Source organism: Streptomyces sp. W1SF4 (assembly GCF_003950035.1).
In the GTDB taxonomy this organism is placed as follows: domain Bacteria; phylum Actinomycetota; class Actinomycetes; order Streptomycetales; family Streptomycetaceae; genus Streptomyces; species Streptomyces racemochromogenes.
Map to the genome: position 1 here is coordinate 730,874 of NZ_CP034350.1, position 54,242 is coordinate 785,115.

Sequence of the window (54,242 nt, forward strand, 5' to 3'; positions counted from 1 at the left end):
GAGGAGTTCGCCGGCCGGTCCTGGCCGTACCCGGTGAACTTCTTCTCGTACATCGACATGCGCCGCTGCCCGGGCGCCGGCCGGCACGACGACTGGCGGCCCGCGACGCATGTGTGGTCGGCGCGGGCGAACGGGACCTGTTCGTGGTTCCAGCGGGACACGGACGGGCTGCACATGAACTCGCTGTACGTGGACACCCCGGCCGCGCGGCGCACGATGGGCGACTTCCAGGAGGCGCTGCGGCTCACCGTGCAGAGCGTGGCGCGCACCGGCGGTTTCCGCAGGCCGGTGGCGCTGACGGCGCCGCGCCGGCCCGAGCCGGCGGTGGCGCGCGTCAGGAGGTCCTGATGACCGCCCTCGTCAGGTGATCTTCCAGAGGGTCAGCGTGGTGACGTAGTCGGGCATGTCCGGGGAGAGGCCGCCTCCCGAGTGGGGCTGGACGTCGGTGATCCGCAGCATCGCCAGGTTGCGTTCGCTGGTGACGGTGCACAGGACCGTGCCCTTGGCGAGCGTCCCGCCCGTCTTCAGCTCCTTCGCGGGGAGCGCGACCGGCAGGGTGTCGGTGTCGACCCCGGCCCTGCACGCCTCGGGAGTGGTGCCGCCGCTCCTGCCCATGGGGGTGAGGAAGCGCAGGTCCGCGTCTCCCCAGGCCTGGTAGGTGAGTTCCATGCCGGCGACCTGGCCGATCTTGCCGCCGGGGAACAGTTTCGGTGCGTCCAGGTCGACGTGCGTGCCCGTGCTGGAGGCGGGTCCGCGCAGGGTGAAGGGCTTGTCCTCGAAGAGGAGGGTGTACGTGGGCTGCTTGGACGTGGCGGTGGCCGTGGCGGTGGCCGTGGACTGAGGGGCGGCCGGGGCTGCGGCGGCCGTCCGCCCGCCGCCCGACGGGGAGCCGCCGGTGGCGGCCGTACCACCATCGGGGCGTACGAGCGCCCAGGTCACCAGCGCGGTGAGGGCCACGGCGAGGACTCCCCCGCCGGCCAGCAGCGCGGGACGGACGGACCGTGCGGGTGGCGCCGGGGGCGGTGCGGTGGGCAGCGGCGGGTGGGCGGGGCCGGGAGGCGGCGTGGAAGGCCTCGGCGGGGCCGTCACCGTGGGCTGCGCGGACCGGTAGGCACCGGCGTCGGGTTCCGTGGGGGTGGCGCCCGGGACCTGGGCGGGCTCCGGGGGGTGTGCGGCGTCCGCCTCCCGGCGGGCGATCCGGTCCATGAGCGGGGCCGGCAGCCAGCCGTCGAACGCGCGCAGCGGCCTGCCCGCCGCCCGTTCGCACAGCTCCGCCAGTTCGGCGGTGGTGATGCGCTGCGCCGGGTCGGCGGTCAGGGTGCGTTCCAGCAGGCTCCGCAGCGGCTCCGGATAGCCGCTCAGATCGGGAGCCGCCCGCTCGGTGTTGGCGATCCGCACGGCGAGGGTGGTGGCGCCGCCCTCGCCGTAGGGGTGTCGCCCGGTCGCCGCGACGGCCGCGATCAGGCCGAGCGAGAACACGTCGGCGGCCGCGGTGACGGGCTCGCCCAGGGCCTGTTCGGGCGACATGTACTGCGGGGTGCCGACCACACCGCCGCTGCGGGTCAGCTGGGTGGTGTCGGCCGCCCGCGCGATGCCGAAGTCGATGACGTACGGACCGGTCGAGCCGAGCAGGATGTTGGCGGGCTTGAGGTCGCGGTGGACGACCTCCGCCGCGTGGATGGCGCCCAGGGCCCGGGCGGTGCAGCCGACCAACTGGTGGACGGCGGCCGGGGGGAGCGGCCCGTGCTCGGTGAGCGCGTCGGCGAGCGAGAGCCCGGGCACGAACTCCGAGGCGATCCAGGGGAGCGGCCCGGTCGTGTCGTGGTCGACGACCGGCACCAGGTGGTAGCCCTGCACCCGGCGGGCCGCGCGGACCTCCTGCTCGAAGCGGCGCCGGAAGTCCGGATCCTCTCCGTACTCGCGGCGGATCACCTTGAAGGCCACGGGCTGGCCGCCGCGCGTGTGCGAGAGGTACACGGTTCCCATGCCTCCCTCGCCGATCCGGGCCAGCAGCCGGTAGCCGGCCGTCTCCCGCGGGTCGAGGGGGCCGAGCGGGGTGAGTATGTCGTCGTTGCCGTTGATCACCGCGCCAGCCTAAGCCTTGTGATGGGTCGTCAATCGCCTTGAGCAGGACTTTCCTTGCCGAGGGCGGCGGCGCGGGCCAGCAGCAGGTCCCGTTCGCGGGCGTTGCGGGTGAGGGCGGCCGCCCTCTCGAACTCGGCGCGGGCCTCAGGGCCGCGCCCGAGCCGCTCCAGCAGGTCCCCGCGCACGCTCGGCAGCAGGTGGTAGGAGCGCAGTGCGGGCTCCCGGGCGAGGGCGTCCACGAGGGGCAGGGCCGCGGCGGGGCCTTCGGCCATGGAGACGGCGACCGCCCGGTTCAGCTCGACCACCGGGGAGGGCAGCAGTTCCGCGAGGCGTGCGTAGAGGGCGGCGATGGTCCGCCAGTCGGTGTCCTCGTAGCGCACGGCGGCCGCGTGGCAGCCGGCGATGGCGGCCTGGAGGGCGTAGGGGCCGCTGCCGGCCCGGTGCAGGGACGCGACGCCGCGCCGGATGAGCAGCCTGTTCCACCGGGCCCGGTTCTGGTCGGCGAGCAGGACGGGCTCGCCGTCGGGGCCGGTGCGGGCGGCCGTGCGGGAGGCCTGGAACTCCAGGAGGGCCGCGAGGCCGTGGACCTCGGGCTCGTCGGGCATCAGGGCGGCCAGGACGCGGGCCAGGCGCAGGCCGTCCTCGCAGAGGGCGGGGCGCAGCAGGTCGTCGCCGGCGGTGGCCGAGTAGCCCTCGTTGAAGACGAGGTAGACGACTTCCAGCACGGAGGCCAGGCGCTGTGCGCGGTCGGCTCCGCGGGGGACCTCGAAGGGCACCCCGGCCCTGGCGAGGGTCCGCTTGGCCCGGACGACGCGCTGGGCGACGGTGGGTTCGGAGGTGAGGAAGGCGCGGGCGATCTCCTGGGTGGTGAGTCCGGCCACCAGGCGCAGGGTGAGGGCGGTGCGCGCGTCGGTGCCGAGCACCGGATGGCAGGCGGTGAAGACCAGGCGCAGCAGGTCGTCGTCGATGTCGTCGGGTTCGGCGGGTTCGGGCGGCGGTGGTACGTCCTCCAGGGCCCGGCCGACCTCGGCGAGCTTGCGCGCGTAGGTCTCCCTGCGGCGGACGAGGTCGACTGCCCGGTGCTTGGCCGTGGCCATGAGCCAGGCGGCGGGCCGGTCGGGGATCCCGTCGCGCGGCCACTGTTCGAGGGCGGCGACCAGGGCGTCCTGTGCGATCTCCTCGGCGATCCCGACGTCGCGCACGATGCGGGTGACGCCGGCGATGATCCGCGCGGACTCGATCCTGAACACCGTTTCGACCGCCCGGGCCGCGCTCACCGCCGTCACGGCCACCCATCAGAGCAGCCGTGGCGGGGCGTGGCAAACGCGGCGCCCGGGCGGGCCGCTACCGGGTCACATCTCCTGTACCTGGCGGACCTCGGCGCCGACGGTCCATTGCGCCGGGTGGGTCTCCAGGAACCGCTTGGTCCATTCCAGTGCCTCGGCCTTGTCCTTGCACTGGAGGAAGGCGTATCCGCCGACGACTTCCTTGGTCTCGGTGAAGGGGCCGTCGGTGAAGCTGGTCTTCCCGCCCGACCAGGTGACCCGGGTGCCTTCGGAGGTGGGGAGGAGACCGGCGGTGTCGAGCATGACGCCGGCCTTGGTGATCTCCTCCATCAGGGCGCCCATGCGCTCCTCGAAGTCGGCGGGGAAGGGGGTTTCGGGGGTGAGTTCCCGCTCGTCGATGCGGATCAGCGTCAGGAAGCGCGGCATGGTGACTCCTCGGTCGTGAGGGCGGGGGCCCTTCCCCCGCCTCTCACCCGTGCGTCGAACGGGGGACGCCCGGATCGACAGCCCTCGGGAGAATTCTTCGGAGATCGCGCGGAACCGGCCACCGGGAGCCTCGCCGGTGCATCCGATCGGGCGTCGGCGCACCGGCCGGCGCATCCGATCGGGCCCCGGTGGCCGAAGAGGGGGCAGAGCCCCCGGGCACACGTCGGCGGTCCGGGGGCTCGCCGGCGTCCGTTCGGGCGCTACCTGCCGTCCCCGGCCCAGTCCCAGCGGCCGGGGTCCGAGGTCCGGCGGCGGTAGTGGGCGCGGCCGCCCGCCCCGTAGCGGCCTATCTCGGTCGGCAGCCGCGCCTCCTGCGCGAGCCGGTCGGCGCTCCAGCCGGTGACGTCGAGGAGGAGCCCGTCGAGGGGGCCGCCCACGAGTTCGCCGTAGGCACGGCCGGGGCGGGGGCCCGGGTCGGGGTCTTCGTGGTCGGCGCCGTAGACGCGGCGGCGCGGCATCCTGTGGTCCATGGGCAAAGCTTCACAGCCGCCACTGACAGCGGGTCCGGGCGGCTCACCGGGCACCGCATAGGCTGGCGGCCACGCCGTACGCGAACCGAGGAGCACCGCCCATGGCCAGTCGGGTACACCGGCCGCTGGAGGACCAGGAATTCGACTTCATCGCCGGGATGGCGCCGGGGCCGGTGCTGGCGTACTTCACCGGCACCTGGCCCAAGGCCCTGGAGGCCTGCCGGGAGCTGGACTCCCTCGTGGCGGAGGTGGCCCGGGGCCCGGAGTACGGCGGTCGGTTCACCGCCGTGCGCGCCGACATCACCCGCTGTCCCGCGACGGTGCGGCGCTACGGGGTGGCGGGTGCCCCGACGGTGGTGCTGGTGCGGTCCGGCGAGGCGGTGGCGACGCACGCGGGGCCGATGGGGCGGGCGGAGCTGCGGGCCTTCCTGGACGCGCACCTGTAGGCCGTGTCGTGCCCGTAGGCCGTGTCGTGCCCGCCGGGCCGGGCCGGTTCCGCGCGGCCCGGCGGGTGAACCCGGGCAGGCTGGCCGGAAGTGGCATAGGTGGGATAGGTGCCTCAGGCATGTAATGGAGTCCGGCGAGACGGAACCATCGCGTGCGAGGTGTTGCTTTCCATGTCCGAAGCCGTTGCCTTCCCCCAGGACCGAACCTGTCCCTACCACCCTCCGGCCGCCTACCAGCCATTGCGGGAGGGCCGGCCGCTCTCCCGGGTCACCCTCTTCGACGGCCGCTCCGTGTGGGTGGTCACCGGCCACGCCGAGGCGCGGGCCCTGCTCTCGGACGGCCGGCTGTCGACCGACCGCACCAACGACGCCTTCCCCACCCCCACCGCCCGGTTCAAGGGGCTGCGGAACCGCCGGACGGCCCTCCTCGGGGTGGACGACCCCGAGCACAACGCCCAGCGGCGGATTCTGATCCCGAGCTTCTCGGTCAAGCGGACGGCCGCCCTGCGCCCCCGGATCCAGGAGACCGTGGACCGGCTGATCGACGCGATGGAGGCCCGGGGTCCGGGGGCCGAGCTGGTGGGCGACTTCGCGCTGCCGGTGCCGTCCATGGTGATCTGCGCCCTGCTCGGGGTCCCGTACGAGGACCACGACTTCTTCGAGGAGCAGTCGCGGCGGCTGCTGCGCGGCCCCTCGGCCGCCGACGTGGAGGACGCCCGGGAACGGCTGGAGGCCTATCTGGAGGCCCTGATCCGGCGCAAGAGCACCGAACCGGGCGACGGGCTGCTGGACGAGCTGGTCGCGACCCGGCTGGCGGCCGGCGAGACCGACGTGGAGGAGCTCGTGTCGCTGGCCGCGATCCTGCTGATCGCGGGGCACGAGACCACGGCGAACATGATCTCGCTGGGCACCTTCACCCTGCTGCGGCACCCGGAGCAGCTGGCGGAGCTGCGGTCCGACCCCTCGCTGATGCCGGAGGCGGTGGAGGAGCTGATGCGCTACCTGTCCATCGCGGACGGGATGCTGCGGGTGGCCACGCGGGAGATCGAGGTGGGCGGGGTGACCATCCGGCCCGACGACGGGGTGGTGTTCTCCACCTCGGTCATCAACCGTGACGAGGCGGTGTTCGCCGACCCCGACGCCCTCGACTGGCACCGGCCGGCCCGCCACCACCTGGCGTTCGGTTTCGGCATCCACCAGTGCCTGGGCCAGAACCTGGCGCGCGCCGAGATGGAGATCGCCCTCGGGACTCTGTTCGAGCGGCTGCCGGGCCTGCGCCTGGCAGCGGACCCGGACCGGATCCCGTTCAAGCCCGGCGACACCATCCAGGGCATGCTCGAACTGCCCGTGACGTGGTGAACGGCGTGCGGATCTCGGTGGACCGGGACGTGTGCATCGGCGCCGGCCAGTGCGTGATGACGGCGCCGGGGGTGTTCACCCAGGACGACGACGGTTTCGGCGAGGTGCTCGGGGGCCGCGAGGACGGCCACGGCAGCCCGCTGGTCCGGGAGGCCGCGCGCGCCTGCCCGGTGTCGGCGATCACCGTGCGGGAAGCCGGGGAGGCCGCCCAGGCCCCGGCGGACTGAGCGGGGGCCCGCGGCGCACGGGAGCCCCCGCCGGACGACCGGCGGGGGCTCCGGCGACGGGCACCTCGAGGCGGCCGGCGCTACTGGCGGACGACGTTCTCCGCCTGCGGGCCCTTCGGCCCCTGGGTGACGTCGTACGAGACCTGGTCGTTCTCCTCCAGGGACTTGAAGCCCGTCCCCTGGATGGCGGAGAAGTGCACGAACACGTCGGGGCCGCCGTCGTCCTGCGAGATGAAGCCGAACCCCTTCTCCGAGTTGAACCACTTCACGGTGCCAGTTGCCATCGGTACTGATCCTTCTCAACGTTCCGCTCGGGCCGCACGCTCGCGGCCGTCTCGATACTTCCCACCCGCCCCGCGCGCCACACGCCGATGCGGCCAACCGGGGCGGCGGCCCGGTCAGGCACCGCCGTCCCCGGCGGGCAGCGGGGCGGCGGAAGGACCGCCGACGGCGGGACGGGCCGCGGACGCGGCCGCCGCGCGGCGCGGGCCGCCCGCCCGGCAGCCCAGGCAGTCGGCGTGTCCCGTCCGGGCCGCGGTGTCCCGGACGCGCCAGTCCCACTGCTCGCGCGGGCGGGGGCCGCTGGGCTTGCCCCAGCCGGCCAGGTGCAGCAGCCAGGTGACGAGTCCGGCGGCCGCGACCAGGCCGAGGCCCAGCCAGATGCCCGGGGTCCAGGCCGCGCACAGCGCGGCCCCCGCTCCGGCGGAGCCCAGCAGGGCCAAGGCGGTCCCGGTCCAGCCGGCCACCGTGTGGCCGAGGTCGACGTCGCCGTGGGCGCTCATGATTCCCCTTCGTCGGGCAGGCGGCAGTACGCTCGGAGCAGGATCATTTATCTCACGAGCTAAGTAACTTAGATACTAAGGAGAGTGTCGGTGCACGGCAAGCCCCGCCCCCCGGCCACGGCCGGGGAGGCGATCGCGCGCATGGACCAGTACGTGGCCCTCGGCCTCGTGGGCCAGCAGGAGGTGGCCCAGCTCCTCGGGATCAACGTCACCGACCTGACCTGCCTCGCCCACATCCTCGCCGCCTGCGACAAGCCCCTCTCGGCCGGCGACCTCGCCGGGCTGGTGAACCTCACCACCGGCGCCGTCACCGGCGTGCTCAACCGGCTGGAGAAGGCCGGGTACGCCCGCCGGCAGCCCGATCCCGCCGACCGCCGGCGGGTACGGGTGGTGGCCGACCCCGAGGCCGCCGCCCGGGTCATCGCCACCTACCAGCCCTTCTACGACCGGCTCGGCGCCGTGTTCGCCGAGTACACCCCCGACGAGATCGCCGTGATCGCCGACTGGTTCGGCCGGGCGACGGTCGAGATGCGGGCCCACCTCGCCCGGGTCCGCTCCGGTGAGCTCGACCCCAGGCCCGGCCGGTGACCGGCTGGTAAAATGGCCGGGAAACTTGAGGCGCGGGGCGCCGTCGCCCGGTGCGGACGCGTACGACGAGCCGGGGACCGTACCGAGGGGTGCGGTCCCCGGCTCGTCGCCGTTCCCCCCACGGCCCCCGCCGCCTCACTCACCTCACGGAAGGTCCTGCATGAAGAACCCGTCAGCTCACGGGCGTTTCGGCATCAAGGCCGGGGCGAAGGCGGGCTCCAAGCCGGGAGCCAAGGGCGCCAGGGGAGCCGGGGCCGGCAAGACCCCCCGCACCCTCGGTCCGCAGGGCGAGTTCGCCATGCCCCGGACCACCACCCCGGCCCTGCCCCCGGTGGCCTCGTTCGACGAACTCGGCCTGCCCGCTGAGCTGGTGAGGACCCTGGCCGAGCAGGAGGTGCGGGAGCCCTTCCCGATCCAGGCGGCCACCCTGCCCAACTCCCTCGCGGGACGCGACGTCCTCGGCCGCGGCCGCACCGGCTCCGGCAAGACCCTCGCCTTCGGCCTGGCCCTGCTGGCCCGCACGGCGGGGCACAAGGCCGACCCCAAGCGGCCGCTCGCCCTGGTCCTCGTACCGACGCGCGAGCTGGCACAGCAGGTGACCGAGGCGCTGGCCCCGTACGCCGAGGCGCTGAAGCTGCGCATGGCCACCGTCGTGGGCGGGCTCTCCATCGGCCGCCAGACCGGCGCGCTGCGCACCGGCGCCGAGGTCGTGGTCGCCACGCCCGGCCGCCTCAGCGACCTGGTCGGACGGCGTGACGTGCACCTGGAGCGGGTGCGGATCACGGTGCTGGACGAGGCCGACCAGATGTGCGACATGGGCTTCATGCCGCAGGTGACGGAGATCCTGGACCAGGTGCACCACGCCGGGCAGCGGATGCTGTTCTCGGCCACCCTCGACCGCAACGTCGACCAGCTGGTGCGCCGGTACCTGAAGGACCCGGTCTCGCACTCCGTGGACCCGCAGTCGGCGTCGGTCGGCACGATGGACCACCACGTGCTGCACATCCACGCGGCGGACAAGGTGTCGGCGGCGACCGAGATCGCGGCCCGCGAGGGCCGGGTGATCCTGTTCCTGGACACCAAGCACGGCGTGGACCAGTTCGTGAAGCACCTGCGGGCCATGGGCGTACGGGCGGAGGGGCTGCACAGCGGCAAGTCCCAGCCGCAGCGCACCAAGACCCTCGGCCAGTTCAAGGACGGCCTGCTCACGGTCCTGGTCGCGACCAACGTCGCCGCCCGCGGCATCCACATCGACGACCTCGACCTGGTGGTCAACGTGGACCCGCCGGCCGACAGCAAGGACTACCTGCACCGGGGCGGCCGCACCGCCCGGGCCGGCGAGTCCGGCAAGGTGGTCACCCTGGTCACCCCGGGCCAGCGGCGCGACATGGTGCGCCTGATGGCCGACGCCAAGATCCGGCCCACCATCACCCAGGTGCGCTCCGGGGAGGCGGCGCTGAGCCGGATCACCGGCGCGAGGAAGCCCTCCGGGGTCCCGCTGTCCGGGGCCCTGCCGACCGACGCGAAGGGCCGCCCGAGCGGCACGGAGCTCGGCTTCCGGGGCATCGGCACCCGGCCGGGCCGGACGGGGGGCAAGGAGTCCCGCAAGACCATCGAGGCACGCCAGGCCGCCGAGGCCCGCCGCGCGGCCCGGGTCCGCAAGGGCCTCTGAGGCCCCGGTACGGATGTCCGGCGAGGTTCCCGCCGGACACCGGGCCACGGCCGGCCCGGGTCAGGCCCGGGCGCGCCGCCGCCGGGCCACGATGGCGCGGGTGACCACCGGCGGGAGCAGGTCCTTGGCCAGCCTGCGCCAGCGCACGCCCGGACGGGGCGCGGGCTTGGGGGCGGCGGGGGCGGGGGCGGGCTCGGGGGCCGGCGGGTGCAGCAGCTTCGGCGCGGGCGGCGCCGAGACGCCCTCGTCGCCGATGCGCACCAGCGGCTTGCCGTGGACGACGTCCACGCCGTGCCACAGGTCGGTGCGGCCCTCCAGCCAGGTGCGCAGCGCCTCCTGCCAGGGCTCCGGGTCGCCCCAGGTCGCGTACAGCTTCGAGGCGGACACGGCGATCGGGTGGAGGTCCCCGGTGGCCACGGCGGCCCAGACGGCGGCGGCGACGCCGGGGCAGTGGGCGGAACGGTAGTCGTCGAAGACGACCACGGCGTCGGGGGTGGCGACGATCCGCGAGGAGGCTATGTCCTGGACCACGTGCTCGTGCAGGTGGGAGGCGTCGACGTGGACGAAGCGGCAGCTGGCGGCGCGCACCTTGTCGGCCACGACGGAGGTCGGGGCCTGGATGATCGTCGGCAGCGCCTCGTGGAAGGCCAGGTAGTTCGTCTCGAACCCGCGGCGGGTGAGGGTGGGGTACGAGCCCTGCACCTCCTGGACGTTGGAGTCGTCGGGGGCCGGCGAGTCGAACAGGTCGCAGACCGTGAACGCCTCCCCCTCGCGGAGGTACCCGGCCAGGAAGATCGCGCTCTTGCCCATGAAGGCACCCAGTTCCAGGATGTCACCCGCCACCGGCTCGGCCTCGTTCTGGCGGGTCAGGAACCAGTCGAAGAGGACCTGGTCATACGCCGAGAACCAGCCCTCCACCTCGCCGAACGCCTTGGGCGCGGGAGGCGCGGGCGGTTCGGGCGACCCGGCGTCGGGGGTGCTGACGGGGGCCTGCGAAACGTGCGACACAGAGAGTCATCCTCCAGCGGAACGGCATCGGTCCAACTCTGAATACCCGGCAGGGTACGCAGACCCTAAACCCCCGAACAGGGTTATGGCGAGAACTCGTTGCCGTGATCGTTCCGCTCAGGCGGTGGCGCGCCGGTCCAGCCTGCGGGCCGCGGCGTTGCGTACCCGCCGGGTGCGCCCGGAGGCGGCCAGCAGGGCCAGCGCCTCGTCCGGTGCCGGGGACCGTGCCGCGGTGCCCTGGCACCAGTCGGAGGCTGCGGCCAGTTCGGCCCGCGACCACTCGGCGCCCGCCTCGACGGCCTTCAGCAGGGTCCACTCGCGCAGCCGCCGGTCCGGGAAGGCGTGGCCGTCGAGTACGCGGTGCAGGGCGCGGGCCCAGTCCTGGAACCCGGCGCCGGGCCGCAGCCGTACCGCGCGGCGGTCCAGGTGGGTCACCACCGCGCTCTGCGCCATCACCGGGTCGCGGTCGCGCAGCACCTCGGCCACCACCGCGGCCTCGCCCGCCACGCCGGCCGCCCCGGCGGCGGCGAGCCGGTCGAGGTGGCGGGCGTACCGCCACCGGTCGGTGGCGAGGGCCTGCTCCGGCGGCCGGGCCGCCGCCGTGGCCGTGGCCGCCGGGCCGGCCGCCGGGCCGGCCGACGGCTCGCGGCGTATCTGGTGTCCTGGGCTACCCATGGCCCCTATTCCACACGACCGCCCCGCACGGGCCCGGAGCGGGGGTGGGGTGGCCTCAGTGGGTCAGCTCGGTGCCGGTCTGCTCGAAGTAGAAGGACTTGATGAAGCAGTCGCGGGGCTGCCCGATGGCGAAGAAGACGCAGTCCACCAGGGACTGGGCGGTGAGCGGGTCCTGCGCGGTGCGCGGGGCGTCCTGCCAGGCGGGCGACAGCGGATCGTGGTTGGCGAAGTCCGGGGGGTACAGGGAGATCACGCGGACGCCCCGGCCGCGCAGCCGGCGGGAGAGGCTCTCGGTGAAGCCGGCCTGGGCGCTCTTGGCCGCGTAGAAGGCGTCGTGGGCGTCGGAGCGGTGCTTCCCGGGCTCGCCGCAGCCGGAGACCATGGTCACGATGTCCGGCTTCGCGGACTTCGGCAGCAGCGGGAGGAAGGCCTTGGTCGCCAGCACGGTGCCGGTGGCCCCGGAGGCGAGGGTGTCCACGATGTCCTCGTCTGAGGCGGAGAGCAGGTCCGTGCCGTGCTGGTAGCGGGAGCCGTTGTTGACCAGGACGTCGACGTGGTCCGTGCGGGCGGCGACCGCCCCGGCGAAGGCGCGTACGGAGGCCGGGTCCGTGAGGTCGCAGGCGTGGGCGTGGACCCGGGCGGGGTCGTGGCCCTGGGCGATGATCTCCTCGCGGACCCGCCGGGCGGCTTCCCCGCTGCGGGCGGAGAGGTGGACCTCGGCGCCCCGGGCGGCGAAGCCGAGGGCGAGGGTCCGGCCGAAGTCGCGCCCGGCGGCGGTGATGACGACGCGGTAGTGTTCTAGGGCCATGCCCGTCAGGCCTCCTGGCGGTGTGGTCGATAGACGCGAACCCCGCAGACGATCAAGAAACTCCGGTCGGCGGACCCGTCCGGGGCGGCCGGCCAGGCATGGCGGGGCCGTCCCCGCCGCCCTATGCTGAAAAAGGATCTCCGCGCCCGCGGGCCGCCGCCCCCTTCCGGGGCCGTCGTGAGGGGCCGGTCCCCATGGATCTCAACACCGTCACCGAAGTCGTCCGCCGCCCGTGCGTCCAGCCGGGCCGGGAATGGCGCGAAGGCGACGCCTGGCTCGCCGGAGGCACCTGGCTGTACTCCGTCGAGCAGCCCCACCTGCGGCGCCTGATCGACCTGACGGCCCTGCCCTGGGAGCACCTCGTCCCCGACGACGCGGGCCTGGAGATCGGCGCGACCTGCACCGTCCGCGACCTGTACGCGTTCCGGCCGCCGCCCGAGTGGACCGCGGGGGCCCTGATCCCGACGGCCTGCGAGGCCTTCCTGTCCTCCTTCAAGATCTGGAACGCCGCCACCGTCGGCGGCAACATCTGCATGTCCCTCCCGGCCGGCCCGATGATCACGCTCACGGTCGCCCTGGAGGCCCGGTACGAGCTGTGGGCGGCCGACGGGTCGGTGCGCACCGTCGACGCCCTCGACTTCGTGACCGGGAACAACCGCAACGTCCTCGCCCCCGGGGAACTGCTGCGCCGGATCGACGTCCCGGCGCACGCCCTCGGGAAGCGGGCCGCGCACCGCCGCTTCAGCCTGACCCGGCTGGGCCGCTCGACGGTGTTCCTGATCGGTACGCACGCCCCCGGGACGGACAACCTGCTGCTCACCGTGACCGCCGGCACCACCCGGCCCGTGCGGTTCGCCTTCGACCACATGCCGGATGCCCCGACCCTGCGGCAGAGCATCGACGCCGTCCCGGCCGACGTCTGGTTCGCCGACCCCAACGGAACCCCCGACCACCGCATGCACCTGACACGGCACTTCGCCGAAGAGATCCGGCGCGAACTGCTCACCGGGAGCCCGGCATGACGTACCTCGTCAACGGCAGGGAGTTCGGGCAGGAGCCGGCTCCCGGCCAGTGCCTGCGCACCTTCCTCCGCTCCCTCGGCCACTTCGGCGTCAAGAAGGGCTGCGACGCCGGTGACTGCGGGGCCTGCACGGTCTGGCTGGACGGGGTCCCCGTGCACAGCTGCGTCACCCCCGCCTTCCGCGCGGACGGCCGGGCGGTGACCACCATCGAGGGGCTCGGCTCACCGGGCGACCTGCACCCGGTGCAGCGGCGGTTCCGCGACGCCCCGGGCTTCCAGTGCGGCTTCTGCACCGCCGGGATGATCATGACCGCGGCCGCCTTGACCGAGGCCCAGAAGGCCGACCTCCCCCGGGCGCTGAAGGGCAACCTGTGCCGCTGCACCGGCTACCGGGCCGTCGAGGACGCGGTGAAGGGCGTCGCGCACGTGGAGACGGCCGCGCCGGGCCGGGCGGTGGGGACGAGCGTCGGCGCCCCGGCGGCGGAGGACGTGGTGACCGGGCGCGCCGAGTTCACGATGGACACCCGGGTGGAGGGCCTGCTGCACCTCAAGGTGCTGCACTCACCGCACGCCCACGCCCGGATCGTCTCGGTCGACAAGGCCGCCGCGCTCGCGGTCCCCGGCGTGGTCCGCGTCTACTCCTGGGAGGACGTTCCCCGCAGGCGCTTCACCACGGCGATCCACACCGACCACCTCGTCGATCCGGACGACACGTACGTCCTCGACGACACCGTCCGCTTCGTCGGCCAGCGCGTCGTGGCCGTCCTGGCCGAGACCCCCGCGGCGGCGGAGGAGGGCTGCCGCCGGGTGGCCGTGGAGTACGAGGTGCTGCCGGCCGTGTTCGACCCCGAGGAGGCCATGGCCGACGGGGCGCCCCGGCTGCACAGCTCGCAGGACCCCTTCGTCCGCGACAGCGTCCACAACCTGCTGCTGGAGATCCATGCGCACGTCGGCGACGTCGACGCCGGGTTCGCGGCGGCCGACGTCGTCCACGAGGGCACGTACTCCTCCCCGCGCGTGCAGCACGCCCACCTGGAGACCCACGGTTCCCTCGCGTGGGTGGAGGACGGCCGGCTGGTCGTCCGCACCAGCTCCCAGTCCCCCTCCATCGCGAAGGTCAAACTGGAGTACCTGTTCGCGCTGCGCCCCGACCGGGTGCGGGTGTTCTGCGCGCGCGTGGGCGGCGGGTTCGGCGGCAAGCAGGAGGTCATCACGGAGGACCTGGCGGCGCTGGCCGCGCTCGACACCGGACGTCCCGTCTGTTTCGAGTTCACGCGCGAGGAGGAGTTCACGACCGCCTCGCCGCGCCACCCGATGAAGCTGACGGTGCGGCTGGGCGCGAAGGCCGACGGCACGCTGACCGCCTTCCAGGTGCGGAACGTGTCCAACACCGGTGCGTACGGCAACCACGGCGGCGAGACCCTCTACGCGGGCGGCGCCGCCGTCATGACGTACCGCTGCCCCAACAAGAAGTACGACGCCTACTCCGTCTACACCAACACCGTTCCCAGCGGGGCGCTGCGCGGCTACGGGATGACCCAGCCGGCCTTCGCCGTGGAGTCGGCGATGGACGAGCTGGCGCTGGCCCTGCACATGGACCCGCTGGAGCTGCGGCGCCGCAACATCGTGCGGCCCGGCGACCCGCTCGTCGCGCTGCACGACGGCCCCGACGACGTGATGTTCAACGAGGACGGGCTCGGCAAGTGCCTCGACCTGGTGGCCGGCGCCCTGGCCCGTACGGCCGGCGGGCCCGCTCCGGGACCCGGGTGGCTCGTCGGGACGGGGGTGGCGAGTTCGCTGCACGAGACGGCACCCCCGACCGAGCACATCTGCGAGGCCTGGATCACCCTCGGTGAGGACCTGGTGTACGAACTGGCCGTCGGGACGGTGGAGTTCGGGGAGGGGACCTCCACCGCGCACGTCCAGATCGCGGCCGGCCAGCTGGGCACGACGCCGTCGCGGATCCGCCTGGTGCAGTCCGACACCGACCGCACCGGTTTCGACACCGGCGCCTTCGCCAGTGCCGGCCTGTTCGTCGCGGGCAACGCCGTCCTGCGGGCGGCGAACGCGGTGCGCGACCGGATCCTGGAGTTCGCCGCCGCGCACACCGGCGTCCACGTGGTGATGTGCACGATGGAGGACGACCACGTCGTCTGCGGCGACGACCGCGTCCCGCTGGCCGAACTCGTCACCCTGGCCCGCGCGCGCGGCATCCGCTTCACGGCGGCCCGCAAGGCGTACGGCTCGCCGCGCAGCGTCACCTCCAATACGCAGGGGTTCCGCATCGCCGTGCACCCGGTGACCGGTGAGATCCGGATCCTGTACAGCGTGCAGGCGGCCGACGCCGGGGTGCTGATCAACCCCGAGCAGGTCCGGGGCCAGGTCGACGGCGGAGTCACGCAGGGGATCGGATTCGCGCTGACGGAGAACTACATGGTCGACGCGGACGGCGCCATGGCCAACCCGAACCTGCGCAACTACCGCATCCCCGCGTACGCCGACGCCCCGCGCACCGAGGTGCTCTTCGTGGGCTCGGCGGACTCGGTCGGGCCCCTGCACTCGAAGGGCATGGCGGAGTGCTGCATCAATCCGGTGGCGCCTGCCCTGGCGAACGCCCTGCGCGACGCCACCGGGGTGCGCTTCCGTGACCTGCCCCTGACCCCGGAACGGATCTACGGCCGGCTGGGTGAGAGCAGTCCGGCGCCGACGGGTCCGGGACGATGAGCACCGGCGCGCCGGCGGACGCCTCGGCGACGGTGATCATCGGCCGGAAGGTGCTGCCCGGGAAGGAGCGGGAGTACGAGCAGTGGCAGCACCGGGTCAACACGGCCGCGGCGGACTACCCCGGCTACCTCGGCGCCGAGGTCTCCCCGCCGACGGCGCTCCAGCCCGACTGGGTGATCGTCTACCGGTTCGACTCCATCGCCCACCTCCAGGCGTGGATGAACGGGGCGACCCGGCAGCGGCTCCTGGACACCGGCGAGAAGTACTTCGACGGCCCCGCGACCCAGCAGGTCATCAGCGGCGGCTCGCAGCCGACCGACCCGCTGGTGACCGTCGTGGTCACCCACCGCGTCCCTGCGGACCGGGTCGAGGAGTTCCTCGCCTGGCAGCGCCGCATGAGCCACGAGGAGAGCAAGTTCGAGGGCTACCGGGGCACCGAGGTCTTCCGGCCGGTCGAGGGCCTCCAGGAGGACTGGACCACCCTGTACCGCTACGACAACGCCGAGCACCTCGACGCCTGGCTGACCTCGGCGAAGCGACAGGAGGTCCTCGCCGAGGGCCGGAGGTTCGACGACTTCGGGCTGCGCACCATCGACAACTCCTTCGGCAGCTGGTTCGCCTTCGCGGAGAACGGCAGGGAGGCGCCGCCGCCGTCGGAGACGAAGACCGCCGTCGCCGTATGGGTCGGCCTGTACCCGACCGTGGTGCTGCTGACGCTCGCCCTGCACCCGCTGGGGATGCCGCTGTGGCTCGGACTGCTGGTGGGCAACCTCCTGTCGAGCTTCATCATGACCTTCTTCACCATGCCCCGGTACGTGAACCCGCTGCTGCGGCGGTGGCTGCGGCCCCCGGCGAACGAGCCCCCGGCCCGGACCAACCTCCGCGGCGCCGTGACCGTCGTGGCGGTCATGGTGTTCTGGGTGATCGTGTTCTACCTGGTGACGACCCGGTTCTGGTCACTGCCCTGAACGGGGGCCGGGCCCCGGTTCGGGCAGCGGCGCGCCGGTCTCCAGCAGGGTCTTGATGCTGGAGACGAGCATCGGCCAGGCGCCGGAGCACATCCGCTGGAGGGTGCCGCCCGGGGTGAACCCCTCGTGGCGGACGGTGAGCCGGGCGAGGGTGTCCCCCACCGGCTCGATCTCGTACGTCACCCTCGTGCGCGGCTCGCCCGCCAGCTCGGCCCGCAGCTCCTCGGCGATCCCGGCGGAGGCCGCCCACTGGGGGCTGAAGGTGTGCCAGGTGTAGGAGAGCCGGCGGTCCGGGACGCAGTCGAGCACCACCTGCTCGGGATCGTGGGTGCGGGCGCCGCGTTCGACCCAGTCCATCGTGGAGCCCACCGCCCAGTCCGTCTCGAAGGTCAGGCCCCAGTAGCGGCGGGTGTACGCCGGGTCGGTGAGGGCCTGCCAGACGCGGGCGGGGTCGGCCTGGATGTACGCGGTGTAGTCGATCACGCTGTCGGTCATGGCCCCATGCTGCGGGACCGGCAGCCGCGCGTCCGGCATTGGCGGGCACGTGGGGCGGCCCGTGGCCTCACCAGCGCAGCCCCTCCTCGGGGAGCTCCACGGGCGGGGTGCGCGGCGGGGCGGGCAGGCCGAGCTGGACGCGGGCGGCGTGCACGGCGGCGAGCTCGTCCCGCCCGGCCGGGCCCCAGTCGCTGAGCTCCCGCACCTGCTCGGGGGTGGCCAGCAGCCGGGCGTACGCGGGGTCCGCGGCCGGGGACACCGAGGTGAGCCGGGCCGCCGTGCGGGCCAGGGCGCCGCGGTCGGCGTAGCGGTAGCCGAGCGGCAGCGCCGCGGTGACGGGCTCGGCCCGGGGGCCGGGCAGCCGCACGGCGCCGGTGGCGCGGGCCACGTGCAGCAGCACCCGCCCGTCGGGGGCGAAGAGCCAGCCGCGGTGGTCGCGTACGGGCAGGTGGGCGGGGACGGGGCCGGGGTGCCAGGCGCCGTGCTGCGGGGTGCGCCGGCTGCGCAGGACCCCGAGGCGGTCCAGGGCGGTGGGGGTGGTGGGGCGGCCGTCCTCCAGCAGGGCCGGTCCGCAGCCGTTGATCCGGGCGCGGAGGGCGGACAGGGCGCGGCGGGCGTCGCCGGGCTCCATCAGGGCGGGCAGGTCGGCGGGCTCGGCGAAGTCGATGCCGGTGATCTCCTGGGCGGGCAGGCGGACGGACCGGATGCGCTCGGGGGTCCAGGTGCCGCCGTCGTAGACGTGCAGGATCTCGCCGGGGAAGCGCATCTCGGGCGGGATCCCGGGCACGTCCGCGGGGATCCAGTCGACGGCCAGCCCGCGGGGGTAGTGGCCGTCGACGCCGAGCTCCTCGCGCATCTCGCGGGCCGCGGCCGCCGAGGGCGCCTCCCCGGCGTCCACGGCGCCGCCGGGGAGCAGCCGGTCGGGGCGGTAGTCGACGGTCTGGACGAGGACCCGGCCGTCGGGGTCGGTGACGAGGACGGTCGCTCCGGTCCAGAGGGCGGCGCGCGAGGCCCCGTACTCCGCCGGGGTCATCCAGGTGCCCGCCCGTCCGGGGTCGTCGGTCAGCTGCGGCATCGGTACTCCGTTCACCGTGGGTGGACCAGCCGCCTGTGCAACAGCGGGCCGGGCCGCCGGGTTACGGCGGTTCCCCCCGGCGCGGAGCGATCTTCTTTACCAGCCCTATACCTCTTTACGGCCGGATTATGTCGATCTCGCTAGCGTCCGTGCTGCGGACCTGCGGTGTGAAAGCGGCCGGTCCGACCACGTACGCTCACCCGTCCGTGTGAGCGGGCGCGACCGCGGGCGCCCGCTTGCGGCAGGGTGGGCGGATGCCGTCGCGCCGGACCCTGCAGCCGTCCCTGTCCCTGCTGATCGCCGTGCTGGTGGGGGCCACCGGCTGCGTGACCGTCCGGGCGCCGGACCCGGCACCCGGGCCCGCGCCGGACCGGACCGTGTGGGCGCCCCGGCAGCCGGTGGCGGAGGGCCTGCCGCTGGGACCCGCCCCGGATCCGGTGGAGGCGCCCGCGCCGACCGTCGAGGCGGCCGCACCCGCGGCCCCGGCCCCGGCGCCGCCCGCCGGGGCGCCGCACCGGCCCGCGCCGCGGACCGACGACCGCCCGCCGCGCCGCGCCGCCCCCGGCCGGCCCGCCCGGCCGGCGCACCGCACCCCCGCTCCCAGGCCCCGCAAGCGGCAGCCCCCACGCACCGCACCCCGTCCCGCGCCGCCGCAGCGGCAACAGCAGCAGTACGACATGAGCGGGCTGTGCGAGGCCGCCCACGGGGTGGTGGACCCGGCCATCGTGGCCATGTGCCGGTAGCGGCCGGGGTAAATGGGGTGGATGCGCCGGCTCCGGATACCTAGAGTGACCTGTCCCCCCGTCACCCGACCCGGAGCACGCCATGCGTACGCACTACCCCCGCACGGCGCACCTGCCGTGGTCCCCCGGTGCCACCGCGGACGACGTGCGCGCCGGGGGCACGTCGGCGCTGGCCGGGCGCGAGGTGGTGGTCACCGAGAAACTCGACGGGGAGAACACCACCCTGTACGCGGACGGGCTGCACGCCCGGTCCCTCGACTCCGGCCACCACCCCTCCCGCACCTGGGTCAAGGGCCTCCAGGGCCGGATCGGCGCGCGGATACCGGTGGGATGGCGGGTGTGCGGGGAGAACCTGTACGCCCGTCACTCCCTCGCCTACGAGGAACTCGACAGCTGGTTCTACGGGTTCTCGGTGTGGGACGGCGACCACTGCCTCGACTGGGACCGCACGCTGCGCTTCCTCGGCCGGCTCGGCGTCCCCGCCCCGCGCGTCCTGTGGCGCGGGGTCTACGACGAGCGGGCGCTGCGCCGGCTGCGCGTCGACACCACCCGCCAGGAGGGCTACGTCGTGAGGACGGCGGCCGGCTTCGACCGCGCCGACTTCGGCCGCTACGTGGCCAAGTGGGTGCGGGGCGGGCACGTGCGGACCGACACGCACTGGATGTACGCGCCCGTGGTGCCCAACGGGCTCGGCCCGGCCGCGCCGCTGTGGGCGGTCCGCTCCGGCTCCGAGCCGGACCCGGCCGGACTGCTCGCCGCCGTGGGGACGCCGCAGCCGGCCGACGCGGGCACCGAGCGGGCCGTCGCCGAGGTCACCGCACTGCTCGACGGCGCCGGCCGCACCGGGGAGGCCCGGCTGGCCGGCGTACTCGCCGCGGCGCTGCACCGGGAGCCCCGGGCCGCCCTCGGGGCGCGGCTCGCGGCGGGGCCGCTCGGGATGCGGACGGCGCGCCGCGTGGCCGACCTGGTCGGGCTGTACCCGGCGGTGCGGCGGCCGTTCCCGGAGGAGGAGCGGCGGGCCGGGCTGGTGCGGATGGCGGCGGCCGCCGACCTCGGGGTGCTGCACGCGCTGGCCGCCGGGCTCCCGGCGACGGCCGGGGAACTGGAGTGCGCCGAGTGGTCCGCGCTGTGCGCCGAGGAGGCCGGCCTGCTCGGCCCGGACCCGCTCGGCGGGCTGCGGGCCGGCCTGCGCGGGGCCCTCGGCGGGCTGGACGCGGACGCCGCCGACCGCTGCTGGGCCGAGGCCCGCGAGGCCTTCGCGCGGGGCTCGCTCGCCACGGCCGAGGAGGCGGTGGCCGCCACCTGGCGGTGGCGGGACGGGTCGGCGTACCCGCGCCTGGTGCAGCTGTGCGGGCCCTCGGGCAGCGGGAAGAGCACCTACGCGCGGGGCCTGCCCGGGGTGGACGCGTACATCGCCCTGGACGACCTGCGCGAGGCCCGGGGGTCGCGCGCCGACCAGCGGGCCAATCCGGAGGTGCTGCGCGAGGGCCTGGAGCGGCTGGACCGGGCCCTGGCCGCCGGGGGCACGGTGGTGTGGGACGCCACCTCCCTCACCGAGCAGCAGCGCGGCCTCGCCGGTGCGGTGGCGCGGCGCCGCGACGCGCTCGTCACCCGGGTGGTGGCGCTGGTCGGCGAGGCGGAACTGGTGCGGCGCAACGGAGTGCGCCCGCACCCCGTGCCGGAGGCCGTACTGGCGGCGCAGCTGCGGCGGTTCAGCCCGCCGTACCCCGGCGGGGCGCACCGCACCCGGTACGTCGGGGCGGCCGGCACGGTCGAGGACACGACGGGCTCCCTCGGGGACGCCGACGAGGGGGACGACGTCTGATGCGCACCAGTGAGCAGCTCTACCACCAGGTCCGCTGGGACCCCCGGTTCGACCCGGCGCGGTTCACCCTCGGCCTGCTGCAGCGCGGGGCCGCGCCCAAGCGGATACCGCTGCCCTCCTTCGTGCCCGGGGGCGACATCCCCTGGCACCGGGTGCTGTTCGTGGAGGCCGACGGGGAGCTGGTGTGGGACCGGGCCACCGGCGTCGACCGGATCGACGCGACGCCCGCCGGGCGGGTGCGGGAGCAACGGCTGCTCGGCGCCCCGTTCTTCACCGCCCGCACCCCGCACGCCTGGGACCCGGCGGCGGGCGCCTGGCGGCCCGTGCAGGCCGGGCCGGCCGCACGCCCGCCGGCGAGCGTGCGGCTGCTGACCTGGAACACCCTGTGGGACCGGTACGACGCCCCGCGCATCGCCACCGCCCGGCGCAGGCCGATGCTGCTGGCCGACCTGGCGGTCGCCGACGCCGACGTGATCGCCCTCCAGGAGGTCGAACCGGCGCTGCTGGCGCTGCTGCTGGCCGAGCCGTGGGTGCGCGACGGGTACACCCTGGGCACCGATCCGCGGGGTACGGACGTCACCGACAACGGGCTGCTGGTGCTGAGCCGGCTGCCGGTGCGGGAGGCGGGGCTGCACGAGCTGCGCCCGCACAAGGCGGTCACCGCCGTCACCGTGGACACCGCGGGCGGCCCGCTGGTCGTCGCCGCGACGCACCTGACCAGCGACCACACCGAGGACGGGGCGGCCCGCCGGGACGCGGAACTCGCGCGCCTCGCCGAGGGGCTGGGCGGGATCGCAGCCGGGGTCGCGCTGCTCGGCGACTTCAACGACGGCCGCTCCGGCGCCCAGGGCCCGGCCGCCGCGCTGGGGCTGCGGGACGCGTGGACCGAGGCGCACGGGGCGGGGGACGACACCCCGACCTTCGACCCGGTGGCCAACCCGCTGGCGGCGGTGGGCTCGCTGACGGGACGGGCCGCCCGCCTGGACCGGATCCTGCTGGGCGCCGCGGACGGCGTCCGGGTGCGGTCGGCCGGGCTGCGGGGTGACGCGCCGGGGCCGGACGGGCTGTTCGTCTCGGACCACTTCGGGGTGGAGGCCACCGTGGAGTACGCGGGCCCGGAAGCGGGGGCGGCGGCCGGGACGGCCGCCGCGCGGTGCGGCGTACCGGCGACGGCCCGGACGGCCGTGGCGTGGCTGGCCCCGCACGACCCGGCCGTCGGGGAGCTGCGCCGGGCGCACGACCCGGGGGCGGACCGCTGGCCGGCGCACGTGAACCTGCTCTTCGGCTTCGTGCCGGAGTCCTCCTTCGGGGAGGCGCTGCCGCTGCTGGCCGAGGCCGCGGCGGGCACCGGGCCGTTCACCGCCCGGCTGGAGGGGGTGCACTCCTTCGGGCAGCGGGACGACGCCACGCTCTGGCTGGACCCGGCGGCGGGCCCGGACGGCGACGCGCCGTGGCAGGAGCTGCGCCGCGCCCTGGCCGACCGGTTCCCGGGCTGCCGGGGCCGGTCGGGGGGCTGGACCCCGCACCTGACGCTGGGCCGCAGCGCGGATCCGCGGCGGGCCGAGCGGGAGTTCGCAGAGCGCCTCGGGCGGGCCGGGCGCACGGCCCGGGTCGGGGAGCTGGCGGTGCTGTCGCGGCGCGGGGACGGGCCGATGCGGGTGCGGGCGGTGGTGGAGCTGGGCACCGGCGCGGTGCGGCTGCCCCGGCCCGCGGCGCCGGCGGCGCCGGCCGAGGTGCCGGGTGCCGCCGCGGAGGTGGCCGCGCGGATCGCGGCGGCGCTGCCCGACGGGGTGGTGCGGACGGCCGGCTCGCGCCGCATGGGCTGCGCTCTGCCGGGCGCCGATCTGGACCTGGTGGCCGTGCTGCCGGGGCCGGCGGACCCCGCCGGGGTGCGGGCCCGGGTGGCGGCGGCGCTGCCGGGGGCGCGGCGGCTGCGGGAGGTGGCGGGGGCCCGGGTGCCGGGGCTGCGGCTGCACGCGTCCGGGCTGGACGTGGACCTGGTGCTGGTCGGCGCCGGGGCGCTGGACCCGGAGCTCGCGGTGGCCCGGCGGGCGGAGCTGGGCGAGGCGGCGGCGGTGGCGCTGAGCGCGCTCGACGACGCCGACGCGGTACGGGAGTCGGTGGGCGCGTCGCACGCCGCCTTCGCCGCCCTGGCGCGGGAGGTGAAGGCCTGGGCGCGGGCGCGGGGGCTGGACTCGGCGCCGTTCGGGGGGCTTCCGGGGCTGGCCTGGGCGGTCCTCGCGGCGCGGACCGTCGGTGAGGCGGTCCGGGGTGCCGGGGACCTCTCCCCCGCCGGGCTGCGGCGGGAGTTCTTCGGGACCTGGGCCGCCTGGGACTGGAGCGAGCCGGTGTCCCTGCTCCCGGCGGACGGGGCGGGCCGCTCCCCGTCGCCGGATCCGGTGACGGTGCTGACGCCCCGGGCGCCGGTCCGCAGCTGCACCGCGCAGGTGGGGCCCGGGATGCGGGACCTGCTGGTCCGGGAGCTGTACCGGGCGTGGGAGGTGCTGGAGGCGGATCCGGACGGCCTCGGCCGGCTGACGGCGCCGCCGCCGCTGCACCGGCGGCACGCGGCGTGGGCGGTGGTGACCGTACGGGCCGGTACGGCCGGGGAGTTCGAGGAGCGGCTGGGCCGGGCGCGGGGCCGGCTGCGGGCCCTGCTCGCCGGGCTCCCGGACGCCCACGCCTGGCCCCGCCCGTTCGAGCGGACCGCGACCTCGGCCCGTTACGCGGTGGGGCTGGGCCCGACGCCGCCGGACGCGGCCGCCCTGGCGGTTGTGGCCGGGCCGTGGGCGGCGGGCCTGCCGGGGGTGGAGGTGGGCCGGGCGGCGTCGGGCGAGGTGCCGGACCTGTGGTGAGGCCGGGCCGCACCCGGCGGGCGCTCACACCTCGATGACGATCTTGCCGGCGGTGTGGCCCTCCTGGCTGAGGGCGAAGGCGGCCGCGAGTTCGGCCAGCGGGAAGGTCTCGGCGACGGTGACGTGCAGGCGGCCCTCGTCGGCGAGGCGGCCCAGGGCGGCGAGGTCCGCGGAGTCGGGGCGGACCCACATCCACTGGCCGCCCGCCGCGAGCACCGTGTGGTCGGCGATGGAGGCGTGGCGGCCGCCGTCGGCGAGGACGGCGCGGGTGACGTCGAGGACGCCCCCGACGAAGTCGGCGACGACGGTGACGCCCTCGGGGGCCAGGGCGCGGACGCGTTCGGTCAGGCCGTCCCCGTAGGCGACGGGTTCGCAGCCGAGGCCGCGCAGCCGTTCGTGGTTGCGCGGGGAGGCGGTGCCGATGACCCGGGCGCCGAGGGCGGCGGCGATCTGCACGCCGAGGGTGCCGACGCCGCCCGCCGCCCCGTGGACGAGGACCGTGTCGCCGCGGCCGGTGCCGAGGCGGGTCAGCAGCTGGTAGGCGGTGAGGCCGGCCAGCGGCAGGCCCGCCGCCTGCCGCCAGTCGAGGGAGACGGGCTTGGCCGCGAGGCAGCGTACGGGGACGCTGACGTACTCGGCGAAGGTGCCGCCGTGCACCCAGTCCTTGCGGGCGTACCCCATGACCGGGTCGCCCACCGCGAACTCGGGGGCGTCGATGCCGACGCGCTCGACGGTGCCGGAGACGTCCCAGCCCGGTACGACGGGGAACACGGTGTCCATGAGGCCGTCGAGCCCGCCCGCCATGATCTTCCAGTCGACCGGGTTGACCGACGCGCAGCGGACCCGGACGAGGACCTCGCCCGGGGCGACCTTGGGGACGGGCAGCCGGGTCTCGGAGAGCACCTCCGTCCCGCCGTACGCCCCGTACGCCATGGCCCGCATGGTGCCTTCGGTGTCCTGCGACATGGATGCGGCCTCTCCGTCTGCCTGCCCGAACCGGTGGGAATCGCCCCTTTTCTCCATCCCACCACGGACGCCGCCCGCACCGCCGGGCGCAACGCCGCCGGTCACTCGTACTCGGTGCCGCCCTTGCGCGTCAGGTAGGCCGGGCTGACGGCCTTCGCGATGGCCCGCCCGCCGGTCACGGGGCTGTACCGCTCGGCGGCCGGCCGGATGACGACACCCTCGCGCAGGTGCAGGCCGCGTCCGGAGACCGTCTCCCGGCCGCTCGCCAGCTCCAGTACCGCGTCCAGGGCGTACGGACCCTCGAAGAGCCGCGGCACCAGCGGGAGTTCACCGTCCCCGAACACCTCTTCGGGATCCAGCCAGCGCACCCGGCCGTCGATCTCGGCGGACACGTCGAAGACGGCGTAGCCGGGCGGCGCGTCGGCCGTCGCGGCCGGGACCCCGTACGCCAGGTCCTGCACTCCGGCGCCGTAGACCTCGCCGAAGACGCCGACGCGGCTCGCACCCAGCCGTTCGGCCAGCCGGGCCGCGGCCTGCGCCACGCCGTGGCCGCGTACCGCGCGCCAGTAGACGTTGCGCCCGTCCTCCTTGAGGGCCAGCCCCTTGGCCCCGACCCCCTTGGAGGAGACCAGGACGCGCCCCTCGCCGGCCACGTAGGTCAGCAGGCAGGCCGTGCCGTGGAGTTTCTCCGTCAGGACGACGGGCTCCCCCTCCTCGAAGATCCCCGGATAGCGCTGGAGGTTCTCGACGTCCACCCAGGGGAGCAGGTCGGGGGCCGGCTCGGCGTCCCCGGCCATCGTGGTGGGGACGGGCGGGGACCACTTCACGATGCCCAGCGCCTCCGCGAAGTCGGTGCCCTCCTTCGCGGCGAGGGCCAGGTCCACCCCGGCCAGGGCGCGGGGCCGGCAGACCAGGCCCTGCGAGAGCTCACCGCGCAGCCGGACGGCCTTGACCCGGTCCTTGGAGCTGCCCGCCAGCCGGCCCGTCAGCCCCAGCTCCTCGATCAACGCGAGCGGGAGCACCGCCTGTTCGGGTATGTAGAGCGCCAGGTCACCGGTGCGGTAGGCCCCCTTCGCGACGACGGCGCGGTAGAGGCCCACCTGGGCCAGCTCCAGCGCGTCGGCATCGGGGTGGTCGTGGACGGTCAGCTCTTCGACGGTGACACGCAGGGTGGACATCGGCGCCTCCTGGGACGCGGGACGGAATCGGGCTTGCGGCCCCACTCTCGGCGTCGGCATTTGCGCTGGTCCAGTGGATTCCGGGGTGTTAGCCTGCGCCGCGCGAACGGCATCGGCCGTTCCCCGTACGGAGGTTCGCGTGTCCCGTCGTCCCGTCACCGTCGTCACCGTCGTCACCGGAGGCAGCCGCGGCATCGGCGCCGCAATGCTGCGTGCGCCTCGCCGCCGAGGGGCACGACCTGGTGCTCGGCCACGCCCGCGACGCGCACCCTCGGCCTGTCCATGGAGCTGGGCCCCGACGGCGTCCGCGTCAACGGGGTCGCTCCGGGCAGCCGGAGGAGGTCGCCGGGGCCATCGCCTGGCTGCTGTCCGAGGACGCCTCGTACACGACGGGAGCGGTGCTGCGGGTCTGCGGCGGCCGGTGACCCGGTGGCTCCGGACCGGCCCGGGGGCGGGCCCGGGCCGGGGATGGTCTCAGCCGAAGGCGGCCCGGGTCGCGGGGCCGTAGACGCCGCTGGGGTCGCCCTTGATGTCCCGGTCCCGCTGGAGCTGCGCGACGCCGCGCTTGGTCTGCCCGTCGTAGACCCCGGTCACCTTGACGTACGTGAACCCCTGCCCGTACAGCCGCTCCTGGAGGACGCGGACCTCGGGCCCCTTGTCCCCCGGGCGCAGCGTCCCGGAGGAACCCGGCTGCTTCCCGGGCTTGCCCGAGGGCGTCGGCGAGCCGCTCGCCGGCTTCGACGGGGACGGCGGGGCGGAGGGGGACCGGGTGGCGGAGGCCGAGGGCTTCACCGTGGCGGCCTGGTTGCGGATCTCGGTCTCCCCGGCGCCCGGGCTGCGGGCGGGCAGCGCGGGCAGGTCCAGGTCGGGGCGGGCCGAGGCGGGCCGGGCCTGCGGTTCGGGCCCGCTCAGCAGGAACACCAGCGCGCCCGCCCCGGCCAGCGCCAGCAGCGCGAGGGCGGCCGGCGCGAGCCGGCTCCCCCGCCGCCCGGGCGCGTGCCGGTGGTCCGCGGCCGCGGGGCCGGCCGGGGGCGCGGGCGGGACGAGCGGCAGCGGCTGCGTCGTCTCCTCCAGGGACTCCGGCAGCGTCGGCCAGGCCGGGTAGGCCGGGCCGTAGGGGTCCTGGGGCCCCGCGACGTAGGGGCGTACGAGGTGGCGGTCGTCGGGCTCGGGCCCGTTCTCATCGGGGTGTGGGGACACGGTTGTCTCCGGGCGCGGACAGGGGGCCGGTGCGGCGGTGCGGAACCGGCCCCCGTCCAGCCGGTCAGGCCCTGCGCCGCCGGGCGGCGAGGGCCGTGCCCGCCCCCGGGGCCGGCACGGTCAGCGGGGCGCGGGCGGATATCGGCATGTGGGACTTCTCCGAAGTACGGCTCATTCGGTGGCTCTTGAGCGGACTCTTTCCGTCCGCGACCGCTTCGTCAAGCCGGCTGTCCGTTCCGCCCCATCCATCCGTTCTGCTCCGGCGGCGGACCGGGAGGTGACCGCCACCGTCACCGCGGCCGCCAGCATCAGCGCCGCGCCGGTGAGCGGGGCCGCCGGGACGGACACGCCGTCCACCGCGAACCCGCCGGCGAGGGCGCCCGCCGCGATGGCGAAGTTGAACACGGCCACCATCAGGGAGGAGGCGGCCTCGGCGGCCCGCGGCGCGGCCTGGAGCATCCAGCGCTGCAGGCTGACGGAGACCCCGCCGTAGAACAGGCCCCAGGCCAGCAGCAGTGCGGTCCCGGCGGCGGCACCCGGTACGACGGCGATCAGCGCCAGGACGGCGGTGAGGGTGGCGCTGACGGTGAGCAGCGTACGGCGGGCGTCGCGCGGCCCGGCCAGGAAGTTGCCCGCGACCCCGGCGAGGCCGTAGCCCAGGAGCAGGGTGCTGACCAGGCCGGAGCCGACACCGGAGACGTCCCGCAGGACGGGCCGCACGAAGGTGTAGGCGGCGAACTGGCCGGTCACCATCAGGAAGGTGACGAAGACCCCGGCCCGGACGCCGCGGTTGCGGCGCAGCAGCGCGGGCAGTTCGCGGAAGGTGACGGGCCCGGACGGGGGCAGTGCGGGGAGCAGCAGGAGCAGGGCGGCGGCGGTGAGGGCGCCGAGGACGCCGACCGCGCCGAAGGCCGTCCGCCAGCCGCCCAGTTCACCGAGGAGGGTCCCGGCGGGGACGCCGAGCACGGAGGCGGTCGGAACCCCGCCGAAGACCAGGGCCGTGGCCCGGCCGACGTGGTGCCCGGGGACCAGCCGGACGGCGAGCCCGCCCGCGACGGCCCAGAATCCGCCGACGCCGACGCCCACGAGCAGCCGGGCGGCCAGCAGCACCGTGAAGCCGGGTGCGAACGCGGCGGCGAGGTTGGCGGCGGCCGACAGGGCGATCAGCGCGCAGAGCACGTGCCGCCGGTCCAGCCGGGCGGCGCCGACGGTGACGAGGGGCGCGCAGAGGCCCGCGACGAGTCCGGGGACGGTGACCATCAGCCCGGCGGTGCCGTCGGAGACCCCGAGGTCGGCGCCGACGGGGGTGAGCAGGCCGACGGGCAGCAGCTCGGAGGTGATCAGGCAGAAGATCCCCAGGGAGACGGCCGTCACGGCCGCCCATGCCTTGAGGGGGCCGTGCCCCGAGGGGGACGGCTCGGGGGGCGTTTTGTCGCTGGGTCCGGGAACGCTGGACGCGGCTGGTTCGGTCATGCTCGGCACTCCGTACGGCAGGCGGGCGAGTGGCGCACGAGGGCACGGCGGCACCAGGCCCCGGGGGTCGCGCCTCCCCCGCCGCCCGCACTGCCGTGCCGTGCCGATCGCGTTCCCGCTCATTCTGCGACCGCCGGGGCCGTTTCCGGCCGCCGCCCGAAGGATCGATTCGGCAACGCCCGGCGCGGCCCGCCCCGTCACCCGGACGCGTGACCGCACGGATCCGCGGGGCTCCGGACTACGGCATGGTGGTCGGATGCAGTTACGCCGGGCCGCCCTGCCCCTGTCCCTCCTCGCGCTCCTCGCGAGCGCCGGCTGCGTGTCCGTGGGCGCGGAGTCCGGCGGGCCGGACCCGGCACGGGGCTCCGTACCGCCCGCGGACGCGCCGGACGCCTCCGGTGCACCGGACGTCACCGGCGCGCGCCACGCCCACGATCCGCCGCCGGAGCCGCCCCTGCCGCTGGGCGAGCTCCCGGGGGCGGCGCCGGAACCGGCCCCGCGGGTGCCGGCGCCCCCGCGCAGGGTCCGCCCGCCCGCGCAGCGGCCGGCGAAGCCCGTCGCGCCCCGGCGCGCCCGGCCCGCCGAGCCGCCGGCGGCGCCGCGCGTGCCGCGTCCGCCGCGCGGCGAGGAACTGTGCGAGGCGGCGGAGGGTGCGGTCCCGCCGTCGATCGTGGACCTGTGCGTACGCCAGTACGGCCGCTGACCGCAACGGACCTCCCCGCCGGGCAGACTTGACCCTCACACCGTGTCAGGCCCTGCACTGGAGCACGTCATGTTCACCATCGGAGACTTCGCCAAGCACGGCCGGGTGTCGGTCCGCATGCTGCGCCACTACGACGCGCTCGGACTGCTGCGCCCGGCACGTGTCGACCCCGTGACCGGCTACCGCTCGTACGAGGCGGGCCAGCTGGCCCGCCTCAACCGCGTGATCGCCCTCAAGGAGCTCGGCTTCAGCCTGGAACAGGTGGGGGCGGTGCTCGACGAGAAGGTCACCGCGCAGGAGCTGCGCGGGATGCTGCGGCTGCGCCGGGCGGAACTGGAGACCGCCGCGGCCGAGGCGGCGGCCCGCCTGGTCCAGGTCGAGACGAGGCTCCGGACCATCGAGAGCGAGGGGACCATGTCCGCGGACGAGATCGTCGTGAAGAGCCTGCCGCCGGTACGGCTGGCCGAACTGAGCGGGGTGGCCGCGAGCTTCGCCCCACAGGACGTCGGGCCGGTCATCGGCCCGCTGTACGAGGACCTGTGCCGCCGGATCGAGGCCGCCGGCGTGGTGCCGGCCGGTCCGGGTCTGGCCTACTACGAGGAGGCTCCGGGCGGCGAGCCCGGAGCGGTCCTGGTGCACGCCGGGCTCCCGGTGGCGCCGGCGGTGCGCGCCGAGGACCTCGGGGCCGGGGTGCGGATCGTCGGCCTGCCCGGGGTCGAGCGGGCGGCGACCGTGGTGCACCGGGGCCCGATGGACGGGGTACTGCCGACGGCGCAGGCCCTGGCCCGGTGGATCGACGCGAACGGCCACCGCTCGGCCGGCTACGCCCGCGAGCTGACGCTGGCCTGCCCGCAGGACCCGCGGGAGTGGGTCACCGAGCTCCAGGAGCCGCTGGCCTCCTGAGGGCCCGGGTCCGGTCGCGGACGGCCGCGCAGCGCCGGGCGGTGCCCCGGCGGGCCGTCCGCAGCCGGCTCACCGCGCCGCGGCCGCGCCGGCTCCACTCGGCGCGGGGCAGGCCGGCGCGCTGGCCGCCGCCGGTGATCAGGGCGTTGACGGGGGCGTGCGGGTCGGCGGCGACGCCCTTCGCGATGAGCACGCCGACGACGAGCGGGACCAGGGCGACCGCGAGCGCGGAGCCGGCGGCGGTCACGTGGCCGAGGCGCGGGCGGGGGGTTCCGGGTGCCGTGGTGTTCATGGCGTCATTCCAGCAGCGGCGCCGCGGCGCGGGATCCGGGCGGATACTCAGTCCGCCCGGCACGGGGTACTCAGACGGTGGAGGACGGCGGTGGAGACGCAACCGGGGGGCTTCGAGCCCGCGACCGGCGACGGTCCCGAGACGGCCGGAGCGGGTCGGGCGGCCGAGGTGCGCACGGCGTACGAGGGGCTGCTGCAGATCCGCCGGCTGCTGGCCGGCGGGGCGGGGGTGCCCGCCCCCTGGGAGCTGCGGCTGATGCCGCGCGCGGTGGCCCTCGTACTGGAGGCGGCCGGCTTCCCGCCGTCGGCGGTGGACCCCGCCGGCCGGCGCACCCGGACCGGCTACCGGGTGGCGGGCGCCGCGGACCGGGTGGAGGTGACCTGGGCCGGCCCGCCGGGCGGGGGCGCCGCCGCGCAGGAGCAGGACCGCCTGAAGGCCTGCGCGGCGGAGCTGGAGCGGCACGGCTGGGAGTGCCTGCTGTACCGCGGGCCGCGGGGGCGGCGCTTCCTGGAGGTGGAGCGCCCGGAGCGCCGCCCGTGAGCCGGGCGCCCGGCCGCGGCGGTCGGGGCGCCGGGGTTCAGCCGTCGTCCCGGTGGCGCAGCAGGCGCAGGGCGTTGGCGACGACGACCAGGGTGGAGCCCTCGTGGACCAGGACGGCCGGGCCGATGCCCAGGCCGAGCGCGGTGGCCGGGACGAGGACGGCGACGATGCCCAGGCTCAGCCAGAGGTTCTGCCGGATGATCCGGCTCGCCCGGCGGCTGAGGCCGGTGATGAAGGGGAGCCGGCGCAGGTCGTCGGACATCAGGGCGATGTCGGCCGTTTCCAGGGCGACGGCCGAGCCGGCCGCGCCCATGGCCACGCCCACGGTGGCCCCGGCCATGGCGGGGGCGTCGTTGACCCCGTCGCCGATCATGGCGGTCCGGCCGGTGCGGCGCAGCCGGGCCACCTCGGTGACCTTGTCCTGCGGCATCAGGCCGCCGAGCGCCTCGTCCATGCCGACCTCGCGCGCCACCGCGTCGGCCACGCGCTGGTCGTCGCCGGAGAGCATCACCGTACGGGTCACGCCGAGGGCGCGCAGCGCGGCGACGGTCCGGGCGGCCTCCGGGCGGGGGGCGTCCATCAGGCCGAGGGTGCCGAGCCAGCGGTCGCCGCGGCGGACCAGCATCGTGGTGCGGCCGGTCCGGGCGAGCTCCTCGGTGCGCTCGCGCAGGGTGGGCGGCACGGGCGGGCCGGCGAGGGTGTCGGCGTAGGAGAGGCTGCCGATGTGGACGGCCTCGCCGTCGAGTTCGGCGCTGACGCCGCGGCCGATGACGGCGCGGAGGTTGACGGCTTGCGGGGCCCCGGTGGCCGGGGTGCCCGCCAGCAGGGCCGGCGCGTCCCGTACGACGGCCTGGGCGAGGGGGTGGTCGCTGAGCCGCTGGGTGGCGAGGGCAGTGCGCAGCAGTTCCTCGCGGCCGGCTCCGTCGGCGGCCAGGGCCTCGGTGAGGCGGGGGCGGCCTTCGGTGAGGGTGCCGGTCTTGTCGAAGGCGAGGGTGCTCAGGCGGCCGAACTCCTCCAGCGGCGCACCGCCCTTGACCAGCACTCCCCCGCGGGCGGCGCGGCCGACGGCGCTGAGGACGGCGGCCGGGGTGGCGATGGCGAGGGCGCACGGGCTGGCCGCGACGAGGACGGCCATGGCGCGGTAGAAGGTGTCGGTGAACGGCTCGCCGGAGAGGGCGCCGAATCCGAGCAAGGCGGCGACGAGGAGGAGGACGCCCGGGACGAAGACCTTCTGGAAGCGGTCGGTGAACCGCTGGGTCGGCGAGGTGCGCTCCTCGGCGTCCTGGACCATGCGGACGACGCGGGCGAGGGTGTTGTCGGCGGCGAGGCGGGTGACGACGACGTCGAGGGAGCCGGAGCCGTTGACGGTGCCGGCGTAGACGCGGCTGCCGGGGTCGGTGGCGGCGGGGTCGGCGAGGGCGGCGGCCCGGTCGGCCACCGGCGTCTTGTCGGCGGGGACGCTCTCGCCGGTGATCGGCGACTGGTCGACGCTGCTGCTGCCCGCGGCGACGAAGGCGTCGGCCGGGACCCGGGTGTGCGGGCGGACCAGGACGGTGTCCCCGACGGCGAGCTGCTCGACGGGCACCTCGACTGGCTCGACGGCGCCGGCGCGCCGGACGAGGGCGGTGCGGGGGGCGAGGGCGCCCAGGGCCTCGACGGAGCGCCGGGCGCGGCCCATGGCGTACGCCTCCAGGGCGTGGCCGAGGCTGAAGAGGACGAGGAGGACGGCGCCTTCCTCCCAGCGGCCGATCGCGGCGGCTCCGGCCGCGGCGACGAGCATCAGGAAGTCGACCTGGAAGCGGCCCGCGCGGAGGGTGGCGACGGCCTCGCGGAGGGTGAAGATCCCGCCGAAGACGTAGGCGGCCACGAAGAGCGCCCGGGCGGCGGGGCCGTCGTTGCCGGTGAGCTGGAGGGTCAGCCCGGTGAGGTAGACGGCGAGGGCGAGCAGGGCGCTGACCAGCTCCGCGCGCTCTCCGGCCTTCTTGGCGTCACGCATCACGTCGTTCATGACATCAATATATCAGGACATTGAAATATATAGACGTGTGCACGTCCTGATCTCCGATCTAGGGTGGCCCCATGGAACCAGCCCCGGAACCGCAGCCCACGCTCACCGAGCCCGACGCGGCAGCGGTCGCCGAGGTCATGCAAGGTCTCGCCTCACCCGCCCGGATCCGCATCCTGGCCCGGCTGCTGCACGCCCCCTGCTCGGTCGGCGAACTGGCCGACGCCCTCGGCCTCGGCCAGCCCACCGTCTCCAACCACCTGCGCCTGCTGCGCCACCTCGACCTGGTGGCCGGACGCCGCGACGGGCGCAGCGTGGTCTACGAACTGCACGACGAGCACGTCACGGCCCTGCTCCGCCAGGTACTGGAGCACGTCCACCACGGCCGCCGGGGCTAGACCACGGCGCGCCCCGAAGGTCAGCCGCGGCCTCCCGGCGCTCGGCGCCGGACGCTCGATCCCCACGCCGGTCAACCCGCTTGACCCGCCGGCCCCCATAGCCCACTCGGAGTAGCGCCGGGCGCGAGGGGGACGCGCACTGCGACCTGGACGTCTCGGCACCACATCGCCGCACCTCCAGGGTCGGCCGGCATGCGGCCTCGCCTCCGTCCGGGTCAGGCTGATGCCGTGAACCCGCAGCCTCTGATCGTGGTGGAGCCTCCGGACAGTCGTGGGTTGAGGGATGTCCGCGTCCGGGGTCAGGTCGTGGGGCGGGCCTGGTCTCCGCGAGACCTGCGCGGCCTGCTGCGCCGTGCCGAGGTCCCGGATGACGTGGACCTGGAGGCCGGTGAGCTCGTGCACTGGCGGGGTGGGGGCGCCGAGGTCTGGCCGGACCGGCCTTGGAGACGGCGGGCGACTTCGGCCCTGATAGCCGCGGGCCTTCTCGTCACCGCCGGCGTGCTCGGCAAGATAGGCAAGACGGACGTCTCGGACGCCCTGACGTTCGGGGGGCGCGTGGCAGGCGCGACGTTCCTCTTTGCCAGCATCGTGGAGATGATTGCGGCGGTCTGCGCCTTCGACTATTTGGGGAAACGACGCTGGGTCTACTCCGGAGCGGCCGTTCTCGTGGGTGTCGTCATCGCACTGGCCTTGAACGCCCTTCTCCTCGCCATGCAGATCGACGCCGGAGAATACAGCCCTTACGCATGGGTCTGGCCCACCGTCCTGGTCTGGGCCTTCTGGGCACTGCGGAAGATCAGCCCCCAGCAGATATGGAGGCAGTCGCCCCATCCCAAGAAGGTGGCGACCGGTGCGGCAGTGGCCGGACTCATATCCATCGGAAACCTGCTCTACTCCCGCGTCTACGTGCCGTACTCAAGCCCCCTCACCATGGACATCGTGGTCAAGTTCGGAGAGCCTCAGCTGAACACCAAACACACCGTCCTTTATGTTCCGATGACCGTGACCGTCAAGAACAACGGAAAGGTCCCGCTCTACATCCTGGGGACCCTGTACAGGGTGTACGGACGTTCGGCGGATTTCACCGAAAAGGACAGGGGGATAGCGGAGTGGAAAGCCGACATCCGGGACGGCGGCACCGTGGAGCGGAACATCAGCGTGATGGGGCTTGATTTGATCAGCTCCGGCGAGGTCATTGTGAAAGGCGGTGGTTCCTTCATGGAGGCAGGTGACGTCATGAGCGAGGAAAGGGTCCTGACCATCCCCGCGAACTCGCAATTCGACTCGCTCGAAGGCGACGCCGAGGCCGTGGTCATGAGGACGGATCGCGCCACGCTGAGCAACGACTTCCTGCCTTCGGGCACCGCCTCATGGGACGACTCGCTCTCCCATGTGACGGACGCACCCAAGTGGGTGGCCGAGCCGGGAGACGAGTACCTCAGATATCAGGCCCGAGTCTATTACAGCAATGAGATCCTCAATGCGACTCGCCGCCCGCGCTACGCCACCATCTGGTGGGTCGTGAACAAGACCGCGGACGGCTGGCAGTCCAGCTACCTGCAGGCCACGATTGCACTGAAGAACGAGGAAGCACGGCAGCCCAGTCCTCTGGACTCGGAGGAGACCGCCACGAGTTACGGTCTGTATTTCTTTCACAGTGCCACGGCGCGGGAGCCGTTCGCGGCACTCGTGAAGCCGCCCGCGCACTAGCGGCTGTCTGAAGTCGTGACCAGGCGGCGGGGTGGTTGACAGCTTCATGCGTGGGGCCGGTTAGGGTCTGCGCATGTTCGCTGAGCCTGTTCCCGCCCCGGTTCTTACGTTGCGCCTCGCAACCCGCACCGACCTGCCCGTGGTCCTCGCCCTGCTGGCCGATGAGGATCGCGTGGTGGACCCGGCGACTGTCACGGTCACGGAGGCGTACGAGGACGCCTTCGCGGAGATCGACGCGGACCCGCGCAACGAGATGCTGGTCCTTGTTGAGGACGCCGACGGTCAGGGTGAGGGCGGGACGGTGGTGGGCTGCCTGCAGGCGACGTACATCCCCGGGCTCGGCAAGGGAGGCGCCGAGCGGGCCCTGATCGAGGCGGTGCGGATCCGCGCGGACCGGCGAGGCGGCGGGCTGGGCCGGGTCTTGATGGAACGTGCGATGACGCGAGCACGCGAGCGTGGCTGCGGACTGGTCCAGCTGACGAGCAACAAGCAGCGCGAGGACGCGCACCGCTTCTACGCCGGACTCGGCTTCATCCGCAGCCATGACGGGTTCAAGCTCGGGCTCTGAAGCTGCCCTTCTTCTTGCGGTTGGCGGCCTGGTCCGCCTTCTCCGGGATCTCCGCTTTGACCTTCCGTTTGCGCAGGTAGGCACGGTTGGCGCGGGATGAGCCGGGGGCTGTCGGCGGCCTGTGCCTCGGTCGGGACGAAGCAGAGCGGGCGGCAGCGCGGATCCGAAGCGAGGTGGACCTTGGTGGTCAGGCCGCCACGCGAACGGTCACCGAACGATCACCGGAGGACGCATCTCCCCCATTGATCGCGACTTCAGACAAGCCCTAGACCAGCGGGCGGCACAGGAGGGCGGCTGGGGAGGGGCGGGAGGCGGCGCGGGTGGTGAAGGCGATGCCCGCCGGGTATTCGGTGGGCGCGCACTGGCCCTTGTAGTGGCCCCGGGCGAAGTCGCCGCCGCCGGCTCCCGGCGGGCGGTTGTCGCCGCGGTCGAACCAGAGGGTGCGGCCGGCGGCCGGCGGGAGGGCGGTGCGGGCCGGGGCGCACAGGGCCGCGGAGACGCGCTCGCCGCGCAGGCTGTACCCGATCAGGAACTGCCCGGCCGGGCACTGGAGCTTGGTGTAGCCGCCCGCCCAGTCGCCGCCCGGCGGGACGTACGCCTCGTCGCGGACCACCGTGTGGCCGCCGGCCGGGGCACGCAGGTCCGAGGTGGTGCACAGGCCCCGGCCGCCGGTGTGGGCGAGGCCGGTCAGCCGGGCGCCGTCCGGGCAGACGGCCTTGCGGGCGCCGCTGTCCCAGTCTCCGGAGGCGCGGGTGCGCAGGGAGGCGTTGTGGTCCCGGTGGTCGGTGCTGAGCTGATACCAGGCCGGGGTGGCGGGGACGGGCCCGGTGCGGCCGGGGGCGGTGGTCAGGGCGGTCAGGGGGGCGGTGCGCCAGTCGGCGGGGTCCAGGGCTCCGCTGCGGCGGCCGGTGGAGTCGTAGCGGAGCAGGGCCCAGCTGTCGCCGCCCGGCGCGCCCTGGGCGGTGGTGCTCCAGCCGACGAGCGGCCAGTACGCGAAGTCGGCGTCGGAGCCGGCCAGGTAGGAGGTGAGGTTCTGGAACCAGGCGCGCGGGGCGGCGCCCGTCTCGTCCGCGCCGATGCCGAACTCGCTGATCCAGACGGGGGCGCTGAAGTGGGTGCCGGTCTCGGCGGAGACGAAGAAGGCCTGGTCGTAGAGGGTCTGTTCGAGCTGGGCCCGGCTCATGTCCTGGTAGCGGGGGTCGTGGGTCTCGCCGAGGCCGGTCGCTCCGCTGTGCCGGGGGCCGGTGTACCCGTAGAAGTGGGCGGAGTACACGAGCTTGCCGGAGACGACGAGGGTGTGCGAGAGGGTGCGCACGGGGGTGAGGGTGGGGCGCTCGTGGGGGAGTCCGTCGAGGGGGATGCCGGTCCAGTTGATGCCCTCGACGACGATCAGCAGGTCCGGGTTGGCCTCGGTGAGGATCCGGTCGGCGGCCTCCTGGGAGGCGGCCTGCCAGTCGTGGCCGTCGCCCAGGCCCCAGTTGGGGTCGTCCCAGGTGTCGCGGCGGACCTCGTTGTAGAGGTCGGCTCCGACCACGCGCGGGTTGTCGCGGTAGCGGCGGGCGACCGAGACCCAGTCGTCGGCCCACTGGGCGGTGGAACGGCCGCTGTTCCAGCGTTCGTTGCCGTCGAGGCCGCAGCACCAGCGGGTGGTTCCGGTGTGGTTGTTGAGGATGACGGCGAAGCCCGCGTCGGTCAGGGCGGCGACGACGGCGTCGAAGACCTGGAGCGGGGTCCGGCCGCGCAGGGCCGGGTTGGCGGCGACGGCCGCGTCCGGGACGGGGGCGGTGGTGTGGAGCATCTCGTTGGAGAAGGGCAGCCGGATGCTGTTGAGGCCGAGGGCGCGGAAGTCCGCGAGCAGCGCGGGCACCGGGACCCGGTCGAGGCCGAGCGGGATGCCGTGGGAGTCCTGTCCGCTGTGGTGGGTGGCGGGGTCGGTCCGGTCGCCGGAGCCGTTCCAGGAGCCCTGGGCGCCGTCCCAGTTGCCCGAGCGCAGCCGGAACCGCTCCCCCCGGGCGTCGACGACGTAGCGGCCCCGGGTGGAGAGCGGGGGCGTCCAGGCGGTGTTCGCCGCCGGGGCGGGTGCCGTTGCGGACGTGGCCGCCGGGGCCGGTCCCGGCGGGCGCGCCGCAGGGGCGGCGGCGGCCGGCAGCGCTCCGGCCGCCAGGAACAGCACGCTCAGCAGCACCCGTACGAGGCTCTTCATCTCGCTCCCGCCCGCTCCGGCCGCCCGCTCCGGGCGGCTGCGGCCGACAAGTTACCGGCCGGTCGTACCGGGCGGAAGGCACGGGAGCGCCCCGCCTCACCCGTCCGTCCGCGGAGGCGTCAATTCCGGCAAGCGGAGGCCATCCCTTCACACGCGGCCACCTGGCCAAAACCGCCCCGCGCACGCCGGTACGCCTCTACCGTGCCCTGAGGGGCAGCCGGCAACGGGAGGGTGGGGCTGATGGACGACGACGAGGACATGCGGCTGGCGAGGATCACGCCGGAGATCTCCCGCCGCACCCTGGCGATGCTGCGCGGTCTCGCCGGCCTGGAGCCGCCGGAGCAGGTGCCGGAGGACGCCATGACGGTCGCCGACGCGATCCTCGACGACCACGGTACGGACGGGCTGCGGGTGCTGGTGATGACCCTGGCCGCCTGGGCGACGGCGCAGATCGAGAACGTGGCGGAGCTGAGCGGGCGCAGCCACGAGGCGGTGCTCGACGCGATGGAGCTGGCCTGCCTGGAGGCCAATGCCGAGGAGTAGCACCCGGCGGCCGACGGAGGGGTTTCTTCCGCCGGGGTACGGGCGACGCTCAGGGGCGTCGGCCCGGTGCCGCCGCCCGCCACCCTCGGTGGCCGGCGCGCGACCGACGGTTCCCGTGCCGCGGCACGCCCCGATCCGGGCCCGGTCGGCGACACTGGGGGGACCAGAGGCTCGTGGGGGGTCGTGATCGGAGGCCGTCGTGAGCACACCTTCCTCCATCCGGATCGCCGCCGTCCTGTCGGCCGAGCACCGCGGCCGGCTGATGGCGCACGCCCGTGAGGTCAACTTCCCCGAGGGCGCGCGGCTCTTTGACGAGGGCGGGCCGGCCCAGACGTTCTGGATCGTGCGTTCCGGCACGGTGACCCTGGAGATCCCGCTGCCCGGCCGCCGTACGCCCGCGCCCGTGGAGAGCCTCGGTCCCGGGGAGCTCGTGGGCTGGTCGTGGCTGTTCCCGCCGTACGTGTGGCAGCTGAGCGCCGAGGCCATGACCCCGGTGCGCTCCTACGAGTTCGACGGGGCGACCGTGCGGATGCTGATGGACGCCGATCCCGCCTTCGGCTCCGCGATCGGGCACTGGGTCGGGCGGGTCCTCGCCGTCCGGCTCCACCAGACCCGCACCCGGCTGCTCGACCTCTACTCCCCGCGTTCGGTGGCGGGCCCCTGAAGGGCGCTCCAAACCTTTCGGGGAGGGGTGTTCGGCCGTTTCCCGCGATCCCTCCCCCACAGGTCACGGCGTCACCGGGCGGACGGCCACGGCTGCGGACTGCGCTCATGCACTCACGATCGGTGACGAGAAACGGTCGCACGAACGGGCGTTCACGCTCCGGATCGGCAAGACTCCCGTCCGTTATCCGAAACGCCGACCCGAGGAGTGTTCGAAATGCGGTCCATCACCAGGAGTCTGGGACTGGCTTCCGGAGCAATGGCCCTCACCGCCCTCACCGCGCTCGCCGGAACGGGAGCCGCCGACGCGGCGCCGGCCGGAACGCAGAGCCTCTACTCGCCGTCCGCGCTCGTGGTCAGCGTGACGGCCGGGGAGGACACCGCCAACGGGACGGTGCTGCGCGCGGCGACGCTGGTGTGCGCGCCGCGGCCGGGCGGCACGCACCCGGCCCCGGCGGCGGCCTGCGCCGAACTGCGGGCCGCCGGGGCCTCGCTGGACGCCCTCGCCGCTCCCCGGCCCGACACCGCCTGCACCAGGGAGTGGAACCCGGTGACCGTCACCGCCGAGGGCGTCTGGCAGGGCCGTCGGCTGAGCTACACGTACACCTTCGGCAACCCCTGCGGGCTGCGCAGCACCACCGGGGTGCTCTTCGGCATCTGAGGGACCCCGGTCCGGCCGGGCGGCGCCGTGCGACCGCCGTCCGGCCCCGGCCGCCGTCCGCCCCTGCCGCCGGCCGCTCAGCCCAGTTCGAGACTGGTGACCCCGTACAGCCCGGCCAGCTCGACGTCCGGCGCCGGCCCGGTGTACATGCGGGCCGTCTCGAAGGACGGGGTCAGCCCCAGGCCGGTGGCCACCGCCGCCGCCGCCGGATTCGCGTCGGGCACGTCCACCGCCACCTCCCCGCCGGGGGCGTGCCCGGCGAGCCGCCGGACGAGGGCGGCGGCCACCTCCGGGGCGGCGGCGTAGAGCGGGCCGATCCGGGAGGCTCCGCTGCAGGGGCGGACCACGCCGAGGCCCTCGATCCGGCCGTCCCGGACGGCCGCGAGCGCGGTCCTGCCGGGCAGCGAGGTCCAGGCGGCGAGGAAGGCGTCCCGCGGCTCCGGGAAGAAGCGGCGGTCGTAGGCGGCGAGCCGCGCGAAGGGCAGCGAGGCGGCGTCCACGATCTCCACGCCGCCGTCCGCCTCGCCCGCACCGCCGTCCGGGGCCGTGCCGACGGGGCGGGGAACGCCCTCGTAGCGCATGTTGGTCCAGGCGGAACGGAAGCCGGACTTGCGGTAGTTGTCCTGCTGTTCGACCACCCCGTCGAGTCCGACGAGCCGCCCCTTGAGCCGGTCCATCCCCGCCTGCCACAGCCGGATGCCGAAGCCCTGCCCGCGTACGTCGGGCCGGGCGATGTAGAAGCCGATGAAGCCGAACCCGGTGCCGTAGCGCACGGCGGAGATGCAGGCCACCGGCTCCCCGTCGCGCCTCCCGACCAGGAAGCCGTCCGGGTCGGCGACCGCGAAGGCGAAGCGGTCGCCGTCCCCCGGGTTCCAGCCCTCCGCGTCGGCCCAGGTACGCAGCAGTTCCATGTCGGCGGCGCTCGCGCCGGTGATCTCGAATCCCGTCATGGGCGGTGTTGTACCAGAAGGCCGCAGGCGTGCGCAGGAGCGCTAACCGGCCGTCAGCAGGCCGGCGAGGACGGCGGGGTCGACCGCCGGGTGCAGGTCGCTGACCTGGCCGTCGCCCACCTCGACGACCCGCCAGACCCCGTCCTCGCGCAGCGCCAGGTCGGTGGTGACGAAGCGGCAGCCGAGCGCCCCGACGGCGGACCGGACCGGTTCGAGCGCGGCGGCGGGGAGCGCGGCGGCGGGCTCGGGGTGGTCCGGGTGGGGGGTGGCCAGGCGGGGTTCCCCGTCGCGCCACCAGACGCGGACCTCGGGACCGGTGAAGCGCTCGAAGGCCCGCAGGACGATCCCGCCCGCGAGGAACTCGTCCTGGAGTTCGACGAACCGGCTGACCACGCGGTGCACGGCGGGGCGGTCGGCGAGGTCGGGGAGGTGGCAGGCCTCGCGCCACTCGTGCTTGCGGGACTTCACGTAGTCCTTGACGATGCCCGCCCCGGCCGGGAGGGCGGCGGCGAGGGCCGCGAGCCGCTCCCCGTCCGGGGCCTCGCCCGGCGCGGCGGGCAGCCAGCGGCTGGCGGGGGTGAGCGCGGCGAACGTCTCGTACCAGCCGGGGAGTTCATGGGCCCGCCGGTAGGCCTGGGGGGTGACGGCCAGCCGGGCGCCGCGCCCTCGCAGGGCCGCGTCGAGGGCGGCGTACCGTTCGGCGGGGACCATCCAGCCCCGGTACCAGACGGCTCCGGCCCCGGCGGGTACCCGGGCCACCGCCCGCTCGGCGTCCCCGGCGAGCAGGGCGTCGTGGTCGACGAGCGCGACGGCCCCGCCGGCGGCGCGCACCTGCCGGGCCTCGGCCGCGAAGTGGGAGTCGGCCCGGCGGTCGTGCAGCGGGTCGTGGCAGTAGAGGACGGTGGTGGTCGTGTTCACTCCCCCACGATAGGGATCAGCCCGCGCAGATCACGTCGTCGAGCGCGATCGGCCGGGAGTCGAGGCGGACGTACGCCGTGAAGGTGTCGGTGGCGCCGGAGTCCCAGGTGGTGGTGACCGTGGCCCAGCCGACGCCGGCCGCCTGGGCCACCGTGGCCGGCCCGACGGCGATGTCCCGCGGGACGCCCTGGGCGCAGAGCACGACGTCCGCGTCCGGGCTGTGTGCCTGTTTCTCCTTCAGCTGTTGCGAGATCCGCTGGCTGCGGTCGCGCGCGGAGGGGCCGTGGTCGCCGTAGAAGGCGGTGAGGAAGGTGGTGATCTCCTCGGCGGTGTGGTGGTGGTGGCCGTGGTGGTGGAGGGACCATCGCGGCACCGGGTCGGCGAGGGCGGCTGCCGGGACCGACGACGCGACGAGGACGAGGGGGAACAGCGCGGCGGACAGTGCGAGCAGCAGGGTGCCCGGGCGGGAGGGGAAGAGCGTCATGTCCGGTTTGTAGCCGCCCGCCACCACCGGCGGTCAGGGGCGCGGCGCGGGCTCACTCCGGTGGGCCTGGAGATTCACCGCAGAAACGACCCTCCCCCTGCGCCGACCGGCCCCGCGCGCCCCGGGGCCCGGCCGGGACGGTAATCCGTTCGCCGGGTCCGGGTGGTTCTGCGTAGGGTCGGCGCATGGGGAAGCCGCTCGTCGCAGTGTTCAGTGGGGCCGGGATGTCGACGGATTCCGGGATTCCGGACTACCGGGGGCCGCAGGGGCTGTGGCGCTCCGATCCGGACGCCGAGAAGCTCGTGACGTACGAGTACTACATGGCCGACCCGGAGATCCGGCGCCGGTCCTGGCTGATGCGGTCCGAGCTCTGGGCCCTCGCTCCCCGCCCGAACGCGGCACACCTCGCGGTGGCCCGGCTGGAGCGCTCCGGCACGCCGGTACGGGTGATCACGCAGAACGTGGACGGCCTGCACCAGCTCGCCGGGACGCCCGCGCGGAAGGTGTTCGAACTTCACGGGACGGCCCGCGAGGTGGTCTGCACCGGCTGCGGCGCCCGGTCGGGCACGGAGGAGGCGCTGGCCCGGGTGGCCGCCGGGGAACCGGATCCCGCCTGCCTGGTGTGCGGCGGGATCCTGAAGACGGCGACCGTGATGTTCGGCCAGCACCTGGACGGCGAGGTGCTCGCGCGGGCCGTGGCCGTGGCCAAGGGGTGCGAGGTGTTCATCGCCGTCGGGTCGACCCTCCAGGTGCAGCCGGCGGCCTCGCTCGCCGGGATGGCGGCCGAGGCCGGGGCGCGGCTGATCATCGTCAACGCGGAGGAGACCCCGTACGACCCGCTGGCGGACGAAGTGGTCCGCGAGCCGATCGGCACCGCCCTCCCGGCCCTGCTGGCGCGGTTCGCGTAGCGGCTCGGGTCAGGCGGGGTCCAGCTGGGCGGCGAGGCCGTCCAGGAGCAGGCCGAGGCCGAGTTCGAAGCCCCGGTCGTCGAGCCCGGCCAAACCGGAGCCCGTGGCGGCGGCGCCGGTGAGCGCGCCGGCCAGGGCCGGGTAGTCGGGGCGGTAGTCGGCGGGGGCCCGGGCGAATCCCGCCGTGAACGTCTCCAGGGCCGAGCCGAGCACCAGGTAGTCGACGGCGGCCGCGGCCTCGGCCGCCCGGGCGGGGGTGCAGCCGGCCCGCACCAGGGCGGCGAGCAGCGCGTCGTAGCCGCGCAGCGCCTTGTCGGCGGCGACCTGGCGCCGGGCAGCCGGGGCGATGGCGTTCGGGTGGCGCAGGTAGACGCGCCGGTAGCCGCGGGCGTACGCGGCGATGCCCTCGCGCCAGTGCGGATCGTCGAGCGGGCTCAGGTCGATCTCTTCGTTGATGAGCTCCGAGACCGCGTCGAGCACGTCGTCCTTGGAGGCGACGTGGTGGTAGAGCGAGGCCCCGCGCACGCCGAGGCGGTCGGCCAGGGTGCGCATCTTCAGGGCCTGGGGGCCTTCCTCGTCGAGGAGGTCCAGGGCCGCGCGCGCGATGTTCCCGCGGTTGAGCAGCGGCTGGTTGGGTCGGCCCACGGTGATCCCCCTCGTTCTCCGCCGCCAGATTACCGGGAGGGAGGGGTTCCCAAGAGGTCCGGGGCGGGTTAAGGTCCCCGCATTCCCGATACCTAACAACGTTAGATTTACGTTCCGGAGCACTCCCGGCCGCCCCGGTGCGGGCGCCGGTGCTCCCCCTCCCCCAGAGGTGCGCATGCCAGACCTTTCCCCCCTCGCCCCCGGCGCGGACGTCCCGCGGGACACCGACGCCGCCCGCCTGAGCGCCCTGGGCTACGAGCAGGAGCTGAGCCGCAGCCTCGGCGTCCTCGGGAACATCGCCATGGGCTTCGCCGTGGTCTCGCCCGTGGTCGCCCTCTACGCCGTCTCGATGGTCGGCACGATGATCGCCGGGCCGGCCTGGGTGTGGGCGCTGCCGATCGTGCTGCTCGGGCAGTGCCTGGTGGTGAACGTCTACTCCGAGCTGGCCTCGCAGTGGCCGCTGGCCGGCGGCCCCTACCAGTGGGGCAGACGGCTGCTGGGCCCCTCGTTCGGCTGGATGAGCGGCTGGGTCTGGCAGTTCGCGGTGATGTTCGGCAACACCACCGTGGCCTACCTGGCGGCCCCCTGGGTCTTCGCCCTCATCGGGGTCGTCCCCACGCCCGGCGCCCTGGTCGCGGTCGCCGCCGGGATCCTGGTGACCTGCATGCTGGTCAACGCGTACGGCATCCGGATCCTGAGCTGGTTCGTGTCGCTGGGCATCGCCGCCGAGGCCGTCGCCTCCGTGCTGGTCGGCTTCACCCTGCTGCTGTTCTTCCGCGAGCACGGCTTCTCCCTGTTCACGCGGACGCTCGGCGCCGAGGAGCTGTCCGGCGGGTCGGCCACGATGGCCTTCCTGGCCGTCCTCGCCGTCGCCGGCTGGGGCTTCATCGGCTTCGACGCCTGCGTCTCGACCGCCGAGGAGACCAAGGACGCCGGGCGCCAGGTGCCGCGCGCCATGTGGTGGGCCCTGCTCAGCGTCGGACTGGTCGTCATCCTCAACGCCATGGCGGTCGCCCTGGCCCATCCGGACCCGCGGGCCGTCGTCGCCGGCGAGGACCTCGACCCGGTGACCACCGCCGTGGTCACGGCCTTCGGCTCCTGGTCCGACAAGCCCTTCGTCGCCGTGGTCCTGGTCGGCTTCCTCGCCTGCGCCATGGCCTCCCAGGGCGGCGCCGCCCGCGGGGTGTACTCGCTGGCCCGGGACGGGGTGTTCCCCTTTTCCCGCCAGGTCCGCCGGGTCAACCGGCGCCAGGCACCCATCGGCGGCCTGGTCGCCTCCACCCTCGTCAGCTGTACGGGCCTGCTGCTCGGCCTGAACGCCACCGCCATCGGCAGCCTGATCGCCTTCGGCACCGCGGCCACCTTCCTGCCCTTCTTCCTGGTGACCCTGGCCGCCCTGATCGCCCGGCTGCGCGGTACGTGGGTCCCCTCCGGGCACATCCGGCTCGGCCGCAAGGGCACCTTCCTCAACGCGGCGGCCGTCCTCTGGACCGCCTTCGAGGTGGCCAACGTCTGCTGGCCGCGAGCGATCCTGGCCCCCGCGGGAGCCCCCTGGTACCAGGTCTGGGCCGGCCTGCTGGGCATCGGGGCGGTGATCACCGCCGGCCTGCTCTACCTCGCCGTCAAGAAGCCCCAGGACACGCTGCGCGCGGCGGCGGTCCACGAGGAGCGGGCCGCGCCGTCGCCCGTCGCCGCCCCCGTCACCGAAGCCCGCTGACCCCGGCGGGTGTCCGGCGGCCGCCGCCGGACACCCGCCCCTCCCGCCCCCTCCCCACCACAGAAGGAGAAATGTCATGCCCCTGCCACGCATGAGCCGGCGCGGTTTCGGCGCCGCCGCCCTCGCGGCCGCCGCCTACCCCGTCCTCGGCGGCCCGGTCCCCGCCTTCGCCGAGGACGCGCAGGCCAAGGGGGGCGAGCGCTACCACGCGCCCGCCGAATGGGAGCCGCACTCCGCCTGCGTCATGGCCTGGCCGTGGGACAGGAACGTCGGCTGGGGCCCGCTGCTCGACGAGGTCCAGGGCGAGTGGCCGGCATCGCCCGCGCCGTCGCCCGCCACGAAACGGTCGTGATGTTCGCCGAGCCGGGACAGGCGGACCGGGCCCGGGCCCGCTGCGGCAGCTCGGTCACCGTCACCGAGTACCCCGTCAACGACTGCTGGGCCCGCGACACCGGCCCCGTCCTCACCGTGAACGACGCGCGGACCCGCTCGGCCGGCCTGGACTTCGGCTTCAACGGCTGGGGCGGGAAGTACCCGTACGACAAGGACGACTTCCTGCCCGTCGGCGTCTGCGCGTACCTGGGCGTCCCCCGCCAGCCCGTGGCCATGGTCCTGGAGGGCGGCTCCGTCATCACCGACGGCCAGGGCACCCTGATCACCACCGAGGAGTGCCTCCTCAACCCCAACCGCAACCCGGGCCTGACCCGTGCGCAGATCGAGGCCGCGCTGCTGGCCTCGTACGGCGCGAGCAAGGTGGTCTGGCTGCCGTACGGGCTGGCCGGCGACGACATCACCAACGGGCACGTCGATCTCGTCGCCGCCTACCTGGGCCCGGCCAGACTGCTGCTGCACACCCAGCCCGACCCGGCCAACCCGAACCACGACCGGATGGCCGCCAACAAGGCGGTGCTGGACGCGGCCACCGACGCCTGCGGGCGGCCCTTCCAGATCGTGGAGATGCAGCACCAGCCGCAGTTCCGGCACAACGGGCTGATGGTGCGGACGTTCAGCTACACCAACTACTACGAGACCAGCGGCAGCGTCGTCGTGCCGACGGCGGGCGAACCGGCCGACGCCGCGGCCCTCGCCCAGTTCGCCGCGCTCTTCCCGGGCCGCCAGGTGGTCGGCGCCCCGGCCCGCACCCTGGCATGGGGCGGCGGGGGCGTCCACTGCGTGACCCAGCACGTCCCGCGCGTGCGCTAGGCGGTACCGCGGCGCCTAGCCCGCGTCCGCCGCCCGGCGCATCTCGGCCACGTCCAGCTTCTTCATGCGGAGCATGGCGGCCGTGGCGCGGGCGGCGCGGCCCGGGTCCTCGTCGCTGATCAGGTCGATGGCGCCGGGCGGGATGACCTGCCAGGAGAGCCCGAACCTGTCCTTGACCCAGCCGCAGGCGGACTCCTGGCCGCCGTCGCCGGTCAGCGTGTCGTAGTAGTAGTCCGCCTCCTGCTCGTCGGAGCAGTGGATCTGGAAGGAGACGGCCTCGGTGAAGTGGAACTCGGGGCCGCCGTTCAGCGCCACGAACCGCTGGCCGTTGATCTCGAACTCCACGACCAGCACCGACCCGGCCAGCCCCGGGCCCGCCTCGGTGTACCGGCCGGTCCGCAGGATCCGGCCGTCCTTGAAGACGGACAGGTAGTAGTCGGCGGCGGCTTCCGCTTCGCCGTCGAACCACAGGCACGTGGTGAAACCCTGGGTGGTCATGACTGCCTCCGGGCGGTTGGGGGCGGCGGGAACGCCGTCCTCACATACAGACCGGTCCCGCGCCCGAAACTCATCGGGGGGCGCGGGACCGGTCTGTACGTTCACCCGTGCGGGCTACATCCCGAGCATCCGGTCGACGACCTGCTCGGCGGCCCGGCCCGTGTCGAGGTCGCAGAACTCCTCGCGGAAGGCAGCCCGCGCCTGCGCGTACTCAGCGCCCACCGCGTCCGCGTCGCGCACGGCCGCGATCAGGCTCGCCGAGTCCGCCAGCAGCGGGCCGGGGGCCTTCGCCTCCAGGTCGAAGGTGAAGCCGCGCAGGGTGTCGCGGTAGTGCTCCAGGTCGTACGTGAACAGCAGGATCGGCCGGTCGGTCAGCGCGAAGTCGAAGAGCGCGGAGGAGTAGTCCGAGACCAGGACGTCGGCGACGAGCAGCAGATCGGTGGTGTCCGGCCAGCGCGATACGTCGACGACGAAGCCGTCGCGCACGCCGTCGCGGAGCTGCTCGTTGACCCGGTAGTGGCCGCGGACCAGCAGGACGTGGTCCTCGCCCAGCTCGCGGCGGGCCGCGTCCAGGTCGATGCGCAGGTCGAGCTTGTAGCCGCCGGAGAACCCTTCGCGGTTCTCGCGCCAGGTGGGCAGGTAGAGGACGACCTTCTTGCCCTCCGGCAGGCCGAGCCGCCTGCGGACCTCGGCGATCCGCTGGGCGTCCGGGCGCACGAGGGCGTCCGTGCGCGGGCTGCCGACCTCGATGACCTCGCCCTTGTAGCCGAGGGCACGCTGGAGGACGGGCGTGGCGTACGAGCTCGGGGAGGCGAGCAGCGTCCACTGGGCGCTGTCGTGCTCCAGGCCCTCCAGCACCTCGGGGCTGGTGTAGTAGTCGTGCGTGTAGTCGTAGCCGATCTGCTTGATCGGCGTCCCGTGCCAGGTCTGCACGACGGTCTGGCCCGGGCGGCGCAGGAAGTGCGAGGGCACGCTGTCGTTGACGACGTAGTAGCGGGCGCGGGCCAGGACCTCCCAGGCCTCCAGGCTGTCGTACTGGACGGCGCGCGCGGTCGGCGGGACCTCGGCGCGGCCGTCGCGGACCAGCCACACGTGGTCCAGCTTCTCGCCCCGGCGCACGAGCTCCTCGTGGATGGCGCGGGGGGAGTCGCCGGCGGCGTGGCCCTGGAAGGTGTCGTAGACGACCATGTCCTTGACCGGCAGGCGGCGCTGGGCCGGGTAGGTCTCGTCGCGGGCGATGCGCTGCGCGTGGCGGGAGCGGTCGTGGGGGCTCAGCAGCGGGTCGCTGACCAGGACCATGCGGTCGCGCAGGCGCGCTTCGACGCGCATCCGGCGGCCGAGGACCGTGACGGCGAACGGACCGGAGTTCACGGCCGGCGCGATCAGCTGGACGGGCGCGCCGCGGTCGACGCCGAGCAGGCCCGCGGTGGTGCCGCCCTGGGAGACGGGGCGCAGGGTGGGCCACCAGCGGCCGGCCGGGATGGTGGTGCGGCCGGCGTACGCCTCGGGCAGCACCGGCTCGAAGGAGGCTTCGAAGCGGTCGCCGTCGCGGGTGACGGGGTAGCAGAACTCCGTGCCGTGGTGGTCGTGGAAGACCAGTTCGTACGCCTCGTCGGCATGGGCGTCCGGGGCGTGGAAGACGCCGGCCAGGGTCAGGGTGCCGTCGTGCGCGGTGACGGTGTCGACCAGCGGCGGGGTGGGCTGGACGGAGAGGACGAGGTGTCCGGTGGCGCCGCGCTTGGCGAAGACGGCGCGCTCCCCCGCGGTGCCGGGCAGCGGTGCGACGAGGCCGGCGAAGCCGCCGCGTTCGTCGTGGGCCAGGGGGTGGCGGGTGCCGTCGGCCCGGACCACGGTGAGCTCCCACGGCTCGGGGGTCCAGACGCCGGGCTTCGCCTCGGCGGCCGGGACGGCGCCCAGCTCGGCGAGCGGGACGACCGCGGTGAAGGCGGTCCGGCCGGCGGCCGCGGCGCCGCCGGTGGTCAGCGGGACGCTGACGGCGGTGCCGGTGCGGGTGTGCTGGGCGTGCAGGGTGGCGCCGGCGCCGACTTCGGCGGCGAGTTCGCCGGCGAGTTCCAGGGTGCCGTCGCCGCGGCGGACGTCCAGGACCCGGGCCTTGACGACCTCGACGTGGACGGTGAGGGAGCCCGCGACGGTCGGCAGGATGCGGACGTCGGGGGTGGCCCAGTAGGCCGGCGGGGCCATGCCGCTGTCGTGCTCGCCGCCCTTGAGGCGGGCGCGGTGCAGGCCGCCGGCACCGGTGACGGCGATGGAGGTGGTCCAGGTGCCGTCGTGCCACTTGCCGCCCGACTGGAAGACGCTGGGGTCGACGATGGCGGTGAACCCGGCCCAGTCGGCGTGCCGCAGGGCGAGGTGCGGGGTGTTCACCGTGGCCATCGGGGAGGCGACGGTGCGGGTGCTGACGACGGTGCGGCGGCGCTTGCCCTGCTCGCGGAAGACCAGCACCTTGCGGGAGCCGAGGCGGCTCTCGGCGCCCATGTGCCCGGGTACGGCGTAGCCGCGCAGGTAGAGCTTGCCGTCGTTCCAGACCGCCTGCTCCAGGCGGCTGACGACGCGGCGCTCGCGCGGGCCGAGGGTCAGCAGCTTGGGCGGGACCGGCGCCTTGAGGAAGGGGTAGTCGGCCTGCGGGCGGGCCAGTCCCTTGACCGGGACGCTGTAGCTGAAGTCGCGCTGGTGGCGCGTGAGGGCGATGAACTCCTCGACGCGGCCCTCGCGGGCCAGGTAGGCCTTGAGCCGGTCGGCGACCGTCAGCTCGGACCACGGCTCGGTGCCGATCTCCCGGACGAGGCCGCCGACCTCCTTGACGAAGGCGGCGCGGAAGTCGGGGCCGCCCTCGCCGACGTACTTGTAGATGAGGGGCAGTTCCTCGCTGAGCACGTTGTGGTCGTAGTCGCGCAGGTAGCGGGCGTACTTCTCGCCGGACTTGGCGAGCAGGGCCTCGCGGACCAGCCGGACCGAGGTGACGCGGTCGATGACGGAGACCGGGTCGGTGGAGCGCTGGGTGATGGAGCGCTCGCCGGTCTCGCGGACCCGCCAGTGGTAGACGACGTCGCTGATGACGTCGACGCTCTTGGCGAAGTAGTGCGCGGGGATGCTGACGGGGGCGTCCTCGTAGAGGATGCCCTCGGGGTACTGGAAGCCGTGCTCCTCCCAGAAGCTGCGGCGGTAGACCTTGTTCCACGCGGTGCGGTCGGTGACCAGCGCCGGGAACTTCGAGATGTGGGTCTTGGGCCGGTCGTTCGCGAATGCGACCCGGTGGCCCCACGACTGCTGCATGCCGACGGACCGGAAACGGGTGACGTTGCCGGCGGCGAAGTCCGAGCCGGTCTCGTCGAGGGAGTCGATCATCCGCTGGTAGGCGTAGGTCGGCATGGTGTCGTCGCTGTCGACGAAGGCGATGTACTCGCTGCCCGCCGTCGCGTGGCGGAAGCCGACGTTCCGTGCGGCGCCGAGGCCGGCGTTCTCCTGGAGGACCACCCGGAAGCGCTTGTCACGCTCAGCGAAGGCCTTGGCGATCACAGCACTGGTGTCGGTGGACCCGTCGTCGACGATCACGACCTCGAAGTCGGCGAACGTCTGCGCTGCTATGGATTCCAGGCACTCGTCGAGATAGAGCTCGACGTTGTAGACGGGTACGACGATGCTCAGGCGCGGGGGCATGGGTGGCGGGTTCTCCAGCGTTTTTGGCTTTATCGACGGGTTTGAAGATCAGCTGATTACAGCATCTTACTCTGTAACAGGATGATAAAGTCTGCCCATCTCGGACATATGCCTAGGTCCGCCGGGGCGGACGGCAAAGAATTCCGCCGCCCGCCACCGCGCCGTCACGGCCCCGGGGCCGCGGTCAGATGTCCAGCTCGGCTTCGATCTTCTTCAGCTGGAGCCGGGCCATCGCGAGGTTCGCCCGTCCGCGGTCGAGCGCGAGGTAGAGGAAGAACCCCTCACCGCTGCGCCCCTTCAGCAGCCTGATCAGGTGGTACTGGTTGCCGAGCGTGATCAGGATGTCCTCGATCTCGTCCTTCAGGCCGAGCATCTCCATCGTGCGGACCTTGGCCCGGACCACGTCCGTGTTGCCGGCGGCGGCCACCGAGAGGTCCAGGTCCTTGTTCCCGCCGACGGTGCCCAGCGGCATGCCGCTGCCGTAGTCGACCAGGGCCGCGCCGAGGGTGCCCTCGATGCCGGCGGCTTCCTTGAGAGCGGTCTCCACGTTGATCATGGAATTCTTCCTCTTTCCGCAGTGGCCCGCACTGACACGGGCCGGATCATTTGCTTTCGCGTATTACCGGTGTGCTGGCGATGGACGTCAGGGACGGTCCGGCTCCCGGCCCGGGGGCGCGGCGCCCGGGGGCGGCAGCGCGGGGCCGCGGCGGCCGAGGCGGTGGTCTATGAGCTCGCTGATGCGCAGGGTGGAGCGCCGGGCCTCCAGGTGGAGGCGGCCGACGTTGACGCGCGGCTCGGCGATCAGGGTGAGGACGGCCGCGTCCCCCGCGGCGTAGGTGGCGACGTATCCGTGCTCGCCGCGTACGAGCAGCTCGCGGAAGCCGCCCTGGCCGGTGCAGTCGCTGAGCCGCTGGGCCACGCCCAGGGCGGCCGCGGTCAGGGCCGCGAGGGACTCCGCCTCGCCGGCGGCGCTCTCCTGGGCGAGCACCAGACCGTCGGCGCTCGCGGCGAGGACCCCGGTGAGCTGGGGGACGCGGGCCCGCAGCCGGCGGAGTTCGGCGAGTATGTCGGCTTCGGCCTCGGCGGGCACCATCGGCGGGCTCATGTCGGCCTTCCTCTCTTCGGGCCGCCTCTCCTCGGGCCGCCCCTCCTCGGGCTGCCTCCGCTCGGAGCGGTCGGCTCGCAGGACCGGTCGGAGCGGGAGCCTCACAGGCTTGCCTCCAGTGCGTCGCGTAACCGGCGGAGCAGTGCCACGTCCGGGGGTTGGACCTGGGTCATCCAGTCGGGCAGGGGTTCGGGGGGCGGCGGCGCGGGGACCGGCGCGGACGGGTGCGGGGTCTCGACGAGGCCGGCCGCGGCGAGTCTTCGTACCTCGAGCAGGGTGTGGAAGGCGGGCCGGCCCAGCACCCACGCGAGGTCGGCCGGCGTGCGCACGCCGTCCGCCTGTTCGAGCAGGATCCGCTGGCGGGCGGTGACGGTCTGGCCGGGCGCGGCCGCGCGCGGCACCACCGGGCAGATGTCGAGCAGCGGGTAGGGCCACACCGCGTCCAGCAGTTCCCGGCGGCGGCAGGTCTCCCGTTCCACCGCCGCCGCCGGGACGGAGCGGACGGAGCCGATCCAGTGGGTGGCGCCGCGGCGGAACCGCGAGGGGCCGCTGCCCGGCGAGAGCGCGAAGAAGGCCGCGTCGAAGATCGCCGCGAGGTGGCAGATCTCCAGTTCGCCGCCGGCCAGCCGGCCGTTGTCCACGAGGAAGCGGCCGACCTGCCGGCGCGCGCCGGCCTCGTTCACGGCCTCGGTCCAGCGCTCGGGGGCGAGGCCCCCGCCGGTGGTGAGCAGGACGTCGAGGCCCGGGGTGGAGGGGCTCTCGGCGTGCACGACGCGGCCGTCCTCCAGGAAGAGGGTGCCCCGGTCGCGCAGCAGGGCGCCGGTGGCGCGTTCGGCGGCGAGCCGGGTGAGGAGCGGGGAGACCGCGGTCGTGGCGGCGGTGGCGGCGGTCATCTCAGGACCAGTCCTTCGGCGAGGGCGCGGAGTCGGTGCCGGGCGAGGGCGAGGTTGCCGTCCGTGCGGTCGAGCCACAGGTGCAGGAAGACGCTGCTGTCGAAGCTGGTCTCGACGAAGCGGAGCACGTGGTAACCGGTGCGCGTGGTGACGATCAGGTCCTCCACGGGCGGGCCGGGGGCGCCCGCGTCGTCCGGGCCGGGAGCGAAGGACTCGTACTCGGCTGCCGCCCGGGCCAGTTCCGCGGTCTCGGCGGCCGTGGTCTCATGGTCTCCGACGGGCGAGTCCCCGGCGGTGCCCAGGGCGAGTCCGCTGCTCCAGTCGACGAGCGCGGCGCCCCGCGCACCGGGCAGGGTCATGGCTTCGAGCAGGCATTCGTCGATCCCAGGCACGCGGGCTCCCCTCCCGGCCGGACGTGCTGGTCGCACGGTCGTACGGCGTGACAGGAGGGAACTTACTCAAGTTCCACACTGTGGAAGGGGGTTCTGGCATTTTCCGCTGGAACATGCGCGGTACCGCGCGACACCTTGGCCGGAACCCGTTCGTTTTTGATCAAGCCTGTAAATCGGGCCCCCGTCCGACGCCCGCCGAACACCCGTCCCACCCCGTCGGGCCGGCTTCGGTCAGTCGGCCGGCCTCTCCGGAAGCAGACGCTCCACCATCACCCCGAGCAGGTCGTCCACGGGGTGGGCTTCGATCAGGGCGGGGATGGTGAGGTCGTCCACGATCAGGCCCTGCATCGCGAAGTAGACCAGCGCCACGCCGATCCGGTCCCCGGGCAGGCCCGCGTCCAGGTGCCAGGCGATGTTCTCCTCCAGCTCCTTGGCGAGGAACGCGGACAGCTCGGCCTGGAGTTCGGGCCTGCGGGTGGCCTCCAGGCGCAGCTCCAGCACGGCGGTGTGGACGCTGCGCTCGCGGCGGATCCGCCCGAGGAGGCGGCCGAGCAGCACCTTGGTGTCCAGGGGGCCGTCCAGTTCCTCCGGTCCCGGGGTGAGGCGTTCGCGGGTGCGGTGCAGGATCTGCACCAGCAGCTGCCCGCGGTTGGCGAAGTAGTTGGAGGCGGTGCCGGTCGGCACCCCGGCCTCCGCGTCCACGGCGCGCAGGGTCAGGCCGCGGGAGCCCTCGCGGGCCAGTACCTCGATGGCGGCGTCGAGCAGCGCGGCTCGGCGCTGCGGATTCTGGCGCATGTGCGTTCCCGGGAGGTGCGGTGGCGGGGAGGCGTGCCCGTAAGCACTGCACCCACAGTACTCTGCGCCGCCGACGGACCGGGCCACGGCCTCCGAAGCCTCCCCACGGCGGCGTCCGCCGTGTCACCCTGCCCGTCATGGACCGGATCATCGAGGAGATACGCGAGGACCTGAGCCGCCGGCTCGCCGTGGCGGCGGACCGGCTCACCGACCGGACGCTGACCGAGGATCCCGCCTACGCCGCGCTGACCGGGCGGGCCGAACTGCGCGAGCGGATCCACCACACCCTCCACCAGGCCGTCGAGGGCCTGGTCCGCAGCTCCCGGGGGCTGCCCGTGGAGCTGGCCGGCGCCCGCGCCACCGGCGCCCTGCGCGCCGGGCAGGGGCTGCCGCTCGACTCGCTGCGGCGGACCTACCGGTACGGGGGGCGGCTGCTGTGGCAGAGCCTGGCC

General features: G+C 74.6%; 55 protein-coding genes and 2 pseudogenes (2 of these 57 running past the window's edge). 27 read left to right on the top strand and 30 right to left on the bottom strand.

Annotated features, from left to right (window positions below; genetic code table 11):
- Window positions 1-348 carry the end of a condensation domain-containing protein gene (locus D1J60_RS03555; RefSeq protein WP_125820094.1) on the top strand. The gene continues 1,122 nt to the left of window position 1, outside the view, so the window shows 348 of its 1,470 coding nt (coding positions 1,123-1,470); the start codon falls outside the window, past its left edge; the stop codon is at window positions 346-348.
- Window positions 349-360: 12 nt separating this feature from the next.
- Here the strand turns inward: D1J60_RS03555 and D1J60_RS03560 are convergent, their stop codons facing one another.
- The 4 genes from D1J60_RS03560 to D1J60_RS03575 form a co-directional block, all read right to left on the bottom strand.
- Window positions 361-2,085 carry a serine/threonine-protein kinase gene (locus D1J60_RS03560; protein ID WP_241253120.1) on the bottom strand — a complete coding sequence of 575 codons (1,725 nt, stop codon included), beginning with the start codon at window positions 2,083-2,085 and terminating at the stop codon, window positions 361-363.
- A gap of 29 nt (window positions 2,086-2,114) precedes the next feature.
- A complete protein-coding gene (locus tag D1J60_RS03565) occupies window positions 2,115-3,362 on the bottom strand; it encodes a sigma-70 family RNA polymerase sigma factor (RefSeq protein WP_125823845.1) in 1,248 nt (415 codons plus the stop codon).
- Window positions 3,363-3,437: 75 nt separating this feature from the next.
- A complete protein-coding gene (locus D1J60_RS03570) occupies window positions 3,438-3,797 on the bottom strand; it encodes a YciI family protein (RefSeq protein ID WP_125820095.1) in 360 nt (119 codons plus the stop codon).
- Window positions 3,798-4,057: 260 nt separating this feature from the next.
- The gene (locus tag D1J60_RS03575; protein ID WP_125820096.1) at window positions 4,058-4,327 is read right to left on the bottom strand and encodes a hypothetical protein; all 270 of its coding nucleotides are present in this window, start codon (window positions 4,325-4,327) and stop codon (window positions 4,058-4,060) included.
- Between the two features lie 101 nt (window positions 4,328-4,428).
- Here D1J60_RS03575 and D1J60_RS03580 point away from each other — a divergent pair, with 101 nt between their 5' ends.
- The 3 genes from D1J60_RS03580 (at window position 4,429) to D1J60_RS03590 (ending at window position 6,359) form a co-directional block, all read left to right on the top strand.
- Window positions 4,429-4,773 (top strand): thioredoxin domain-containing protein, encoded by a 345-nt coding sequence (locus tag D1J60_RS03580; protein ID WP_125820097.1) that lies wholly within the window; start codon window positions 4,429-4,431, stop codon window positions 4,771-4,773.
- Between the two features lie 171 nt (window positions 4,774-4,944).
- On the top strand, window positions 4,945-6,132 hold the full coding sequence (locus D1J60_RS03585) for a cytochrome P450 (protein WP_125820098.1): 1,188 nt from the start codon (window positions 4,945-4,947) through the stop codon (window positions 6,130-6,132).
- Between the two features lie 5 nt (window positions 6,133-6,137).
- On the top strand, window positions 6,138-6,359 hold the full coding sequence (locus D1J60_RS03590) for a ferredoxin (protein ID WP_125820099.1): 222 nt from the start codon (window positions 6,138-6,140) through the stop codon (window positions 6,357-6,359).
- An 80-nt stretch (window positions 6,360-6,439) separates the two neighbouring features.
- On the opposite strand, the gene D1J60_RS03595 is transcribed toward D1J60_RS03590, so the two are convergent.
- A complete protein-coding gene (locus D1J60_RS03595) occupies window positions 6,440-6,643 on the bottom strand; it encodes a cold-shock protein (RefSeq protein ID WP_125598495.1) in 204 nt (67 codons plus the stop codon).
- Between the two features lie 114 nt (window positions 6,644-6,757).
- Entirely contained in the window at window positions 6,758-7,141 is a 384-nt protein-coding gene (locus D1J60_RS03600) for an HGxxPAAW family protein (protein WP_125598492.1), read from the bottom strand.
- A 90-nt stretch (window positions 7,142-7,231) separates the two neighbouring features.
- Here D1J60_RS03600 and D1J60_RS03605 point away from each other — a divergent pair, with 90 nt between their 5' ends.
- Window positions 7,232-7,729, top strand: coding sequence for a MarR family transcriptional regulator (locus tag D1J60_RS03605; protein WP_125598489.1), 498 nt, complete (start codon window positions 7,232-7,234; stop codon window positions 7,727-7,729).
- Between the two features lie 298 nt (window positions 7,730-8,027).
- Entirely contained in the window at window positions 8,028-9,401 is a 1,374-nt protein-coding gene (locus tag D1J60_RS03610) for a DEAD/DEAH box helicase (RefSeq protein WP_241253528.1), read from the top strand.
- A 60-nt stretch (window positions 9,402-9,461) separates the two neighbouring features.
- Here D1J60_RS03610 and D1J60_RS03615 read toward each other — a convergent pair whose 3' ends face one another.
- From D1J60_RS03615 to D1J60_RS03625, 3 genes are all read right to left on the bottom strand, one after another.
- Entirely contained in the window at window positions 9,462-10,319 is an 858-nt protein-coding gene (locus D1J60_RS03615) for a class I SAM-dependent methyltransferase (protein ID WP_125823846.1), read from the bottom strand.
- A gap of 207 nt (window positions 10,320-10,526) precedes the next feature.
- Window positions 10,527-11,084, bottom strand: coding sequence for a hypothetical protein (locus tag D1J60_RS03620; protein ID WP_125820101.1), 558 nt, complete (start codon window positions 11,082-11,084; stop codon window positions 10,527-10,529).
- 55 nt (window positions 11,085-11,139) lie between these two features.
- On the bottom strand, window positions 11,140-11,892 hold the full coding sequence (locus D1J60_RS03625; RefSeq protein WP_125820102.1) for an SDR family oxidoreductase: 753 nt from the start codon (window positions 11,890-11,892) through the stop codon (window positions 11,140-11,142).
- 194 nt (window positions 11,893-12,086) lie between these two features.
- Here D1J60_RS03625 and D1J60_RS03630 point away from each other — a divergent pair, with 194 nt between their 5' ends.
- From D1J60_RS03630 to D1J60_RS03640, 3 genes are read left to right on the top strand one after another with little or no spacing between them, the layout of a single operon-like run.
- Entirely contained in the window at window positions 12,087-12,914 is an 828-nt protein-coding gene (locus D1J60_RS03630; RefSeq protein WP_125820103.1) for an FAD binding domain-containing protein, read from the top strand.
- On the top strand, window positions 12,911-15,637 hold the full coding sequence (locus D1J60_RS03635) for a molybdopterin cofactor-binding domain-containing protein (protein WP_125820104.1): 2,727 nt from the start codon (window positions 12,911-12,913) through the stop codon (window positions 15,635-15,637). The genes D1J60_RS03630 and D1J60_RS03635 overlap by 4 nt, the downstream gene beginning before the upstream one ends.
- Complete coding sequence (locus D1J60_RS03640; RefSeq protein ID WP_125820105.1) at window positions 15,634-16,605, top strand: antibiotic biosynthesis monooxygenase; 972 nt, start codon at window positions 15,634-15,636, stop codon at window positions 16,603-16,605. The genes D1J60_RS03635 and D1J60_RS03640 overlap by 4 nt, the downstream gene beginning before the upstream one ends.
- On the opposite strand, the gene D1J60_RS03645 is transcribed toward D1J60_RS03640, so the two are convergent.
- On the bottom strand, window positions 16,594-17,100 hold the full coding sequence (locus tag D1J60_RS03645) for an SRPBCC family protein (protein ID WP_241253121.1): 507 nt from the start codon (window positions 17,098-17,100) through the stop codon (window positions 16,594-16,596). The genes D1J60_RS03640 and D1J60_RS03645 overlap by 12 nt on opposite strands.
- 67 nt (window positions 17,101-17,167) lie before the next feature.
- Complete coding sequence (locus D1J60_RS03650) at window positions 17,168-18,175, bottom strand: NUDIX domain-containing protein (RefSeq protein ID WP_241253122.1); 1,008 nt, start codon at window positions 18,173-18,175, stop codon at window positions 17,168-17,170.
- Between the two features lie 254 nt (window positions 18,176-18,429).
- Between D1J60_RS03650 and D1J60_RS37660 the strand changes: the two genes are divergently transcribed.
- The 3 genes from D1J60_RS37660 to D1J60_RS03665 all read left to right on the top strand — a co-directional run bounded on the left by D1J60_RS37660 (window position 18,430) and on the right by D1J60_RS03665 (window position 23,598).
- Window positions 18,430-18,918: a hypothetical protein gene (locus D1J60_RS37660; protein ID WP_206436474.1), complete on the top strand. Its 489-nt coding sequence runs from the start codon at window positions 18,430-18,432 to the stop codon at window positions 18,916-18,918.
- Window positions 18,919-19,000: 82 nt separating this feature from the next.
- A complete protein-coding gene (locus D1J60_RS03660) occupies window positions 19,001-20,743 on the top strand; it encodes an RNA ligase family protein (RefSeq protein WP_125820107.1) in 1,743 nt (580 codons plus the stop codon).
- A complete protein-coding gene (locus D1J60_RS03665; protein ID WP_125820108.1) occupies window positions 20,743-23,598 on the top strand; it encodes a poly(A) polymerase in 2,856 nt (951 codons plus the stop codon). The genes D1J60_RS03660 and D1J60_RS03665 overlap by 1 nt, the downstream gene beginning before the upstream one ends.
- 24 nt (window positions 23,599-23,622) lie before the next feature.
- On the opposite strand, the gene D1J60_RS03670 is transcribed toward D1J60_RS03665, so the two are convergent.
- Both D1J60_RS03670 and D1J60_RS03675 read right to left on the bottom strand, forming a co-directional pair.
- Window positions 23,623-24,540 (bottom strand): NADP-dependent oxidoreductase, encoded by a 918-nt coding sequence (locus tag D1J60_RS03670; protein ID WP_206436624.1) that lies wholly within the window; start codon window positions 24,538-24,540, stop codon window positions 23,623-23,625.
- Between the two features lie 125 nt (window positions 24,541-24,665).
- Window positions 24,666-25,742: an RNA ligase (ATP) gene (locus D1J60_RS03675; protein ID WP_125820110.1), complete on the bottom strand. Its 1,077-nt coding sequence runs from the start codon at window positions 25,740-25,742 to the stop codon at window positions 24,666-24,668.
- A 261-nt stretch (window positions 25,743-26,003) separates the two neighbouring features.
- On the opposite strand from D1J60_RS03675, the pseudogene D1J60_RS03680 reads away from it, so the two are divergent.
- Window positions 26,004-26,167 (top strand): annotated as a pseudogene (locus tag D1J60_RS03680) (SDR family oxidoreductase); the annotation flags it as partial.
- A 49-nt stretch (window positions 26,168-26,216) separates the two neighbouring features.
- On the opposite strand, the gene D1J60_RS03685 reads toward D1J60_RS03680, so the two are convergent.
- Complete coding sequence (locus D1J60_RS03685; RefSeq protein WP_125602316.1) at window positions 26,217-26,942, bottom strand: peptidoglycan-binding domain-containing protein; 726 nt, start codon at window positions 26,940-26,942, stop codon at window positions 26,217-26,219.
- A gap of 171 nt (window positions 26,943-27,113) precedes the next feature.
- Entirely contained in the window at window positions 27,114-28,415 is a 1,302-nt protein-coding gene (locus D1J60_RS03690; protein WP_241253123.1) for an MFS transporter, read from the bottom strand.
- Window positions 28,416-28,671: 256 nt separating this feature from the next.
- Here D1J60_RS03690 and D1J60_RS03695 point away from each other — a divergent pair, with 256 nt between their 5' ends.
- Together D1J60_RS03695 and D1J60_RS03700 are read left to right on the top strand one after the other, a co-directional pair.
- Window positions 28,672-29,118: a hypothetical protein gene (locus D1J60_RS03695; RefSeq protein WP_125820111.1), complete on the top strand. Its 447-nt coding sequence runs from the start codon at window positions 28,672-28,674 to the stop codon at window positions 29,116-29,118.
- Window positions 29,119-29,187: 69 nt separating this feature from the next.
- Window positions 29,188-30,021 carry a MerR family transcriptional regulator gene (locus D1J60_RS03700; protein WP_125823849.1) on the top strand — a complete coding sequence of 278 codons (834 nt, stop codon included), beginning with the start codon at window positions 29,188-29,190 and terminating at the stop codon, window positions 30,019-30,021.
- Here D1J60_RS03700 and D1J60_RS03705 read toward each other — a convergent pair.
- Window positions 29,990-30,313: a hypothetical protein gene (locus tag D1J60_RS03705; protein WP_125820112.1), complete on the bottom strand. Its 324-nt coding sequence runs from the start codon at window positions 30,311-30,313 to the stop codon at window positions 29,990-29,992. The genes D1J60_RS03700 and D1J60_RS03705 overlap by 32 nt on opposite strands.
- A gap of 90 nt (window positions 30,314-30,403) precedes the next feature.
- Between D1J60_RS03705 and D1J60_RS03710 the strand changes: the two genes are divergently transcribed.
- Window positions 30,404-30,853, top strand: a complete 450-nt coding sequence (locus D1J60_RS03710) for a hypothetical protein (RefSeq protein ID WP_125820113.1) — start codon at window positions 30,404-30,406, stop codon at window positions 30,851-30,853.
- Window positions 30,854-30,890: 37 nt separating this feature from the next.
- On the opposite strand, the gene D1J60_RS03715 is transcribed toward D1J60_RS03710, so the two are convergent.
- A complete protein-coding gene (locus tag D1J60_RS03715; RefSeq protein WP_125820114.1) occupies window positions 30,891-32,861 on the bottom strand; it encodes a heavy metal translocating P-type ATPase in 1,971 nt (656 codons plus the stop codon).
- Window positions 32,862-32,932: 71 nt separating this feature from the next.
- Between D1J60_RS03715 and D1J60_RS03720 the strand changes: the two genes are divergently transcribed.
- The 3 genes from D1J60_RS03720 (at window position 32,933) to D1J60_RS03730 (ending at window position 35,534) form a co-directional block, all read left to right on the top strand.
- A complete protein-coding gene (locus tag D1J60_RS03720; protein ID WP_125602291.1) occupies window positions 32,933-33,256 on the top strand; it encodes a metalloregulator ArsR/SmtB family transcription factor in 324 nt (107 codons plus the stop codon).
- Between the two features lie 228 nt (window positions 33,257-33,484).
- Window positions 33,485-34,966 (top strand): hypothetical protein, encoded by a 1,482-nt coding sequence (locus D1J60_RS37665; protein WP_206436475.1) that lies wholly within the window; start codon window positions 33,485-33,487, stop codon window positions 34,964-34,966.
- Window positions 34,967-35,039: 73 nt separating this feature from the next.
- Entirely contained in the window at window positions 35,040-35,534 is a 495-nt protein-coding gene (locus D1J60_RS03730) for a GNAT family N-acetyltransferase (RefSeq protein WP_125820115.1), read from the top strand.
- A gap of 1 nt (window position 35,535) precedes the next feature.
- Here D1J60_RS03730 and D1J60_RS03735 read toward each other — a convergent pair.
- Window positions 35,536-35,740, bottom strand: a pseudogene (locus tag D1J60_RS03735) (IS5/IS1182 family transposase); the annotation flags it as partial.
- Between the two features lie 59 nt (window positions 35,741-35,799).
- Complete coding sequence (locus tag D1J60_RS03740; protein WP_125820116.1) at window positions 35,800-37,737, bottom strand: cellulase family glycosylhydrolase; 1,938 nt, start codon at window positions 37,735-37,737, stop codon at window positions 35,800-35,802.
- A 240-nt stretch (window positions 37,738-37,977) separates the two neighbouring features.
- Here D1J60_RS03740 and D1J60_RS03745 point away from each other — a divergent pair, with 240 nt between their 5' ends.
- The 3 genes from D1J60_RS03745 (at window position 37,978) to D1J60_RS03755 (ending at window position 39,604) form a co-directional block, all read left to right on the top strand.
- Window positions 37,978-38,280: a hypothetical protein gene (locus D1J60_RS03745; RefSeq protein WP_007262440.1), complete on the top strand. Its 303-nt coding sequence runs from the start codon at window positions 37,978-37,980 to the stop codon at window positions 38,278-38,280.
- 199 nt (window positions 38,281-38,479) lie between these two features.
- Complete coding sequence (locus tag D1J60_RS03750) at window positions 38,480-38,944, top strand: cyclic nucleotide-binding domain-containing protein (RefSeq protein ID WP_206436476.1); 465 nt, start codon at window positions 38,480-38,482, stop codon at window positions 38,942-38,944.
- A 216-nt stretch (window positions 38,945-39,160) separates the two neighbouring features.
- A complete protein-coding gene (locus D1J60_RS03755; RefSeq protein ID WP_164720827.1) occupies window positions 39,161-39,604 on the top strand; it encodes an SSI family serine proteinase inhibitor in 444 nt (147 codons plus the stop codon).
- Window positions 39,605-39,681: 77 nt separating this feature from the next.
- Here D1J60_RS03755 and D1J60_RS03760 read toward each other — a convergent pair whose 3' ends face one another.
- The 3 genes from D1J60_RS03760 to D1J60_RS03770 are packed head-to-tail and all read right to left on the bottom strand — an operon-like array spanning window position 39,682 to window position 41,956.
- A complete protein-coding gene (locus D1J60_RS03760; protein WP_125820117.1) occupies window positions 39,682-40,554 on the bottom strand; it encodes a GNAT family N-acetyltransferase in 873 nt (290 codons plus the stop codon).
- A 42-nt stretch (window positions 40,555-40,596) separates the two neighbouring features.
- Window positions 40,597-41,472 carry an ATP-grasp domain-containing protein gene (locus D1J60_RS03765; RefSeq protein WP_125820118.1) on the bottom strand — a complete coding sequence of 292 codons (876 nt, stop codon included), beginning with the start codon at window positions 41,470-41,472 and terminating at the stop codon, window positions 40,597-40,599.
- A 16-nt stretch (window positions 41,473-41,488) separates the two neighbouring features.
- Complete coding sequence (locus D1J60_RS03770) at window positions 41,489-41,956, bottom strand: hypothetical protein (RefSeq protein WP_241253124.1); 468 nt, start codon at window positions 41,954-41,956, stop codon at window positions 41,489-41,491.
- A gap of 185 nt (window positions 41,957-42,141) precedes the next feature.
- On the opposite strand from D1J60_RS03770, the gene D1J60_RS03775 reads away from it, so the two are divergent.
- On the top strand, window positions 42,142-42,864 hold the full coding sequence (locus D1J60_RS03775; RefSeq protein WP_125820119.1) for a Sir2 family NAD-dependent protein deacetylase: 723 nt from the start codon (window positions 42,142-42,144) through the stop codon (window positions 42,862-42,864).
- Window positions 42,865-42,873: 9 nt separating this feature from the next.
- On the opposite strand, the gene D1J60_RS03780 is transcribed toward D1J60_RS03775, so the two are convergent.
- Entirely contained in the window at window positions 42,874-43,509 is a 636-nt protein-coding gene (locus D1J60_RS03780; protein WP_125820120.1) for a TetR/AcrR family transcriptional regulator C-terminal domain-containing protein, read from the bottom strand.
- A 175-nt stretch (window positions 43,510-43,684) separates the two neighbouring features.
- Between D1J60_RS03780 and D1J60_RS03785 the strand changes: the two genes are divergently transcribed.
- From D1J60_RS03785 to D1J60_RS03790, 3 genes are all read left to right on the top strand, one after another.
- Window positions 43,685-45,226 (top strand): APC family permease, encoded by a 1,542-nt coding sequence (locus D1J60_RS03785; RefSeq protein ID WP_125820121.1) that lies wholly within the window; start codon window positions 43,685-43,687, stop codon window positions 45,224-45,226.
- Between the two features lie 76 nt (window positions 45,227-45,302).
- Window positions 45,303-45,578 (top strand): agmatine deiminase family protein, encoded by a 276-nt coding sequence (locus D1J60_RS37895; protein ID WP_241253125.1) that lies wholly within the window; start codon window positions 45,303-45,305, stop codon window positions 45,576-45,578.
- Window positions 45,533-46,429, top strand: a complete 897-nt coding sequence (locus tag D1J60_RS03790; RefSeq protein ID WP_241253126.1) for an agmatine deiminase family protein — start codon at window positions 45,533-45,535, stop codon at window positions 46,427-46,429. The genes D1J60_RS37895 and D1J60_RS03790 overlap by 46 nt, the downstream gene beginning before the upstream one ends.
- Window positions 46,430-46,444: 15 nt before the next feature.
- Here D1J60_RS03790 and D1J60_RS03795 read toward each other — a convergent pair whose 3' ends face one another.
- From D1J60_RS03795 to D1J60_RS03825, 7 genes are all read right to left on the bottom strand, one after another.
- On the bottom strand, window positions 46,445-46,927 hold the full coding sequence (locus tag D1J60_RS03795) for a VOC family protein (RefSeq protein ID WP_125820122.1): 483 nt from the start codon (window positions 46,925-46,927) through the stop codon (window positions 46,445-46,447).
- Between the two features lie 114 nt (window positions 46,928-47,041).
- Window positions 47,042-50,605 carry a bifunctional glycosyltransferase family 2 protein/CDP-glycerol:glycerophosphate glycerophosphotransferase gene (locus D1J60_RS03800; protein WP_125820123.1) on the bottom strand — a complete coding sequence of 1,188 codons (3,564 nt, stop codon included), beginning with the start codon at window positions 50,603-50,605 and terminating at the stop codon, window positions 47,042-47,044.
- A 184-nt stretch (window positions 50,606-50,789) separates the two neighbouring features.
- Complete coding sequence (locus tag D1J60_RS03805) at window positions 50,790-51,161, bottom strand: hypothetical protein (protein ID WP_125599282.1); 372 nt, start codon at window positions 51,159-51,161, stop codon at window positions 50,790-50,792.
- An 87-nt stretch (window positions 51,162-51,248) separates the two neighbouring features.
- On the bottom strand, window positions 51,249-51,698 hold the full coding sequence (locus D1J60_RS03810; protein ID WP_125599301.1) for a roadblock/LC7 domain-containing protein: 450 nt from the start codon (window positions 51,696-51,698) through the stop codon (window positions 51,249-51,251).
- Between the two features lie 113 nt (window positions 51,699-51,811).
- Window positions 51,812-52,603, bottom strand: coding sequence for a transcriptional regulator (locus D1J60_RS03815; protein WP_125820124.1), 792 nt, complete (start codon window positions 52,601-52,603; stop codon window positions 51,812-51,814).
- Window positions 52,600-52,995, bottom strand: a complete 396-nt coding sequence (locus tag D1J60_RS03820) for a hypothetical protein (protein WP_125599288.1) — start codon at window positions 52,993-52,995, stop codon at window positions 52,600-52,602. Before D1J60_RS03820 ends, D1J60_RS03815 begins: the two co-directional genes overlap by 4 nt.
- 231 nt (window positions 52,996-53,226) lie before the next feature.
- Window positions 53,227-53,790, bottom strand: a complete 564-nt coding sequence (locus D1J60_RS03825) for a TetR/AcrR family transcriptional regulator (protein ID WP_125820125.1) — start codon at window positions 53,788-53,790, stop codon at window positions 53,227-53,229.
- Window positions 53,791-53,927: 137 nt separating this feature from the next.
- On the opposite strand from D1J60_RS03825, the gene D1J60_RS03830 reads away from it, so the two are divergent.
- Window positions 53,928-54,242: the 5' portion of a helix-turn-helix domain-containing protein gene (locus D1J60_RS03830; RefSeq protein WP_125820126.1), read on the top strand. Its footprint extends 1,038 nt past the window's final position; 315 of the gene's 1,353 nt are visible here — the first part of the coding sequence; its start codon is at window positions 53,928-53,930; its stop codon lies beyond the right edge, outside the window.

Excerpts from the sequence above, each read along its gene's own strand:
- D1J60_RS03570 (WP_125820095.1), bottom strand. The coding sequence starts at position 3,797 with ATGCCGCGCTTCCTGACGCTGATCCGCATCGACGAGCGGGAACTCACC.
- D1J60_RS03575 (WP_125820096.1), bottom strand. The coding sequence starts at position 4,327 with ATGGACCACAGGATGCCGCGCCGCCGCGTCTACGGCGCCGACCACGAA.
- D1J60_RS03580 (WP_125820097.1), top strand. The coding sequence starts at position 4,429 with ATGGCCAGTCGGGTACACCGGCCGCTGGAGGACCAGGAATTCGACTTC.
- D1J60_RS03585 (WP_125820098.1), top strand. The coding sequence starts at position 4,945 with ATGTCCGAAGCCGTTGCCTTCCCCCAGGACCGAACCTGTCCCTACCAC.
- D1J60_RS03595 (WP_125598495.1), bottom strand. The coding sequence starts at position 6,643 with ATGGCAACTGGCACCGTGAAGTGGTTCAACTCGGAGAAGGGGTTCGGC.
- D1J60_RS03600 (WP_125598492.1), bottom strand. The coding sequence starts at position 7,141 with ATGAGCGCCCACGGCGACGTCGACCTCGGCCACACGGTGGCCGGCTGG.
- D1J60_RS03610 (WP_241253528.1), top strand. The coding sequence starts at position 8,028 with ATGCCCCGGACCACCACCCCGGCCCTGCCCCCGGTGGCCTCGTTCGAC.
- D1J60_RS03620 (WP_125820101.1), bottom strand. The coding sequence starts at position 11,084 with ATGGGTAGCCCAGGACACCAGATACGCCGCGAGCCGTCGGCCGGCCCG.
- D1J60_RS03625 (WP_125820102.1), bottom strand. The coding sequence starts at position 11,892 with ATGGCCCTAGAACACTACCGCGTCGTCATCACCGCCGCCGGGCGCGAC.
- D1J60_RS03630 (WP_125820103.1), top strand. The coding sequence starts at position 12,087 with ATGGATCTCAACACCGTCACCGAAGTCGTCCGCCGCCCGTGCGTCCAG.
- D1J60_RS03635 (WP_125820104.1), top strand. The coding sequence starts at position 12,911 with ATGACGTACCTCGTCAACGGCAGGGAGTTCGGGCAGGAGCCGGCTCCC.
- D1J60_RS03640 (WP_125820105.1), top strand. The coding sequence starts at position 15,634 with ATGAGCACCGGCGCGCCGGCGGACGCCTCGGCGACGGTGATCATCGGC.
- D1J60_RS03645 (WP_241253121.1), bottom strand. The coding sequence starts at position 17,100 with ATGACCGACAGCGTGATCGACTACACCGCGTACATCCAGGCCGACCCC.
- D1J60_RS03650 (WP_241253122.1), bottom strand. The coding sequence starts at position 18,175 with ATGCCGCAGCTGACCGACGACCCCGGACGGGCGGGCACCTGGATGACC.
- D1J60_RS37660 (WP_206436474.1), top strand. The coding sequence starts at position 18,430 with ATGCCGTCGCGCCGGACCCTGCAGCCGTCCCTGTCCCTGCTGATCGCC.
- D1J60_RS03660 (WP_125820107.1), top strand. The coding sequence starts at position 19,001 with ATGCGTACGCACTACCCCCGCACGGCGCACCTGCCGTGGTCCCCCGGT.
- D1J60_RS03665 (WP_125820108.1), top strand. The coding sequence starts at position 20,743 with ATGCGCACCAGTGAGCAGCTCTACCACCAGGTCCGCTGGGACCCCCGG.
- D1J60_RS03670 (WP_206436624.1), bottom strand. The coding sequence starts at position 24,540 with ATGCGGGCCATGGCGTACGGGGCGTACGGCGGGACGGAGGTGCTCTCC.
- D1J60_RS03675 (WP_125820110.1), bottom strand. The coding sequence starts at position 25,742 with ATGTCCACCCTGCGTGTCACCGTCGAAGAGCTGACCGTCCACGACCAC.
- D1J60_RS03690 (WP_241253123.1), bottom strand. The coding sequence starts at position 28,415 with ATGACCGAACCAGCCGCGTCCAGCGTTCCCGGACCCAGCGACAAAACG.
- D1J60_RS03695 (WP_125820111.1), top strand. The coding sequence starts at position 28,672 with ATGCAGTTACGCCGGGCCGCCCTGCCCCTGTCCCTCCTCGCGCTCCTC.
- D1J60_RS03700 (WP_125823849.1), top strand. The coding sequence starts at position 29,188 with ATGTTCACCATCGGAGACTTCGCCAAGCACGGCCGGGTGTCGGTCCGC.
- D1J60_RS03705 (WP_125820112.1), bottom strand. The coding sequence starts at position 30,313 with ATGAACACCACGGCACCCGGAACCCCCCGCCCGCGCCTCGGCCACGTG.
- D1J60_RS03715 (WP_125820114.1), bottom strand. The coding sequence starts at position 32,861 with ATGAACGACGTGATGCGTGACGCCAAGAAGGCCGGAGAGCGCGCGGAG.
- D1J60_RS03720 (WP_125602291.1), top strand. The coding sequence starts at position 32,933 with ATGGAACCAGCCCCGGAACCGCAGCCCACGCTCACCGAGCCCGACGCG.
- D1J60_RS03730 (WP_125820115.1), top strand. The coding sequence starts at position 35,040 with ATGTTCGCTGAGCCTGTTCCCGCCCCGGTTCTTACGTTGCGCCTCGCA.
- D1J60_RS03740 (WP_125820116.1), bottom strand. The coding sequence starts at position 37,737 with ATGAAGAGCCTCGTACGGGTGCTGCTGAGCGTGCTGTTCCTGGCGGCC.
- D1J60_RS03745 (WP_007262440.1), top strand. The coding sequence starts at position 37,978 with ATGGACGACGACGAGGACATGCGGCTGGCGAGGATCACGCCGGAGATC.
- D1J60_RS03755 (WP_164720827.1), top strand. The coding sequence starts at position 39,161 with ATGCGGTCCATCACCAGGAGTCTGGGACTGGCTTCCGGAGCAATGGCC.
- D1J60_RS03760 (WP_125820117.1), bottom strand. The coding sequence starts at position 40,554 with ATGACGGGATTCGAGATCACCGGCGCGAGCGCCGCCGACATGGAACTG.
- D1J60_RS03770 (WP_241253124.1), bottom strand. The coding sequence starts at position 41,956 with ATGACGCTCTTCCCCTCCCGCCCGGGCACCCTGCTGCTCGCACTGTCC.
- D1J60_RS03775 (WP_125820119.1), top strand. The coding sequence starts at position 42,142 with ATGGGGAAGCCGCTCGTCGCAGTGTTCAGTGGGGCCGGGATGTCGACG.
- D1J60_RS03785 (WP_125820121.1), top strand. The coding sequence starts at position 43,685 with ATGCCAGACCTTTCCCCCCTCGCCCCCGGCGCGGACGTCCCGCGGGAC.
- D1J60_RS37895 (WP_241253125.1), top strand. The coding sequence starts at position 45,303 with ATGCCCCTGCCACGCATGAGCCGGCGCGGTTTCGGCGCCGCCGCCCTC.
- D1J60_RS03795 (WP_125820122.1), bottom strand. The coding sequence starts at position 46,927 with ATGACCACCCAGGGTTTCACCACGTGCCTGTGGTTCGACGGCGAAGCG.
- D1J60_RS03800 (WP_125820123.1), bottom strand. The coding sequence starts at position 50,605 with ATGCCCCCGCGCCTGAGCATCGTCGTACCCGTCTACAACGTCGAGCTC.
- D1J60_RS03805 (WP_125599282.1), bottom strand. The coding sequence starts at position 51,161 with ATGATCAACGTGGAGACCGCTCTCAAGGAAGCCGCCGGCATCGAGGGC.
- D1J60_RS03810 (WP_125599301.1), bottom strand. The coding sequence starts at position 51,698 with ATGGTGCCCGCCGAGGCCGAAGCCGACATACTCGCCGAACTCCGCCGG.
- D1J60_RS03815 (WP_125820124.1), bottom strand. The coding sequence starts at position 52,603 with ATGACCGCCGCCACCGCCGCCACGACCGCGGTCTCCCCGCTCCTCACC.
- D1J60_RS03825 (WP_125820125.1), bottom strand. The coding sequence starts at position 53,790 with ATGCGCCAGAATCCGCAGCGCCGAGCCGCGCTGCTCGACGCCGCCATC.